The sequence below is a fragment of the Kluyvera ascorbata genome (assembly GCF_023195735.1).
GTDB classification, from domain to species: Bacteria; Pseudomonadota; Gammaproteobacteria; order Enterobacterales; family Enterobacteriaceae; genus Kluyvera; species Kluyvera ascorbata.
The window spans coordinates 115,343-171,909 of record NZ_CP096201.1; the positions used below are offsets into that span (position 1 = coordinate 115,343).

Below are 56,567 nucleotides of genomic sequence, written 5' to 3' on the forward strand. Positions count from 1 at the left end.
GTATTCACCTTAACTATGTGCCGTATCTGCTGCTGCATACGCCGGTATTAGGCTGGTTGAAAGGGGCGGCGCTCGTGGGGCTTATCTGCTGGCTGTTCCCTGGGAAACCCCATCCACCGCGCGACCTGGAGCCGCTACCGCCAATGAGCGCGGATGAGAAGCGCCTGGCGTGGCTGTTGGCGGTGGTATTGACGCTGTGGGTGAGCGAAAGCCTGCACGGAATTGGGCCCGCCTGGACGGGGCTGGTGGCCGCGGTCATCACGCTGCTGCCGCGCGTTGGATTTATTAACGGCGATGAATTTGCCAGCGGAGTGAACATCCGCACCTGTATTTACGTGGCGGGGATCCTTGGGCTCGCCATTACGGTGACGCAAACCGGCATTGGTGCCGTGGTGGGTAATGCGCTGCTTCACGTTATGCCGCTCAGCGAAGACGCGCCGTTTACCAGCTTCCTCGCGTTAACCGGCATTACCAGCGCGCTGAACTTTATCATGACCGCAAACGGCGTACCTGCGCTGTATACCACCTTTGCCCAGAGCTTCTCTGATGCCACCGGCTTCCCGCTGCTGAGCGTCATTATGATTCAGGTGCTGGGTTATTCCACGCCGCTGCTGCCGTATCAGGCGTCGCCAATTGTGGTGGCGATGGCGTTAGGGAAGGTGCCTGCGCGGGCGGGGATGCTGCTGTGTCTGGCGCTGGCGGCGGTCAGTTATCTGCTGCTGTTGCCGCTGGATTATGCGTGGTATCAGGTGCTGGGGAAATTATAAAAAAACCGGCCTGATGGCCGGTTCTTCCCAGCGGCGCTACGCGTGGCCGGGCTACGGGGAACCCGATCTCCCGGACGAGGCGAATGCCGAATCCGGGGAGGTTTCGCGTGAATGTCTTACGCTTTTTTCGCCGCTTCTGCTGCTTTAACGATCACCGCGAAAGCGTCAGCTTTCAGGGATGCACCGCCAACCAGCGCGCCATCGATGTCTGGCTGGGTGAACAGCTCAGCAGCGTTGCCTGCGTTTACGGAACCGCCGTACTGGATGATAACCTGTTCAGCGATTTTCGCGTCAGCTTTAGCAATGTGGTCACGGATGAATTTGTGAACAGCCTGAGCCTGCGCTGGGGTTGCAGATTTGCCGGTACCGATCGCCCATACTGGTTCGTAAGCGATGACTGCGCCTTCGAAGGCTGCTGCGCCCTGAGTTTTCAGAACCGCGTCGATCTGGCGTGCGCAAACTTCTTCGGTTTTGCCCGCTTCGTTTTCTGCTTCGGTTTCACCGATGCACAGTACTGGGATCAGACCCTGTTCTTTCAGAATCGCGAATTTCTTAGCGATCAGCTCGTCAGATTCTTTGTGGTAGGTACGACGCTCGGAGTGGCCGATGATGATGTAGGTTGCGCCAACATCTTTCAGCATTTCAGCGGAAGTTTCGCCGGTGAATGCGCCGGACAGGTTCAGGTCAACGTTCTGCGCGCCCAGGTGGATGTGGCTGCCCGCAGCGGCGTGTTTAGCCAGATCGATGTACATTTCTGGTGGCGCGATAGCAACGCCACAACCAGCAACGCCAGCCAGTTCGGTACGCAGATTAGCAATCAGCTCGTTTACCATGTGGCGGCTGCCGTTCAGTTTCCAGTTACCCATCACTAAAGGATGTCGCATTTCGATTCTCCACGCTTATCAGCGAATTAAGGAATATGGCCGCCCGTCAGGGCAGCATGGTCTGTGAAACAGTATAGAGATTGAATGTCATGAAGGCTTTGCTTTTTATCATTTATTCTCCCCTTCAAGATTCTCAGATAGCGCCAGCTTAATCGGTTCAACGGCGAAGGTCAGCCCTTTTTCACCGTTATCTGCGACAACATAGCGCACGGCACCCTCGGTGCTGGCGAAGTAATGTTTACCTTTCCCAAGCGTAAGGAGCTTTTGCAGTTTTTGCAGGCTTTGTGGTTTGGTGAGCGTGGGGATCACGGCGCGCATCAGCGCACTCATGTATTCCAGCGCTTTATTCTTCGCCGCCTTCTGCTCTGGCCCCTGAATCGGCAGCCAGGTTATCTGAATGGACTTAATCTTCAGCGTGCCGCGCTCCAGCGCCGTGGAGGCGTAGAGGTTTTCGTTTATCTTACTAGCGGCACGGGTAATGTTGAGTTGGTCGCGGCTGGAGGTTATTGACCTGAACTCCCCAAGCTGCAGCGTCGGGTTGTCGGCGTTAAATTTTTCCCGGAACTGACTGATGGAGAGATCGAAAGCCGGCGCGCCCGATAACAGATACGGCGCCACGGCCGTAGGCGACTGCGCCGACAGCACGGACTGAGCGGCACCCAGGGTCAGGAGCCCAATCAGACACAGCGTTATCCATTTTTTCATGCTTATCGTCTCCTCTTTTACGATGACGATTAAAACGGGAACCGCCTCGCTTGTCAAAATGTGGCCGCTTCAGGGTACACTATGCGGCACAACGACAAAGGAAAGGGTACATGACTCTACAGCAATGGTTATTTTCCGGTAAAGGCCGTATTGGTCGCCGTGATTTCTGGATCTGGATTGCCATCTGGGCGGTGACGATGGTGGCGCTGTTTAGCCTTGCGGGCGGCGGGCTGGTTGACCTGCAAACCGCGGCATTTATGCTGGTCTGCCTGCTCTGGCCGACGGCGGCGGTGACGATTAAACGGCTGCATGACCGGGGCAAGTCCGGCGTCTGGGCGCTGTTGATGATTTTGGCGTGGATGCTGCTGGCGGGCAACTGGTCAATGCTGCCCGGTGTCTGGCAGTGGGGCGTAGGACGCTTTATTCCGACGCTGATTATCGTGATGATGCTTATCGACCTGGGCGCGTTTGTTGGCACCCAGGGCGAAAATAAATACGGTAAAGAGACGCAGGCCGTGAAGTACCGCGCCGATCACCAGTAGTGTTCGGCGGTCATATGGCCCGGGCGGCGGCGAAGGTGTTTGGTCATCTGTCGGGTCTCTTTCAGCAGTTGTTGAGTGTCGCGCACCATCTGCGGGTTGCCGCACAGCATCACGTGGCTGGTTTCGGCATTCATCGGCAGGCCGACCGCTGCTTCCAGCGCGCCGCTTTCAATGAGCGCAGGTACGCGCCCCGTCAGCATGCCCGGCGTGGTTTCGCGGCTGACAACCGTTTGAATACGCAGCTTACCGGCGTAACGTTCTTCCAGCGCCCGCATTTGCGGCAGATAGCTTAAGTCGGCGGCATAGCGCGCGGCGTGAACCAGCACCAGATTTTTAAAGCGCTCCAGATCTTTGCCTTCTTCCAGAATCGACAGGTATGGCCCAATGGCGGTGCCGGTTGCCAGCATCCACAGGGTTTCGCAGTCGGGAATTTCCTCAAGCACAAAGAAGCCCGCCGCTTCGCTGACGACCAGTACGTCATCGCCCGGCTTCAGCGCCGCAAGACGTGGGCTCAGCTTGCCGTCCGGTACGGTGACCAGATAGAACTCGAGATCGGGGTTATGTGGGGCGTTAACGTAAGAGTAGGCGCGCTGAACGCGCTCGCCGTCGATATCCAGCCCGAGCTTGGCAAACTGCCCGGCGGTGAACGGTTTAACCGGAGCGTGGACGGTGAGACTAAACAGTGCGTCAGTCCAGTTCTGCACTTTAACAACTTTGCCGGTAACCCAGTCAGCCATGGCCTCTCTCCCCTCAATATCGTTAGCTTATCATCACCGTGACGAGAGCAGATTTCCAGCCCGAAAGGGCTGGAAAGCTCTATTGATCAAATGATTCAGAGAATGTGACGCTGAATTTCAGTGTCTTTGCGATCGAGGTAGTGAATTGACTGAATGCGGCGAATGGTACGTGATTTTCCGCGGATCAGCAGCGTCTCGGTGGTCGCGATATTGCCCTTGCGGGTGATGCCGTCCAGCAGGTCGCCTTTGGTAATACCGGTGGCAGAGAAGATAACGTTGTCGCTGCGCGCCATGTCGTCGAGCGTCAGTACCACGCCCGCTTCAATGCCCATCGCCTTGCAGCGTTCCAGCTCGTTTTCACCGATACGGCGGTTCTCTTCGTTGTCGCCTTTGACGTGATGGCGGGCCAGCAGGCGGCCGTGCATGTCACCGTCCAGTGCGCGAATAACCGCAGCAGAGACGACGCCTTCCGGCGCGCCGCCAATGCCGTACATCACATCGACTTCGCTGTCTGGCATACAGGTCAGGATAGAGGCGGCAACGTCGCCATCAGGAATGGCAAAGACGCGCACGCCCAGTTTTTGCAGCTCAACGATAACCTCGTCGTGACGTGGTTTAGCAAGAATGGTGACGGTTAATTCGGACAGCGGTTTGTCCAGCGCGCGGGCGACGTTACGCAGGTTCTCTTCCAGCGGTTTGTTGAGATCGATAGTACCTTTCGCGCCAGGGCCGACGATCAGCTTTTCCATGTACATATCAGGGGCGTTGAGGAAGCAGCCTTTATCGCCTACCGCCAGCACCGCCAGCGCGTTTGCCTGGCCCATCGCAGTCATGCGGGTGCCTTCGATTGGGTCAACGGCGATATCTACCGCATCGCCATTACCGGTACCGACGGACTCGCCGATGTAGAGCATTGGCGCTTCATCGATTTCGCCTTCGCCAATGACGATGGTGCCGTCAATGTTGACCTTGTTGAGCATAATACGCATGGCGTTGACCGCCGCGCCGTCGGCGGTGTTCTTATCGCCGCGGCCCAGCCATTTGTAGCCTGCCAGCGCCGCCGCTTCGGTGACGCGCGAAAATTCGATAGCCAGTTCTCGTCTCATTACAAACTCGTCCAGGGAAGTAAAATTGTGCGAAGTTTAGCACAGCCCCTGTGGGGCTGCGGGTGTTGCTACGCGTTGGAATAACGTTCGGTTTCCGGCATCCAGCGTTCAATCAGGGCATTGGCCTGCTGTGGATAACGGTCGTGAATATGGCGTGCCAGGCGCTGAACTTCGGGGATCATCGCCTGATCGCGCAGCAGATCGGCGACTTTAAATTCGGCGTTGCCGGTCTGGCGGGTGCCAAGCAGTTCGCCGGGGCCGCGGATCTCGAGGTCTTTTTGCGCAATCACAAAGCCGTCGTTGCTGTCGCGCAGCACCTGCAAACGCATTTGCGCGGTTTTTGACAGTGGCGCTTTGTAGAGCAGCACGCAGTGTGAGGCCACCGCGCCACGGCCTACGCGGCCTCTGAGCTGGTGCAGCTGTGCCAGCCCCAGACGCTCCGGGTTTTCAATAATCATCAGGCTGGCGTTAGGTACGTCGACGCCCACTTCAATGACCGTGGTGGCAATCAGCAGATGCAGTTCGCCCTGCTTGAACGCCTGCATAACGGCCTGCTTCTCGGCAGGCTTCATGCGCCCGTGCACAAGGCCGATATTCAGCTCCGGCAGCGCCAGCTTCAGCTCTTCGCAGGTGGCTTCCGCCGCCTGGGCTTCCAGCAGGTCAGACTCCTCAATCAGCGTGCAGACCCAGTAGGCCTGACGGCCTTCGGTGGTACAGGCGTTGCGTACGCGGTCGATAATGTCATGGCGACGGGTATCCGGGATGGCGACCGTCGTGACCGGGGTTCGTCCCGGCGGCAGTTCATCAATCACCGACGTATCCAGATCGGCATAGGCGGTCATCGCCAGGGTGCGTGGAATCGGGGTGGCGGTCATGATCAGTTGATGCGGGTGGAAGCCCTGCTGCTGGCCTTTTTCCCACAGCGCGAGGCGTTGATGAACGCCAAAACGGTGCTGTTCATCAATGATCACCAGCGCCAGGCCGTTAAACTGCACTTGTTCCTGGAAGATAGCGTGGGTGCCGACAATCATCTGCACCTGGCCGCTGGCAATGGCCTCTTGCTGCGCCTGACGCGCCTTGCCTTTCTGCTTGCCCGCTAACCAGCCGACTTCAATGCCGAGTGGCGCAAACCAGCCGCGGAAGTTATTGGCGTGCTGTTCGGCGAGCAGTTCGGTCGGTGCCATCAGCGCCACCTGTTTGCCGTGCGCGATGGCGCGCAGCGCCGCCAGTGCCGCAACCAGCGTTTTACCGGAGCCGACGTCGCCCTGCACCAGGCGCATCATCGGTATATCCAGCGCCATATCGTGTTCAATTTCGGCCGTCACGCGGGCCTGTGCGCCGGTAGGCTTAAACGGCAGATTGGCCAGAAACTTATCTTTCAGCTCGCGGCTCGCGCTGAGAGGCTGTGCGTGAAAACGCTGCGCGCCCGCGCGTAAGGCCAGCATGCTGAGATTGTGCGCCAGCAGCTCTTCAAGGATTAAACGCTGCTGGGCGGGGTGCTTACCGGTTTCTAAATCGGCGAGCTGGAGTGACGGTGGCGGGCGATGCAGCGTGCGTAGCGCTTCCGGCAGACTCATCATCCCCTGCGCCAGTTCCGGCGGCAGCAGCTCGCTGATGGCGCAGGTATCGAGTAAATCCAGCGCCTGGTCGGTGAGCTTGCGCAGCGTCGCCTGCTTAATGCCTTCAGTGGTGGGGTAGACCGGCGTTAAGGTCTCCTGCAAATCCGGCGTGCTGAGGTCGCCCTGAACGCGATATTCCGGGTGGATCATCTCCGCGCCGTACTTGCCGCGCTTCGCTTCACCGTAGGCCAGTACGCGTCGCCCGGTGGCGAGACTGTTTTTCATCGCTGCGTTGAAGTTGAAGAAGCGCATGGTCAGGATGCCGGTGCCGTCGCTAATCTGGCAGGTCATCATCCGGCGGCCGCCGAAGGTGATATTGCAGTTCAGGACTTCGCCTTCCACGGTTACGTAGATGCCGGGAAGCAGTTCACCGATAGGATAAAGCTGGGTGCGGTCTTCGTAGCGCAACGGCAGATGCAGGAGCAAATCCTGCACCGTGTGCAGACCGATCTTCGCCAGCCGACTGCTCTGCGCGGCGCCTACGCCGGTCAATGTGTTGAGCGGAACGGCATCCAGCAGACGGCTTTGCATGGCGGTTACTCCGTAGCCTGCATAGTGGACCACCACGTGGCATCGGCTTCAATTTCGCCCTGCTCGTTGACGTGGGGATAAGGGAGGCCTTTGCGTTTGGCGACGTGTGCCAGCACCGGGTAGCCGCCTTCAAACAGCAGACGCTGCTGCTCTTCGACCGGCAGCATGCTGTTTTCGCGTTGGTACATGCCGGCGTTCTGACGCTGGCGCTGGGCTTCGTAGAGAATTAACGCAGAGGCGACGGAAACGTTGAGCGACTGCACCATGCCGATCATCGGAATGATGATGTCCTGGTCTGCGAGGGCTAACGCTTCCTGAGTGATACCGGTTTTTTCCTGCCCCATCAGAATACAGGTTGGGCGGGTATAGTCGATGTCACGGAAATCGACCGATTTGTCTGACAGATTGGTTGCCAGGATTTGCATGCCCTGGCCTTTTAAATGGCCTACCGCATCACCGATAGTGGGATGGGTTATCACCTGTACCCAGCTGTTGCTGCCTGCCGCGGATGCCATAGGGCGCATTCGGGTGCTGGGCCAGACCGCGTGAACTTCGTGTACGCCTACCGCGTCGGCGGTACGAACGATCGCCGAGACATTATGAGGCTTGTGAACCTCTTCCATGCAGACCGTCAGGTCAGGCTGACGCCTGGCGAGCATCTCACGGATACGCGCATAACGCTGTAAGTTCATAACGTTAGTTTCGGTTACGGGTGACTTTGATAACGTCAGGCATCACGCGGATTTTGCGCATGATATTCGCCAGGTGCACGCGGTCACGTGCGGTCAGGCGGATAAAGGCGCTATAAACGCGGCCATCCTTCTCTTCCGTATTCAGGCTTTGAATGTTGGACGTTGCGGTATTGATTGCTGCCGTCAGGTTGGCCAATGCCCCCTGATGGTTGAACATATCGACCTTAATCTCGGTGATAAATTCCTGCGCCGTCTCTTTGTCCCACTCAACCGCCATGAATTTCTCAGGTTCTTTCTGATAGCCGCGAATGTTGCGGCAGGATTCATGGTGAATAACTAACCCTTTACCCGGGCTAACGTGGGCGATGATCGGGTCGCCAGGGATTGGGCGACAGCATTTCGCGAAGGTGATCAGCACGCCGTCTGCGCCTTTAATCGGCAGATGGCTGTGCCCGGAGGCACCTGGTGCAGACGGTATTGCTTCACCCTGCTGGAGGTTTTTCGCCACCACCACGCTCATAGCGTTGCCCAGGCCAATTTCGGCCAGCAGGTCGTCGAGGGTGGCAAGACGCATACGGTCAAGTTCGCGCTGAACATGATCCGCCGGAATTTCCGCGAGCTTGCGGCTACCGCCCAGCGCATGGTTCAGCAGACGGCGACCCAGGCTGACGGAGTCGTCGCGCTTGAGGTTTTTCAGCATCTGACGGATTTTGGCGCGCGCTTTCGAGCTGACGACAAAATTAAGCCATGCGGCATTCGGGCGTGCGCCCGGTGCGGTGATGATTTCTACCGTCTGGCCGCTAGAGAGCGGCTGCGACAGCGGGTAAGGCTGACGGTCGACGCGCGCGCCCACGCAGGCATGGCCGATATCGGTATGCACGGCGTAGGCGAAGTCCACCGGCGTAGCGCCAGCGGGCAGTTCGACGATGCGGCCTTCCGGGGTGAAAACGTAAATCTCATCCGGGAAGAGATCGGATTTAACGCTCTCGATAAATTCAAACGAGCTACCGGCGCTCTGCTGCAATTCCAGCAGGCTTTGCATCCAGCGCTGGGCGCGGATTTGCGCGGTTGTACTGCTTTCGCCACCGTGCTCTTTGTAAGCCCAGTGCGCGGCAACACCCATCTCTGCCATTTGATCCATGTCTTCGGTACGGATCTGGACTTCGACCGGGACACCGTGTGGCCCAATCATGGAGGTGTGCAGCGACTGATATCCGTTGGCCTTTGGAATCGCGATGTAGTCTTTTACGCGACCTGGGCGCGGTTTGTACAGGCTGTGCATCTGGCCCAGTACGCGGTAGCAGGTATCCAGATCGTGGACGATAACGCGGAAGGCGTAGATATCCATGATCGAGTGAAAACGCTGCTCTTTCAGCACCATTTTGCAGTAGATAGAGTACAGATGTTTCTCGCGACCGCTAACGCGACACGGAATTCCCGCTTCCTGCAAACGCCCTTCAATTTCAGAAAGGATCTTCTGAATCATCTCTTTACGGTTACCGCGCGCGGCTTTCACCACCTCTTTAATGACGCGATAACGGTTTGGATACAGCGCTTCAAAGCCCAGCTCTTCGAGCTCGGTCTTGATGTGGTGGATACCTAAACGGTGCGCCAGCGGGCTGTAAATTTCGAGGGTTTCACGGGCGATGCGGCGACGCTTGTCCGGGCGTAATGAGCCCAGCGTGCGCATGTTGTGGGTGCGGTCGGCAAGCTTGATGAGGATGACGCGGATATCCTGCACCATCGCCATAATCATTTTGCGAAAGTTTTCAGCCTGCGCTTCTTTCTTATCGCGGAACTTGAGTTTATCAAGTTTAGAGACCCCCTCTACCAGTTCAGCAACGCTCTTACCAAAGAGCTGCTCCATGTCCTGGTAGGTGGCAGGGGTATCTTCTATCACGTCATGCAGCAGGGCGGCCATCAGCGTTTCATAGTCGAGTTTCATCTCGGCCAGAATGCAGGCTACCGCTACCGGGTGCGTGATATAGGGTTCACCGCTTGAACGTGTCTGCCCCTCGTGAGCGTCACGTGCAACGAGATAGGCCTGCCGCAGACGCTTAATCTGGTCTTCCGGCAGGTAATTTTGAATCAGCTGATTCAGGCTCTCAAACAGATACAAGGGCGACCCGCTTATGTTTAACGACGACCTTCAGCAATAGCGGTAACAGCTTGTAATTCAGCGGCTTCCTGCTCTTGTTGTTCCTGGCGCTCGCGCACGTCGAGGATCTGGTTGTTGATCAGACCTTCTTCGATTTCGCGCAGTGCGATAACGGTGGTTTTGTCGTTTTCTTCTGGAACCAGCGGATCCTTTCCGCCTACCTGCATCTGACGAGCGCGACGCGCGGCGACCAGTACCAGGTCAAAACGGTTACCAATTTTTTCTACAGCGTCCTGAACAGTTACGCGTGCCATACTTTAATGCTCCACAGATAGTGATGGACTGGGCATGATACTGAAAGTGGGTTCAGTCTGCCAATAATTTGCTGATTAAAGCGTCATGTCGCTGCTTTTGGCGGCTCATACGCAGACGTTCTGCCCGGAGGATGGTTTTAAAGTCACCCAGCGCGGTATCAAAATCATCATTGACGATAAGGTAATCATATTCCGCGTAATGACTCATTTCTGCAACTGCCTGAGCCATACGTTTTGCGATAACCTCTTCGCTGTCCTGTCCGCGGCCACGCAGGCGACGGTCCAGTTCAATTTTGGACGGCGGCAGAATAAAGATGCTGCGTGCGCCCGGCATGCTTTTACGGATTTGTTGAGCGCCTTGCCAGTCGATATCGAGGAAGACATCAACGCCAGTCGCCAGTACCTGCTCAATTGCCTGACGCGAGGTGCCGTAATAGTTGCCAAAGACTTCTGCGTGTTCCAGGAATGCCCCTTCGCCAATCATCGTTCTGAAATCGTCGTGATTGACAAAGAAATAGTGTTCACCGTGCACTTCACCCGGACGCGGCGCGCGCGTGGTATGTGAAACAGATACCTGGGAGTCGTACAACGGTTGGGTTTTCAATAAAGCCTGAATCAGGCTGGATTTACCCGCGCCGCTAGGGGCGGAAACAATATAGAGCGTGCCTTGAGCCATGAGTGTCTTTTGTATGTGATTATCGAAAGAGAACTTACATACGAGCCTATTATACACGGCGCCGCCACGCGACGTAGCCTTTGTCACATTTTTTGTGCCAGTTTCTTTCATTTTGCGTGCCGTTTTCCTGATCTCCCTTGTTGTTGCTGCAACAACGATTTTTTCCCTGAAGCCTGCTCGTAAAACCCTCGATCCCTTCTCGCATCGTGAAAATGGCTGCGCTAAAAACGGGCTATCCGTTTGAGAGGGAAAGAAAATGAGAGCATGGATGAGTGTTGTGGGATTGCTGCTTACGCTCCAGGTGCAGGCAGCCTGTCCCGCCTGGTCTCCTGCCAGGGCCGAGCAGGAAATTGCCCAACTAAAAGGTCAGATTTCGCAATGGAATAAAACCTACTGGCAGCAAGGCGCAAGCGAGGTTAGCGACGGCGTGTATGACCAGCTTGCTGCACGGCTTGCTCAGTGGCAGCGCTGCTTTGGCGTGACATCCGCCGAGGAAACCAGCCTGTTGCCGCTCAGCAGGACGATTAAACATCCGGTGGCTCATACCGGCGTGCGCAAGCTGGCGGATGAGCGCGCAGTGGGTGTCTGGATGAAAGAGCGAGAAGACCTCTGGGTGCAGCCGAAAGTCGATGGCGTGGCGGTGACGCTGGAATACCGGAATGGATCTTTGGATAAAGTGATTAGCCGGGGGGATGGCTTACGCGGGGAAGACTGGACCGAAAAAGCCAGGCGTATTCCGTCTATTCCGCAAAGCGTGAGCGGCAGGATGGCAAACAGCATCCTACAGGGTGAAATTTTTTTAGGCGCCGAGGGGCATGTACAGCGGCAAATGGGCGGCATGAACGCACGCTCAAAGGTGGCGGGTATGCTGATGCGGCAGGGCAGCGGTGAGCCACTCTCGGCGCTATCGCTGTTTGTGTGGGCGTGGCCTGATGGCCCTGCTTCTATGCGTGAGCGGCTAGATTTGCTCGCCGCCTCTGGCTTTGCACTCACGTCACGTTATACGCATCCCGTGAAACAGGTTAAAGAGGTGGCTGACTGGCGTTCGCGCTGGTTTAACACGGCATTACCCTTTGCGACGGATGGCATCGTTGTTCGCGCTGCAAAAGAACCTGATGGCGCAAATTGGCTTCCTGCACAGGGTGATTGGGTTGTTGCGTGGAAGTATCAGCCGGTATCGCAGGTGGCTGAGGTGAGCGGTATCCACTTTGCTATTGGTCGAACAGGAAAGATTTCCGTTGTTGCTGAGCTGGAGTCATTCATGCTGGACGACAAGCGCGTGCGGCGGGTTAATATTGGGTCGGTGGCGCGCTGGCAGGCGCTGGATATCACGACGGGCGATCAGCTGTTGGTAAGCCTTGCAGGCCAGGGTATTCCGCGCCTGGATAGTGTGGTGTGGCGTGCTCTTGACCGGACAAAAGCGCGGCCTCCTGCGTCCACCTATCACGCTCTCACCTGTTTTTATCGCACCGACGATTGCCGGGAGCAGTTCTTAGCGCGCCTTATCTGGCTGGGGCAGCCAGCGGTTCTGGATATTAAAGGGATGGGTGAAGTTGGCTGGAGCCAGCTTGCGACAACGTATTCGTTTGACCATATCTTTTCCTGGCTTGGGCTGACGCTAAAGCAGCTGCAGTCAACGCCAGGTATGACGACTGAACGCGCGCAGCGGCTTTGGCACCGTTTAGATATGACGCGCAGACAGCCTTTTCGACGCTGGGTAAAGGCGTTAGGCGTGCCGTTGCCAGATATGGCCTTGAAGGCGCTCGATGATGGCTCCTGGGAGCAGTTACGGTCGCGTGATGAGCTGAGCTGGCAAACGCTGCCGGGTATCGGCGTTGAGAAGGCACGTAGCCTGGCAGCGTTTGTTCATGACCCCGTGATTGGCTCGCTTGTTGAAGCGTTGGGGTCATCAGGAATAGCGGGATTTAATTAGTGTGTTTCGTGACGGTAGTGGAAAACCGGCAGACCGAGCTTGAGTCTTAGCGCCAGCATACGTGCGGTAAAACCAAAGAGCAGCGTTGAGATCACCACCACATCATGGTTGCTGACGTATTGCTGCAGCGCGACGTACAGCACGGCGGCGGCAAACGATATACCGGCGTAAAGCTCTTTCTGGAATACCAACGGGATGCGTTTACAGAACATATCTCGCAGAACGCCACCAAATACGCCGGTAATGACGGCAGCAATGACGGCGATGATTGGGCCTTCTCCCATATCCAGCGCTATCTGTGCACCAATGATCGAGAAAACAATCAGGCCGATAGCATCCAACACCAGGAATAGACGACGCAGGTGTGGCATGACCGGTGCCACAATCGTGGTAAGTACCGCCGCAATGGCGACGGTAATAATGTACTCAGGGTGCTGTACCCAGCCTAATGGGTAGTGGCCAAGCAGCATATCGCGGACGGAACCGCCACCAAGCGCAGTGGCTGTGGCGATGATGATAACGCCAAAAGTATCCATGCGGCGGCGCCCGGCAGCCAGGGCTCCGGTCATTGCTTCAGCGGTGATGCCGATAAGGTAAAGGATATGCAGTAACATGTTCGCTCCCAAAAAGAATGGTTGGAGGGTAGCGATTTGTGCGCTTGGTCACGATTGAGATTTTCTAAGGCAAGATGGTATTGATTATAAAAACTAATATAACTTTGGTGTTTTTTCTCTGTGGTTGAAGCTTTGTGTGGTTTTGGTCGTTTTTTAGTGATTAGAAAATATAATTTATTTTTAGCGACGAAGTAAAACAAACAAGGCGAAAAAAAGCCGCTTCAAGATGAAGCGGCCCGGAGTCGTTACTGATTACCGATTTGCTCGCCGAATGGCAGCTTGTCGTAATCGGTTAGCGTTTTTTTATCATATGGGTTGCCAATCCAGCGTGTCGTCTCTGTAAACTGCGGGTTGGTCAACGCACGGGTAGGGTCATATCCGTCGTAGGTTAAACCGGCCAGATCGGACCAGGTATGGATAAGCTCGGAGCTGCTGTATTTGCGGTTAACATCCTGAGAGAAATCGCGAGGATGCTCCTGATGCCATTTTTCCGACGTCCACAGCAGGAACGGAATGGTGTACATATGACGCGTTGGTGCCAGCTCGTTACGCCCCTGCGTGTGGTGCGGCGGCGTGTCATAAACCTCTTCACCATGGTCAGAGAAGTACAGCAGGAAGCCATTCGGATCGGTCGCTTTATAGTCCTTAATCAGACTGGAAACGACGAAATCGTTGTACAGGTTAGCATTGTCGTAGTTGTTATACGTGTCCTGCTCATCCTTGCTTAGCCCAGCTGGCATCGTGTCGGTTTTACCCGAGAATTTATTCCAGTTTTCCGGGTAACGGTACTCGTAGTTAATATGTGTGCCCAGCAGATGCACGATGATAAATTTCTTCGGTGCAGGGTCTGCCAGAACCTCTTTAAACGGTGCCAGGACGTTAGCGTCGTATTCGCGGGCGCTCTGGGTACGCTGCTGGTTCATATAGAATTGCTTGTCGGTCTGTTTAGAGAACACGGTCAGCATGGTATTACGCGAGGTCATCGTCTGCTGGTTGGTGATCCAGAAGGTTTTATAACCCGCCTGTTTCATCAGGTTCATCAGTGATGGCTTCGTCAGATACAGGTCCGGATTCTGCTCGTTGGCAAAGGTCAGCGCCTGCTGAAGGATCTCAATGGTATAAGGACGAGAGGTCACAACATCGTTGAAAACGGTGAAGTTCGGATCTGACTTGTGCAGCGCATCCAGCTCTGGCGTGGTTTCGCGTGGATAGCCGTAAAGGCTCATGTGCCCACGCTGTGTAGATTCACCGATGACCAGAACCAGCGTACGCGGGGCATTCCCTGAGCTATCTTTCAGGTTTGCCAGCGGTGGCAGCGCATGGTTGTCGTTAAGCAGCCGGGTCAGATTATCCAGCTGGTGGTGATATTGGTAATAGCCAGTAATGAACTGCCATGGCGCTGCTGGCCCAAGGCGAGCAGAAAGGCCGTCCAGAACATCGGCAACAGGTTTACCTTTCATCAACACGCCGCTAGCAAGCGGGTTTAAAATCAATCCGTAAAGCAGGGCAAAGGAGACAAGCCAGCGCCATGGTTTTGGGATGTAGACCGGACGCAGACGGGTCCAGAGCAGCACGGCAACAACGGTATAGACTACCGCGACCAATACAATCTTCAGGCTAAAATATTGGCTTAAGAACTCACCCGCTTCATTGGTGTTGGTTTCAAACATCACGAATAAAACGCTTTGTGAAAACTCCTGACCATAAATAACGTAATAACAGATTGCTGCAAGTGAGGCTGCCCAGAGCACGACACCGATTAGGGCACCGATGATCCGAGTTTTCTTTGGAAACAGGAAGACAGGTACTAGCCACAACAAACTAAAGAGAATCGAGTCACGGAGCCCGTTAGACCCGCTGTAGCCCGTTGCATAGATAACAATCTGTAATACTGTTGAAAAGAAACAAAAATACAATACGGCCCAGCCAAGGGCTTTCCAGCTAAACGCTGGTGTACTCTGAGTAGTCGTGAATTGCATAGATTTAACTTACTTTAAGGTGGAGGCGGCCAGTCTAGCCACCAATGCTTAAGATATAATTAGATCGGCACTGCGACACAAAAGTTAAGCAGCTCGTTACATGTATATGTAAAAGCAATCTCATACGGATTATGTGTCTAACGTGATACCTAAGTGCCAAATCTCTTCCATAATCAACCCTTTTATAAAGGGCTGGTAATAATGCTCTGCTACTGTAGAAAAAGAAACTACCCAAATTAAAACGCCCGTCTTTACACGGGCGTTTACACGTGGATCAACTAACCTGAATTACTCGATATTCTGAATCTGCTCGCGCATTTGCTCGATCAGTACTTTCAGTTCGATAGCTGAGTTAGTGACGTCAGCGTTAATTGATTTCGATGCTAAGGTATTAGATTCACGGTTAAATTCCTGCATCATGAAGTCCAGACGGCGACCAACCGCTTCTTTTTTCTTCAGGATGTTATAGGTCTCTTTCACGTGCGCTTCGAGGCGATCTAACTCTTCAGCTACATCGATACGCTGGGCCATCAGCACCAGCTCCTGCTCCAGACGGTTGTTCTCAAGCTGAACTTCCGCGTCTTCCAGCTTGGCAACCAGGCGGTCGCGCTGCCATTGCAGGATTTCAGGCATATGGGCGCGGACTTTCGCCACTTCGCCGCTGACGCCTTCCAGACGCTGCTCAATGAGCGTTTTCAGCGCCTGGCCTTCGGTTTCGCGGGCAACGATAAAGTCGTCCAGCGTGCCGTCCAGCGCATTGAGGATCTCGGCGGCGATAGCATCCAGGTCTTGCTCCTGAGCAGCCATCACGCCCGGCCAGCGCAGAATATCGACCGGGTTAATTTCCCCTTCGTCGCTCTGCATTTTGACCCAGTTCGCGGCGTTAACCAGCTGCTTGGCCAGGTTTTCATTAAGAATCAGTTCGCCTTGTGCGCTGGCATCTGGCTCAAAGCGCAGGGTGCACTCTACTTTACCGCGAGTTAAACGGGTACGCAGGCGTTCGCGAACAACGGGTTCAAGGCTGCGGAACTGCTCCGGCAGACGGAAATAGGTTTCGAGATAACGCTGGTTAACAGAGCGCAGTTCCCAAGCGGCGCTGCCCCAACTACCCTTGATTTCACGGCGGGCATAGGCGGTCATGCTGCGGATCATAGACGTTCCTGTTTTTAAAGGAGAGATGGGGGGATTATAGCCTCCGGGGGCTTATGAGGATAGGAGTAAGCGCCGTTAATCCGTATGCACGTTATCCTGCAAACAGTCTCTGAGTTGGGCTCACACCCTTGCCGCCCTGATACAGCTTGAATGATTTTGTGTATAATGCGCGCCACATTCGTTTCAAGCCGGAGATATCTATCATGCGTCCAGCAGGTCGTAGTGCCAACCAGGTGCGTCCCGTCACCCTGACCCGTAATTATACAAAACACGCTGAAGGCTCCGTGCTGGTCGAATTTGGTGATACCAAAGTGCTGTGCACCGCCTCTATTGATGAAGGCGTACCCCGTTTCCTGAAAGGCCAGGGGCAGGGCTGGATCACAGCCGAGTACGGCATGCTGCCACGTGCGACCCACACGCGTAATGCCCGTGAAGCGGCGAAAGGCAAGCAGGGCGGTCGTACCATGGAAATTCAGCGTCTGATTGCTCGTGCGCTGCGCGCTGCGGTAGACCTGAAGGCGCTGGGCGAATTCACCATCACCCTGGACTGCGACGTTATTCAGGCCGACGGCGGCACGCGTACCGCATCTATTACCGGTGCATGCGTCGCACTGGCCGATGCGCTGGGTAAACTGGTTGCCGCTGGCAAGCTGAAAACCAACCCAATGAAAGGCATGGTGGCCGCAGTCTCTGTCGGTATCGTCAACGGCGAAGCGCTGTGCGACCTGGAATACGTTGAAGACTCGGCGGCGGAAACTGATATGAACGTGGTGATGACCGAAGACGGGCGCATCATTGAAGTTCAGGGCACCGCGGAAGGCGAGCCGTTCAGCCACGAAGAGTTACTCACCTTGCTGGCGTTGGCCCGAGGGGGTATCGAATCCATTATCGCGACGCAGAAAGCGGCGTTAGAGAATTGATTTTAAGGGCGACGTTGTCGCCCTTTTTTTTGTCCGTAATAAAGTGAGATGAGGAGCGAATCCATGAAACCGTATCAGCGCCAGTTTATTGAGTTTGCGCTTAACAAGCAGGTACTTAAGTTTGGCGAATTTACGCTGAAATCCGGGCGCAAAAGCCCCTATTTCTTCAACGCCGGGCTGTTTAATACCGGGCGCGATCTGGCACTGTTAGGCCGTTTTTATGCCGAAGCGCTGGTGGATTCCGGTATTGAGTTTGATCTGCTGTTTGGGCCTGCCTACAAAGGCATTCCTATTGCCACGACCACGGCGGTGGCGCTGGCGGAACATCACGACCGTGATTACCCATACTGCTTTAACCGCAAAGAAGCTAAAGATCACGGCGAAGGCGGCAACCTGGTAGGTAGTGCACTGACCGGGCGCGTGATGTTGGTGGACGATGTGATCACCGCGGGCACCGCGATTCGTGAATCGATGGAGATTATCCAGGCCAACGGCGCGCAGCTTGCTGGCGTGCTGATCTCTTTGGATCGTCAAGAGCGTGGACGCGGCGAAATTTCAGCCATTCAGGAAGTGGAACGCGACTACGGCTGTGAAGTTATCTCGATCATTACGCTGAAAGATCTGATCGCCTATCTGGAAGAAAAGCCGGAGATGGCAGAGCATCTGGCTTCAGTGCGCGCTTATCGCGAGGCGTACGGCGTATAAAAAAATAGCCCGGCGTCTGCCGGGCTATTTGAGTGCATTATTGCAGTTGCGCAACAATCAACGGCCAGCGGGCGTCGAAATCGTCCGTTGGTCGGTATTTGAATTCGCTGCGAACAAAGCGCGACAGCATCCCTTCACAGAAAGCCAGCAATTGGCTTGCCAACAGCGTTTCATCCGTTTCGTAGCCTTCACCTTCCCGCATTTTCCGCTCGCGCAGAACCTGGCGTAGCTGAGCTTCAATACGCTCAAACAGCTGGTTAATACGTCCCTGCAGGCGATCCTGCTCAAACATGAGCGCATGGCCGGTCAGGATACGGGTCAGCCCCGGGTTGAGTTCACCAAAGCCAAGAATCAACAGCACAATCAGACGTAAACGAGTGGTGGTGTCCTTCTCGTCTTTGAGGATCAGGTTGATACGGGTAATCAGACTATCTTCGATAAACTCGATAAGGCTATCGAACATGCGGGTCTTGCTAGGAAAATGCCGGTACAGCGCTGCTTCGGAAACACCAACGGAAGCGGCCAGCTTGGCCGTGGTAATACGCTGGCTACCATCGCTGGACTCAAGCATCAACGCCAGGGATTGAAGTATTTCCTCGCGACGATTCCTTTTCGCAGTTTGCTTTTCTGCCATGTTCTAAAATACCCCTGAAAATAAAACAATTGTCAGGCGAGCATCCACACGGTGACCGCAATCATAATTTGCAGTGATGTATTCGCATTATGACACCGTGAGATACGTAAAAACGGGCGCACCGCGCGTTGCAGGGTGCGCCTTAGGGCGAGTTACTGGCGCCCTGAGTGGCCAAAACCACCTTCGCCACGGTCGGTGGCTTCAAACGATTCGACCAGATTAAACTCGGCCTGTACGACAGGAACAAACACCATTTGCGCAACACGTTCGCCTGGCTCAATGGTGAAGGTCGTTTGCCCACGGTTCCAGATAGAAACCATCAGCTGACCTTGATAGTCGGAGTCAATCAACCCGACCAGGTTACCCAGCACGATACCGTGCTTGTGGCCCAGGCCAGAGCGCGGAAGCATCACGGCTGCCAGAGAGGGGTCAGCAATGTGAATCGCCAGCCCTGTAGGCAGTAAGGTGGTTTCGCCTGGCGCCAGTTCTACGGCGTCATCAAGACAGGCGCGCAGGTCAAGGCCTGCAGAGCCAGCAGTGGCATAGGTAGGCAGCGGGAACTGCTGACCAATACGCGAGTCCAGAATCTTAACGTCGATTTTTTTCATCATAACGGGTAACGATCTCGTCCAATAATAGTTGGCCCAGGAGTGACTTACTGGCGAGTGGTAAGCGCTTCTCGCCGTCCTGCCAGAAAAGGTGTAATGCGTTGTTATCGCTATTAAAGCCTTGATTTGATTGCGAAACATCGTTAGCACAAATCAGATCAAGATTCTTGCGGCTACGCTTTTGCCGCGCATATTCTTCCACATTATTCGTTTCGGCGGCAAACCCTACGACATAAGGTCGCTCTGTTTTTCTTGCTGCCACACCGGCGACGATGTCGGGGTTTTTCACCATTTTTATTGTGAATTCATCACCCTGGGTGTCCTGTTTCTTAATTTTTTCGTCGGCAATGACGGCGGCGCGATAATCCGCGACGGCGGCACAGCCGATGAAAATATGCTGCCCGGCGACACTTGCCTGAACGGCTGCATTCATCTCTTCGGCGGTGGTCACGTCAACGCGCTGCACAAAAGCTGGGGTTGGCAGCGATACCGGGCCGCTGACTAAGGTGACATTCGCACCACGCTGTGCGGCTGCTTCGGCGATGGCAAAGCCCATTTTCCCGGAACTGTGGTTGGTGATGTAACGCACCGGATCCAGCGGTTCGCGAGTTGGGCCAGCGGTAATCATGATGTTCAGATGTTGCAAATCTTTGACGGGCGAAAAGTGCGCAGCGGCCATATCGACAATTGTCAGTGGGTCGAGCATGCGTCCTGGACCGACGTCGCCGCAGGCCTGACTGCCGCTATCCGGGCCCCAGATGAGCATATTGCGTGAGGCTAATACTTCAAGATTGTGTTGGGTGGCCGCGGCGCGATACATCTGCTGGTTCATGGCCGGTGCGATGGCAATGGGCGAAGGTGTCGCCAGACAGATGGTAGAGACCAGGTCGTTTGCCATCCCTGCGGCGACGCGGGCAATCAGGTCCGCCGTAGCGGGCGCCAGAATCACGAGGTCAGCCCATTTCCCCAGCTCAATGTGACCCATTGCCGCTTCTGCTGCGGTATCGAGCAGGCTGTCGGAAACCGGATAGCCGGAAACGGCCTGCAGGCTTAGTGGGGTGATGAAAGCTTTTGCGGCTTCCGTCATGGCAACGCGCACATCCGCGCCGCGGTCGCGCAGGCGACGTACGAGTTCCGGCGTTTTATAGGCAGCAATGCCGCCGCTGACACCGAGAACAATTTTTTTACCGGCCAGGCTCATCATGATTCTTTCCTGTTAGGGGGACACCAGAATTCGCGCATTTTATCACAATCCCGCCGGGGTCGTGCGCCTGTGACATCGACACTTTGCGAGGGGCTACGCAAGCGCGCTATCTCTGCCGTGCAGCAGAGCCTGCGTTGTGACAGCATGGCGGCAGTTATTGGAAGGAGGTCGCCATGGAAAGCGCAGAAGTGATGTTACCGCGCGAAAAGATGCAGCGGTATGGAATTGAGTCGCTATCGGATACTGAGCTGCTGGCGCTGTTTTTACGAACCGGTACGCGTGAAAAAAGCGTGATGCGCTATTCTCATGACCTGCTGCGGCATTTTGGCTCGCTTTATCGGTTGTTGTCCGCAACGCAAGCGGAGATGACCCAGATTGATGGCATGGGGATTGCCAAATATGCGCAGCTGAAAGGGATAGCCGAACTGGCGCGTCGATACTTTAGTGTGAGGATGCTGGAAGAAGATTCTTTGCTGAGTCCCGAACTGACGCGAGAATTTTTACAAAGTCAGCTGGCAGACGAGGAGCGAGAAATCTTTGTGGTCATCTTCCTCGATAACCAACACAAGGTGCTGAAACATAGCCGACTTTTTTCCGGCACGTTGAGCCATGTGGAGGTGCATCCGCGAGAAATTGTACGAGAAGCCATCAAAGTGAATGCCGCGGCGGTGATCCTCGCGCATAATCATCCATCAGGTAATGCCGAACCGAGTAAATCAGACAGACTTATCACCGAAAGGGTGGTAAAATGTTGCCAATTCATGGATGTACGTGTACTCGACCATCTGGTTATTGGCCGCGGTGAGTATGTTTCTTTTGCCGAACGAGGCTGGATTTAGCGGATAATTACGCGATCCACCGGGATCTTTGTCTGTTCGGGACTTGAGCATATCCTCGTGTCAGCGTATACTACGCCACCTTTGAGAATCTCGGGTTTGGCATTTGGGCCTGGCAATCGAGAGTTCACTTAGAACTATGCGATGACCGGGCTGTAAAGCCTGACGAGGCGCCGATACCCCATACGAAGCTCGAGCTAATTTGATTTTTGGAGAATAGACATGTCCCGAGTCTGCCAAGTTACTGGCAAGCGTCCGGTGACCGGTAACAACCGTTCCCACGCACTGAACGCGACTAAACGCCGTTTCCTGCCGAACCTGCACTCTCACCGTTTCTGGGTTGAGAGCGAGAAGCGTTTTGTCACCCTGCGTGTATCTGCTAAAGGTATGCGTGTTATTGATAAGAAAGGCATCGATACAGTTCTGTCCGAACTGCGTGCCCGTGGCGAAAAGTACTAAGTACTTAACGAGGAAATAAATCATGGCTAAAGGTATTCGCGAGAAAATCAAGCTGGTTTCTTCTGCTGGTACAGGTCACTTCTACACCACCACGAAGAACAAACGTACTAAACCGGAAAAACTGGAACTGAAAAAATTCGATCCAGTTGTCCGTCAGCACGTTCTGTACAAAGAAGCTAAAATCAAATAATTTTAGTTTCGATGTCATGAAAAACCTCGCCTCGGCGGGGTTTTTTGTTTTCTACGCGTCCCCATAATAGAGAGATCTGTATTTAAGCCGGAGACGCTATGCCTGAATTACCCGAAGTTGAAACCAGCCGCCGGGGCATTGAACCCCACCTGGTCGGTGCGACCATTCAATACGCCGTTATCCGCAACGGTCGCCTTCGCTGGCCCGTCTCTGATGAAATCTACCGCCTGAGCGACAAGCCCGTCCTGAGCGTTCAGCGACGCGCTAAATACCTTCTGCTGGAACTCCCTGACGGCTGGATAATTATCCATCTGGGAATGTCGGGTAGCCTGCGTATCCTGTCCGAAGAACTGCCTGCTGAGAAACATGACCATGTTGACCTGGTGATGAGCAACGGCAAAGTACTGCGTTATACCGACCCACGCCGCTTTGGTGCCTGGCTATGGACCACGGAGCTGGAAGGGCACAGCGTGCTCGCTCATCTCGGCCCAGAGCCGCTGAGTGCGGAATTTAACGCCGACTATCTGCTGGCGAAGTGCGCGAAGAAGAAAACGGCGATTAAACCCTGGCTGATGGATAATAAGCTGGTGGTGGGCGTGGGGAATATCTACGCGAGCGAATCGCTGTTTGCCGCGCGGATCCATCCGGATCGGCTGGCGTCATCGCTCTCAAGAGAAGAGGGTGAACGGTTAGTCGGCGCGATCAAAGCCGTGCTGGCGCGATCGATTGAACAGGGTGGGACAACGCTAAAAGACTTCCTGCAAAGCGACGGCAAACCGGGCTATTTTGCTCAGGAGCTGCAGGTCTATGGGCGTAAAGGGGAAGCGTGTCGGGTATGCGGGGCGCCGATTGTGGCGAGCAAGCATGCGCAGCGGGCGACGTTTTACTGCAAACAGTGCCAGAAGTAACTCATCCAGGTAGCCCGGCCAAGCGAAGCGCCGCCGGGAACGACCCCAAAACCTACTTCAGCTTCTCCATCAACGCCTGATGCACGTTCACCGGCAGGAAGTGGGTAACGTCCCCATTATGGCGCGCCACCTCTTTTACCAGCGATGATGAGATAAATGACCACTCTTTGGAAGGCATCAGGAAGACGCTTTCCAGCTCCGGCATCAGATGGCGATTCATATGCGCCAGCTGCATCTCATACTCAAAGTCAGCGACGGCACGCAGGCCGCGAATCAGAATATTGGCCTGCTGCGTGCGGGCAAAGTTCGCCATCAGATCGCTGAACCCCATCACCTCGACGTTAGCAAGATGCGCCGTGGCCTGCTGTGCCAGCGCCACACGCTCGCTCAAATCAAACATCGGTTTTTTACTGGGACTGGCGGCAATAGCGAGGATGACATGGTCAAACATGCAGGCTGCACGGGTCACGATATCAAGGTGACCGTTGGTAATCGGATCGAATGTGCCTGGATAAATCGCCCGTTTTTGCATAGTCATCCTCAATGCGTTTTCGGTGGCAGGTAAGGCTCCAGAAGCTGTAGCAGGCGCTGCAGTGCGCCCTGATTCTGGTAAAGAACCTCAACGGCATGACGGCCATAGAAACTACGGTAGTCTTCATCGGCTAACAGCGAAGCCACTTCTTTCTCAAGGCAGGCGGCATCGGTGACGGTAATCAGCCCGCTCGCCTGCTCCAGACGCGCGCAGATATCTTTGAAGTTAAAGGTGTGTGGCCCCATCAGCACCGGAATCGCATGGGCGGCTGCTTCCAGCGGGTTGTGCCCGCCGCGTTCAACCAGTGAACCGCCAACAAACGCCAGATCGGCAATGCCGTAGAGCAGCATCAGTTCACCCATCGTGTCGCCAATCACCACCTGAGTGGTGGCGGAAGGCACTTCGCCGGAAGAGCGAGTCGTATAGCTCAGGCCTGCCTGACGGGTAAGGTTGATGGCATCCGGGAAACGCTCAGGATGACGAGGCACCAGAATCAACAGAAGATCGGGGTATTGCTGTAGCAGCGCTTTATGCGCGGCAATGATGATGCTCTCTTCGCCATCATGGGTGCTGGTGGCAATCCATACCGGGCGATGCGGAGCCCATTGGCGGCGCAGCGTGACGGCTCTGGCCGCCAACTGTGGCGTTACCGAGATATCAAACTTCAGGCTGCCGGTAATAGTGACCTGATTGTTTTTTGCCCCCAAGGCAACAAAACGTTTTCCGTCTTCTTCATTCTGCGCAGCAATCAGCGTGATGCGTTGCAGCAGCGTACGAACAAACGAGCCCAGTTTTGCGTAACCGGCAGCGGAACGTTCGGAAAGACGGGCGTTGGCAATGACCAGTGGAATATGGCGACGATGCAGCGCGGCAATCAGGTTCGGCCATAGCTCCGTTTCCATGATAAGCACCAGCTTAGGGTCAATCTTATCGAGGAAGCGATTAAGCGCATCGGGTAAATCATACGGCAGATAGACGTGCTGAACATCTTTGCCAAAAGCGGACTGAACGCGTTCTGAACCCGTTGGGGTCATCGTGGTCACAGTAATCGGTAAATCAGGGTAACGATGACGCAGCGCGCGAACCAGAGGGATAGCGGCGAGTGTTTCACCGACGGAAACCGAATGCAGCATAATGCCGCCAGGCTTAAGCGGCTGGCGGTAGAAGCCATAACGTTCACCCCAGCGTTTGCGATAGGCTGGAGCTTTACGTCCGCGCACCCAAAGCCGTATCCAGATGAGAGGCTGAATAAGATAGAGCAATGTGGTGTAGAGCAACTCAAGCATGGGCGTTAGCTGGCTAATGGATGTGCTGGGGATTCTATGTATTTACCCGGTGCTTTGCTATTACTTTTGCCATTAAGGGACCAATTAGGCGCTAAAGTGGTCAATCTACCGTGTGATAGACCATTATGTTGTATTCCTGCGTAACTCTTTGAAATTAAAGTCAGGGGCTGAAGAAGATAACAAGATTGGTCCTGAGATCGACACCAATCTGTGCTAATGAGTTGATTGGAAAGACTAAAAGAAAATGTGCTTAACTTTTATTCGTATCGGATTGCCACTAAAGAAGTGGTACACTAGCGCGCAAAATTTAAGTGCGATATCAGTAATCAGGCAACTGTTGAGCTTGGGGCGGTAGCGTGCTTTTTTTTGCTTAACGGTATCGGACACTCTCAACAAAAGAGCCGCTTGTGGAAAAGTTATTCAGAAATATCCTGGTCATTAAAATGCGTTTTCATGGCGATATGCTGCTGACAACCCCCGTCATCAGTACATTAAAACGTAACTATCCCGATGCCAAAATCGATGTGCTCCTTTATGAAGACACAAAGCCGATTTTATCTGAAAATCCGGAAATTAATGCGCTGTATGGAATCAGTAAGAAAAACGCCACAACAAAAAAGAAAATCGCTAACTTCATTTCATTAATAAAAAAATTACGCCAAAACCAATATGATTTAGTGATCAACTTGACCGATCAGTGGCTGGTTGCACTATTGGTCCGTTTTTTGTCGGCTGGTACAAAACTTTCCCCTGATTTCCCGCACCGCCAGAAACCTTTCTGGCAGAAGAGCTTTACGCACCTTGTGCCGATTACTGGCGATCATATCGTTGAACGTAACCTGTCGGTTTTGAATCCGCTTGGGCTGAGCACGCTCAATCGCGAACTGTCTATGAACTATGCTCCTGCCCATTGGCAAAACATCCATGAACAGCTAGAACAGCTCAATGTGGGTGAGCGCTATGTCGTTATTCAGCCAACCGCACGTCAGATTTTTAAATGCTGGGATAACGAGAAATTTCGCGAGGTTATCGATGCCTTACAGGAACAGGGTTATCCGGTTGTGCTGACCTCTGGACCAGGGAAGGATGACCAGGAGTGCATCCGTGATATTGCGGAAGGATGCAAATTACCTCCCGTCACCGCACTGGCGGGTAAAACGACGTTTCCTGAACTGGCGGCTCTCATTGACCATGCGGCATTGTTTATCGGCGTTGATTCCGCTCCAATGCATATTTCAGCCGCGGTGAAGACCCCTATCATTTGTCTATTTGGCGCAACGGATCATATCGCGTGGCGACCATGGGCGGAAAATGTCACGCTGCTATGGGCCGGCCACTATCAACCAGTACCGCCAAGAGAGCGACTGGACCGCAGCTATAAATATCCGTCAGTGATCCCTGCGGTGGATGTTATTAACGCGGCCAGACAAGTGCTCAATGGCGCAGCGCCAGAAGCCAAGGTGAATGCACAATGATTGTTGCTCTCTGCCTGTACAAATATTTCCCCTATGGGGGATTACAGCGCGACTTTATGCGCATCGCTAAGACGATTGCTGCGCGCGGACATCATGTCCGGGTCTATACGCGAGCCTGGCAAGGGGAACGCCCGGCGGAGTTTGAGTGCGTTGATGTTCCGGTGACGGCGCATTCTAACCATGGGCGAGATAAGCAGTATCAAACGTGGGTTCAACAGCATTTAACTCAACATCCGGCAGACCGCGTGCTGGGCTTTAACAAAATGCCGGGGTTGGATTACTACTACGCCGCCGACGTGTGTTATGCGGCTAAAGTCTCGAAAGAAAAGGGATTTTTGTATCGCTTAACTGCACGATACCGTCACTATGCGGCCTTTGAGCAAGCGGTGTTTAAACCTGGCGTAAAGACAAAGCTGCTGATGCTGACAACAAAGCAAATTGTTGATTTTAAAAAGTTTTACCATACGGAAGACGATCGCTTTCAGCTCCTTCCTCCCGGTATCTACCCCGACAGAAAATACAGCAATCAGCCGCCTGGCAGTCGTGAACGCTACCGTGAAGCCAACGGTATCACCCCGCAGCAGTTTTTATTGCTGCAGGTGGGTTCTGACTTCTCACGTAAAGGGGTCAGCCGCTCAATTGCTGCTGTCGCTGCACTGCCTGAGGCTATTCGTCGCCAAACCCAGCTCTTTGTTGTCGGCCAGGATAAACCGCGCACCTTCGCTTCGCAGGCAGAAAAATTGGGTGTGAAAGAAAATGTCCATTTCTTTGCGGGGCGTGATGATGTTGCTCATCTGATGGCGGCCGCGGATGTGTTATTACATCCGGCGAAGCAGGAAGCCGCGGGAATTGTACTGGTTGAAGCTATCGCGGCAGGTTTGCCTGTACTCGTAACAGAGGTTTGCGGATATGCGCCTCATGTTGCGGCGGCAGGATGCGGTGCCGTGTTTAGTGAACCTTTTGAGCAAAATGCGCTTGATGGTGCGTTGCAGAAAGTCCTGACGGATAGCTCACTGCGTGAAGAGTGGGCGCAAAAAGCGCGGCATTATGCGGATACGCAGGATCTCTATAGTCTGCCAGAACATGTTGCGGATATTATTACAGGTGAATTGCATGGTTGAGTTACATGAACCCTTTGCCACTTTGTGGAAGGGAAAAGACCCATTCATCGAGGTTAGAAAGCTTCAGGGTGAGGTCTTTCGGGAGCTAGAAACCCGTCGCACACTTCGTTTTAGCGTCGCTGATAAGAGCTATTTTTTGAAGTGGCACCGAGGTACTACTTATAAAGAAGTTATTAAGAATCTGCTTTCACTGCGTATGCCGGTACTCGGGGCTGACCGTGAGTGGAATGCTATACACCGTTTAGCTTCTTTGGGCGTTGATACGATGCATGGCGTTGCATTTGGCGAAACAGGCTGGAATCCTGTTAAGAAAACCTCCTTTATCATTACCGAAGATTTAACGCCGACCATTAGCCTGGAAGATTATTGTGCAAAGTGGCGTGTGGAACCTCCGCAGCCGCGCGTAAAAAGAATGCTGATTCAACGTGTGGCCAATATGGTTCGGGCGATGCATCTTGGCGGCGTTAACCACCGCGATTGCTATATTTGTCATTTCTTACTTCATCTCCCATTTGATGAGAAAAATGGCAATGATCTGAAAATCTCGGTGATCGATCTGCATCGAGCGCAAATCAGAAATAAAGTACCTTTGCGTTGGCGTAACAAAGATCTTACCGGACTTTATTTTTCCTCCGATAATATCGGCCTAACAACCCGTGACTACTATCGATTTTTAAAGATATATTTCAATGGTAGCCTGAAAGATATTATTAAGAACGAAAATACGTTTATTGAGCAGGTTGAAGGAAAAGCCAAACTTATTCGCGAAAGGACAATTCGTAAATCACTGTAATTTTAGCTATAAAGAATGATTTGTAAATGGATTTTGTATTTCATGGAACGAAACCACACTACTTCTCTTCTTGCATTTTTAATTTATAAATATGTGCTGGATTTTGTTCCAATAGGGTTTATATGAATTCAAACACACAAATGCAATCTCCATCTAAAGGTATTGCAGCTTATTTGTTGTTATTTTCTTTTTGTGTTTTATGTTTTGTCTGGCCTATCCAGAATTCAATTCTGCCAACTAATAGGAATCTTTTCATATACTTAGGCACTGCGCTAACGCTATATTTTTGCGTGCGTAAAAAGTATATGCATATTGAGCTTAGTCGATTGGCAAAATATGCTATCGGTTTAATTATTCTTTTCCTCGTATTCACATTGGTCAATGGTCTATTTGTTGCGGTTGATGTGAAAGAGATGATCCGTAGTTGGCAGGGACAATACCTACGAGCGGGGCTATTGTTCTTTGTTGGGCTTTTCTTGTACCCAATCTGTAAATATCACTTTAAAAATATAACCACCAATAAAGTGATGTCTTTAGTTGTTCTGTGTTCGTTAGGGGTTCTATTTATTCACCTGCTGCAGAATATCTATTTTTACATCAAGACAGGCACGATACTCTGGGGTCATACGTGGATCGTGCCAACTCGTACCGAGATGAGCTTCCAGATCAACATGGTAACGGGCATTTTACTGGCAGAAATTGCCTGCCGGTTGTTCCTGGGCCGCAAATATCTGCTCTTCAGCAACAAACTGATGGCAGCCTTTATTCTGCTGTGCTTTATCTGTTCTGCGTTAGCGAAGACTCGTTGGGGCACCATCGGCCTGATTGGTAGCACGATTTCTATCTGCGTTTTTATTGCCTTGAAGGCGATTAGCCGTAAGAACTTGCCGAAGCTTAGTCTGGCCGCGTTAGTGGTAGCGATGGTTGTAGGTATTGTGGGTTACACTTCCTGGCATCAGGATGCTCGCTGGAAAAGCCTGAGTATGGATATGGTCGCTGGCTGGGATCTGGGTATGCACAGCCGTTGCTATAACGGTTTTGATGGTCCGTTAATGCAGGACAGTACTGGCCGTATAATGGATGATTCTAATAGCTGCCGAGCATCGTTCTTCCGCCAGGGGACTGATTTAATTGCGGAACACCCGTTTGGCGCCGGTCCGCGAAAAGACGCATTCTTAGTGTTGCTGCAGGAAAAATATCACGACCCTATTATTCAACAGTCTAACAGCCACTACGGGCTGATTGATGTCACGCTTCAGAACGGTGTCCTTGGGCTTATCAACTGGCTAGCATTCGTCTTGCTGATGATCCTTATTGGTTGGCGTGCATTCTCGCGTGATTTAATTATTCCGGGTTTGTACTTATCTCTCTTCACCGTGAGCTTCTTGTTCCGTAGCGGTGTGGATAACATGATGCGCGATCACTTCCTTGAGCAAAACCTTGCGTTATCCGGTTTAATGTTAGGCCTGATCTTTACGAGTAATAAAATATCACAGGCGAAAAAATGAAAGTTTTAATTATTCGTAGAGATAATATTGGCGACTTGATACTGACAACGCCGCTGATCTCCACTATTGCAAAAGACATGAATTGTAAGGTTGATTTGTTAGTTAACACCTACAACCAATCGATCATCGAAAATAACCCTCATGTCGGTAAAGTTTTCTTATACAGTAAGCTACATCATCGCTCTAAAGGTACATCTAGCCTTAAGGTGTTGTTTCAGCGACTGAAGACGATTATTGATCTGCGCCGTGCTAAATATGATGTTGCGATTATTGCGAAAGAACATTGGGATAAACGTCCTTTACAGTGGGCAAAATTAGCGGGCGCAAAAAGAATTATCGCGATTGGCAATGACTGCCCTGATATTATCACCGATGCTATTCCTGAAACTCAGGAGCAGCTTCATCTGGTCAATTTACTGGACAGATTAACGGGACCGCTAGGCTGTACTTCTAAACCTGGCCCGCTGGAGCTGTATGTCACGCCGAAAGAACTGACTGACATAAAAGCAAAGATAGATTTTCCTCAGGATGACCTGCCTGTTTATGGGTTGCAGATAAGCTCGCGAAGAGAAGAACAACAATGGCAAAAAGAAAAGTTTGTTGCGCTTGCGCATAAACTTGCTGCCGAGCAGGCATGTCATATCCTGTTATTCTGGTCTCCAGGAAAGTCAGATAATAAATTACATCCCGGTGATGACGAGAAGGCTGACTTTATCACCGAGCAGTGTGCCGATCTGCCGATTATTCCAGTAAGAACCAACACCGTACGTGAACTGATGGCCGGTATGTCGCTATGCGATCAGATTGTGACCAGCGACGGCGGTGCTTTGCATATTGCTGCTGGGGTACATAAACCGGTAGTTGCGCTATTCGGCAACAAAGCCGCATGGCTATGGACCCCATGGGGAGTGCCGTACGAGATGCTGCAAGGAAAAGATTACGATGCTCGCAACATTAGCGTCGATGATGTATTCACGCGGTTTGTCAGCCTGCAGGAGCAGGTGCGAAAAAATACGGTAACGGATGAAGCATAAGCTTACTTATTGATATAGGTAAGTTGCTATATTGATCTCTGTCTGGCGATAGGTTAAATAGGTTTTATTTAATGATTAGAGCATTGAGAAAAAGAATTCAGCTATTACTGGTTAATCTTTTTTTAATGATACATACCCGTAAGAAAGATTTTTCTTTTAGTCAGCAAGAATTTGAAAATCAGGATAAAAGTCAGCTGAAGAATATCCTGATTTATTCTTCAACGGCGCTGGGTGATTTCATGATGAACTCTCCAGCAATTCATGCGCTTCGCCAGACATATCCTTCTGCGGCAATCACTTTGATATGCCACAAAAAGATGTATGACTTCCTCAAGGGGGGGAGAGACTGGGACGATCTTATTTCGTGGGACAATAAGCTCACAACCCTCCCGGCGTTAGTTAAAGAGATCAAAAAGCGTGGAACGCCTGATCTGACGGTGATTCTTCACTCCCATACACCTTACGATTTCCTCAGCGCCATTATGGCTGGCACGAAGTATGTCTTTGTTGATAACGATAAACAGGACATCCCGCTCGTCAGCAAATGGGCGACCAACAGAATCAGCAAATTTGTTGGGCATACTATTCAGCGAAAGCTGGAGCTCATCATGCCTTTGCTGAATGAAAAACCAGATAACAGCATGCACCTGCCATTCCCTGTCGAACGTACGGTGAGTGAGGCAGATTCGCAGCTGCGCTGGATTGGTTTTCAAATGGGAGCGTCATCCTTTAAGAAATGCTGGCCTGTTGAGCGATTTGTCACTTTCGCAAACCAACTGTTTGCCCATGATGACGTGCGTGTCGTCCTGATTGGTGCGCCGAATGAAGTGCCTCTGCAGGATGAATTTTTGCAAAAACTGGATAGCCGCTTTCATGATCGTGTAAAACCGCTTATCGGTAAAACGACGCTCAAGGGGCTGATTCAGGAAGTGAAGAATATGGACCTGCTGGTAACATCAGATACGGGCCCTATGCACCTTGCTGTGGCAATGCGAGTACCGACGGTGAGTATGTATGTGATCACTTCACCTTATCTCTATGGTCCCTATCAGGACCCTCAATTGCACAAGGTGGTTTACAAAGCCTATACAACACTGGATGAAATTAAGTACCGTTCAGCGCTTGAGAAGGTGAGTTGTGAAGAGATCATGGTGCATGTAAAACCCTTCCTGCAGTAAGTTCACCGACGCTCTGCATGTTCTGTTAAGCGTGCAGAGCCGAAGGTTTATGCATCGGAAGGTAGGTGTTTTAGTACTTGCTGAGCGGTGAGTAACCGCAGTTTACCTTCCGGAGCAATGCACGTTAACTGGTTCTTGCCGTAACCGCCGATGAGGCCAGGGTCGGTGGGACCATAGAGCGTCACGTTTGGGCGATCGAGCGCGGCGGTCAGATGGCTAAGACCAGTATCAACCGACACCACAAATTCTGCGCCGGCTAGGATGCGCGCAATTTCCTCAAGGCTCATCCGCGGCAGCACATCGACATTATCAAACCCTTCCGCAATTCTTCTTGCTCTTTCCTCTTCATGCGGTGCCCCCCAGGGCAGCTTAATACGAATCCCTGTCTTCGGTATCAGCGCAATAAGATCCCGCCAGTGAGCTTCTGTCCAATGCTTATCATCGCGCGTTGTCGCATGCAAAAATACGGCGTAGGGCTGTGATTCAGACGTCTGCTGTTTTACAAAGTGTTGCGCAATGGCGTAATCACCCTGAGCTTCTGGTTTGACATACCCCAGACTTTTGGCAAACAGCTCGCGCGTGCGTTCCACGGCATGCTGCGCTTTAGCGATATGGTGCTTACGGTTATAGAACAGACTCGCCAGCGGCTCACGCGCGGTGCTCCAGTCCATGCCATTTTTGACGCCATGGGCGAGGCGAGTGACCAGCGCAGCGCTTTTAACCAGCCCTTGAGCGTCAATGACGGCATCGTAGGCAACGGCCTGAACCGCTTCTTTAAAGGCTTTCCGCTCGGCTTTTATCGGTGCAGAGAACCACGCTTTACGCCAGCGGCGAATCGCCACAGGTATTACGCGATCGACGGCTTCATGCCAGGAGGGAATCTGCGCGAAGCCCTCCTCGACAACCCAATCGAAACGGATGCCTGGAATGGCGCGCATAGCATCGGTGAGCGCGGGCAGCGTGTGCAGCACGTCACCCATGGAAGATGTTTTGACGATCAGAACCCGCATGCGTCAGGCTTCCTCGCTCGACATCAGAGCATTGAGCTCTTCCAGCACGCGGGCTGGGGTAATATCAATCAGGCTCTGGTGATAGCCTTGGGCGGAGTCGCCTTTACGCACTTTGTGATAGCCGGTGATAAGGCGAATCACGCGCGCCTTATTGGAAAGCGGCGGCGTAAAGTCAGGGCTGCTTGGCCCATAGAGCGCGACCAGCGGGCGGTTAAGCGCGGCGGCAACGTGCATAAGGCCGGAATCATTGGTGACGATGGCCTTGCAGGCGGCAATCAGAATGACGGCCTGTTCCAGCTGGGTTTCCCCGGCCAGATTGCGGCACCAGCCTTTTTGTTCGTCGCTCAGTGAAGCGATGATCTCATTGCCGGCGTCGTTATCTTTCGCCGAGCCGAAGAGGACAATCTGGTTACCCTCATCAATGAGCTGTTTTGCCAGCGTCGCGTAGTGATAATGCGGCCAACGTTTCGCCGGGCCAAACTCAGCGCCGGGACAAAAGCCGATCATCGGGCGCTCGCTGGAAAGTGAAAACGCGTTGCAGGTCAGGGATTTCTCCCCTTCGTTAACCTGCAGCTGCGGCCATAGCAGCGGCTGCGGCAGATCTTTGGCGCAGCGCATCACGCCTTTGTCATAAGCCAGCGCGACGTAGCGCTCGACCATCAACGGCCAGGCGTCTTTGTCCAGCACGCGCGCGTCATTCAGCAGGCCGTAGCGCATTTCTCCACGCCAGCCGGTTCGCAGCGGAATACCTGCAAAGAACGGCACCAGCGCCGATTTAAACGAGTTAGGCAGGACGTACGCGCGGTCATAGCGCTTTTCACGCAGGCTATGACCGAGCTTGCGCCGTTCGCCAATTTCCAGCGCGCCATGCCCAAGCGGCATCGCGATCGCGTCATTGACTTCCGGCATCCGCGATAACAGCGGACGGCACCATGCGGGTGCCATCACGTCGATTATCGCCTGGGGATAGCGCGCCTTGAGCGTGCGATAGAGACTTTGCGACATCATCATGTCGCCCACCCATGACGGGCCGATCACCAGTATTTTCATGCTAACTTCTTACGCGTCGCGGTTCAGCCAGGCCATATATTCCGTTACGCCTTCGGCGACGGTCTTAAACGGCTTATCGTAGCCTGCTGCGCGCAGATTGGTCAGATCGGCCTGTGTGAACGCCTGATAGCGGCCTTTCAGTTTGTCCGGGAACGGAATGTATTCGATGCTGCCTTTTTTGTGGTACGCCAGGGTGGCATCTGCAACGGTCTGGAAGGATTCTGCGCGGCCGGTACCCAGGTTAAAGATGCCGGATTTGCCGTTTTCCCAGAACCACAGGTTCACTGCGGCAACGTCGCCAACGTAGACGAAGTCACGTTTGAAGCCGTCGCTGCCTTCGAACAGTTTCGGGCTTTCGCCATTGTTCAACTGGGTGTTCAGGTGGAACGCCACGCTCGCCATGCTGCCTTTGTGCCCTTCACGTGGGCCATAGACGTTGAAGTAACGGAAACCGACGATTGGGGAATCCACTTCTGGCATGATGCGACGTACGTATTCGTCGAACAGGAATTTGGAGTAGCCGTAAACGTTCAGCGGTTTTTCAAACTCACGGGACTCGATGAAGTCGCTGGTGCGGCCGCCGTAGGTGGCTGCGGAAGAGGCGTACAGGAACGGAATTTCACGCTCCAGGCAGTAGTGCAGCAGCTCTTTGGAGTACTGATAGTTGTTATCCATCACATACTTACCGTCCCACTCGGTGGTGGAAGAGCAGGCACCTTCGTGGAAGACCGCTTCGATGTCACCGAACTCTTCACCGGCCATAACCTGGATCAGAAAGTCTTCTTTATCCATGTAGTCGGTGATATCCAGATCGACCAGGTTCACAAACTTGGTGCCATCTTTCAGGTTATCCACCACCAGAATGTCGGTGATGCCTTTGTCATTGAGCGCTTTCACGATGTTGCTGCCAATAAAGCCAGCGCCGCCGGTAACGATAATCATAACTGTAACCTTTGAAATGAATAGGCCCTGGACAATCCCGGGCACGAATACCCTTTATCATATCATCACATTGCTAAGCCTTCAGCCTTTCGCCGTGTCGTGAACATCAGGCCACGTGATTTATGCTGCAAATAATTCATTCAGAAATGCATCATCTCGTATCTGCGTATAGCTTTGGGTAATATGTGCCAAATTTTACCGGATCTGGAGAGTTGCAATGCGTGGTGATTTCTACAAACAGTTAACGAACGACCTGGACACCGCTCGCGCGGAAGGGTTGTTTAAAGAAGAACGTATTATCACCTCCGCTCAGCAGGCGGACATCACCGTGGGTGACGGCAGCCACGTCATCAACTTCTGTGCCAACAACTACCTTGGCCTGGCGAACCATCCTGAACTGATTAACGCCGCGAAAGCGGGCATGGACAGCCACGGCTTTGGTATGGCTTCAGTCCGTTTTATCTGCGGCACCCAGGACAGCCACAAGGTGCTGGAGCAGAAGCTGGCGAGCTTCCTCGGTATGGAAGATGCGATTCTGTACTCCTCCTGCTTCGACGCCAACGGCGGCCTGTTTGAGACGCTGTTGGGCGCAGAAGACGCCATTATCTCCGATGCCCTGAACCATGCCTCAATCATCGACGGCGTGCGTCTGTGCAAGGCGAAGCGTTTCCGTTACGCCAACAACGATATGGTTGAGCTGGAAGAACGCCTGAAAGAAGCGCGTGCTGCCGGTGCGCGTCATGTGCTGATTGCCACCGATGGCGTGTTCTCCATGGACGGCGTGATCGCCAACCTGAAAGGCGTGTGCGATCTGGCAGACATTTACGATGCGCTGGTGATGGTCGATGACTCCCACGCCGTCGGTTTTGTCGGCGAAAACGGCCGTGGCTCCCATGAATACTGCGACGTGATGGGCCGTGTGGACATCATCACCGGCACGCTGGGCAAAGCGCTCGGCGGCGCGTCCGGCGGCTATACCGCTGCGCGCAAAGAGGTGGTGGAGTGGCTACGTCAGCGCTCTCGCCCGTACCTGTTCTCCAATTCCCTGGCGCCAGCCATCGTTGCCGCGTCTATCAAAGTACTCGAAATGGTCGAGTCCGGCGCTGAGCTGCGCGATCGCCTGTGGGCCAATGCGCGTCTGTTCCGCGAAAAAATGACCGCGGCAGGTTTCACCCTTGCGGGTGCCGATCACGCCATTATTCCGGTGATGCTGGGTGATGCCGTTATCGCGCAGAACTTTGCCCGTGAGCTGCAAAAAGAAGGGATCTACGTGACCGGCTTCTTCTTCCCGGTCGTACCAAAAGGCCAGGCGCGTATTCGCACCCAGATGTCGGCGGCGCATACGACGGAACAAATTGAACGTGCGGTGGAAGCCTTTACCCGCATCGGTAAACAACTGGGCGTCATTGCCTAAGGGTGTGAGATGAAAGCGTTATCCAAACTGAAAGCGGAAGAAGGGATCTGGATGACCGATGTTCCGGAACCGGAACTCGGCCATAACGACCTGCTGATTAAAATTCGCAAAACCGCTATCTGCGGTACCGATGTGCATATCTACAACTGGGATGAATGGTCACAGAAGACCATCCCGGTTCCGATGGTTGTCGGCCACGAGTACGTGGGTGAAGTGGTCGGGATTGGTCAGGAAGTGCGTGGCTTTAAAATCGGCGACCGCGTCTCCGGTGAAGGCCATATCACCTGCGGCCACTGCCGTAACTGCCGCGCCGGTCGTACTCACCTGTGCCGTAACACCATTGGCGTGGGCGTAAACCGCCCAGGCTGCTTCGCGGAATATCTGGTGATCCCTGCGTTTAACGCCTTCAAAATCCCGGACAATATCTCTGACGATCTGGCCTCTATCTTCGATCCATTCGGCAATGCGGTGCACACGGCGCTCTCCTTCGACCTGGTGGGTGAAGATGTGCTGGTCTCCGGTGCGGGCCCGATTGGCGTGATGGCGGCAGCCGTGGCGAAACACGTGGGTGCGCGTAACGTGGTGATCACCGACGTGAACGAATACCGTCTGGATCTGGCGCGCAAAATGGGCGTTACCCGCGCGGTTAATGTTTCCAAAGAGAATCTGAACGATGTGATGGCTGAGTTGGGTATGACCGAAGGCTTCGATGTGGGCCTGGAGATGTCCGGCGCGCCGCCGGCGTTCCGTTCTATGCTCGACACCATGAACCACGGTGGGCGTATCGCGATGCTGGGGATTCCGCCATCTGATATGTCTATCGACTGGACCAAGGTTATCTTTAAGGGACTGTTTATTAAAGGTATCTATGGTCGTGAAATGTTTGAAACCTGGTACAAGATGGCGGCGTTGATCCAGTCTGGTCTGGATCTGTCACCGATGATTACCCACCGTTTCGGCATTGATGACTTCCAGAAAGGCTTTGACGCCATGCGTTCCGGTCAGTCGGGCAAAGTGGTACTGAGTTGGGATTAGGTATTAAGCTGGTAGGATAAATAGCGAATAGCCAGATACGATAATTATCTGGCTATTTTTTTACTTGCCACGAATTTTTCGTGAAAGCCGGCGAAGATTTTCTTTTAATAAAATTAGCTTATAAACGAAACCATGACCCTGAATATCGATGTTGTACTTATTCCGGAGCGTTATGATATCGTTCGCCTGGCATATTTTCAGACTGCCCTTGCATGAGAGATCGATAACTTTAAGTTCACCTGATGGTGTCCTGATAAAATTGCCAGGGTGAATGTCATTTGAAGCAAGACCAGCGTTGTGAAGTTTGATAATACAGTCTTTTACATCCTGCGCGTTACTTTCGTTAATCTCGGTAAGAGGCTCGCCGTCAATATATTCATGAATAGTAGATACTTCAACACATTGACGTAATTGACATTTTTCAGCCACGTAGTAGAGATCTGCGGTGCAGGAACGCTGCTCGGGTGTTAGCCGCCCAAGTCGCTTAATCATGTTTGAATAAAAGGGGCCAAAAATAAAGTTTAATGCTTTTTTCTCAAAGCGATGGTCAATTTCGCGATCGTTTTTGACGATAAACTTTTTATTATCATACTCGACAAGATAAACACTCCGAAAACCATTTTCAGCATTTAGTGGTTTTCCCTTTATTTCATTGCGCGCGAATTTTTCCATCAACGAAGGGAAGTTAATATTTTTTTTCTTGAAATAGACGTTAAAACCATCCAATTCAGTCTGAATAATATTCATTAAATTCACCTCCGTATATCTAATCTTGTTGAAATAATAACGCTCTGTATTATACAAAACTGTGTCGCTAACGTTTAGTTAATACATGCTTTTATGTGAAATGAGCAGAAATAACGACTTTTTATTTTATCTAATTGAAAAATATAGATTTATTAAGGGGTGAAATGAGGCTTTTTCGATGTAAAGCATCGAGGCCGCAAAGATGCCCGCACCATCATCACCTGCGTATTGTTCATTTTGTGAGAGAGATCAAATCTGCGTTACAAAATCCTTTGCCATACTCAGGTAGAAACAAAGTTAGCAATTTGTGCTATTTTCTGTAACTCAGACGTGTAAAACAAGAGGTTATAAAAGTAGTTAATATAAATTTGTATGGGGGCTGGCCTATTTTCCGAGAAATTGTGCGTCTTTTTAAACCTTAATAGTATCTTAATAATCGAGTGATAGAGTAACCACAATCCCATAGATTAGCTGATTACCCTACTATGCAAAGTAAATATAAATTAAGCGTTATTATCCCGTTATATAATGCCGGTGGTTACTTTCGTGACTGTATGGAGTCGTTAATTGCGCAGACCTGGAAAGATCTCGAAATCATTATTGTTAATGATGGTTCTACGGATTGCTCCGTCGATATTGCGCAATACTATGTGGATAAGTATCCCCATGTTCGGCTGCTGCATCAGGCTAACCAGGGTGTCTCCGTTGCGCGTAACCTTGGCCTGGATGTGGCCGTAGGGGATTACATCGCATTCGTTGATGCTGATGATGAAGTCTATCCAGATATGTATGAAACGCTGATGGGGATGGCTTTACAGGATAATCTTGATGTTGCACAAGGCAACGCGGACTGGAGTTCGCGGGAAACGTCCCGAGTTTGGGTATCCATTCCAACCGATCGCCTGCGTTCTACCGGTGTCCTGTCCGGCCCGGACTGGTTGCGTATGGGGCTTGCTTCGCGGCGCTGGACGCATGTTCTCTGGATGGGGGTATATAGAAATGACCTCATTAAAGAACACAATATAAGATTTATCCCAGGGTTACATCATCAGGATGTCATGTGGAGTACGGCATTTATGTTTAATGCCACTCGTGTGAGATATACGGAAAAACCGTTATATAAGTACTACCAACACGATGGCTCAATTAGCCATATGAAGCGGCAGGGTGAAGCGAATTTAAATTATCAACGGCACTATATTAAAATAACTCGCCTGCTGGATGAGCTTAATCATAGCTACGCTAACCGTATCCCTATCTATCCTGAGTTTAAGCAACAGGTGATTTATGAAGGGCTGCGAGTATGCCACTGCATTCGTAAAGAACCCGATCCACAGATCCGCCAGCGGATGATTGCCGAGGTGTTTGTATCAGGCATGTTTAAACGCATGGTGTGTAACATCCGCAGCGTTAAGCTGGGCTATCAGGTCTTACTCTGGGCTTTGCGGTTCAGCAAATGGCGTGATAAATCACTCACGCCACGTCGCCTGTCACGATTAACGCTAGAATTGAACGACTAACTACTGCCACCCCTGCCACTGCAGCTGCATATACTGCACCAGCGTGCTGTGGGTGATGCTCTCGCTTAACACATTGAAGAAACGGCTGGCGTAAACTGGCTCCAGCGGTTTTTTCGGTTTGCAGAGCTTCACGCCGCGGAACGGATTGCGCGGTGCGGTTGGCTGACTTTGGGTTGGCAAACTGTTGTTTGGTCTTGAGGTATCAACCTGCGGCTCGTTAAGCAGGCTGCTTGGGCGAACCAGAGTAATGTCCGATGGCAGGTTGTAGACCATCTGCTGCAGTACGCGGACGGTGGTCGGGTGCGGGTGACCAATGGCGATGGCCGAACCGTTGCGGCGCGCTAAATCGATAGCCCGATTAAACTGCACGCGGATATCCGCTTCGTTCTGCGTATCGTCCAGGAAAACCCTGCGCTTAATCACCTTCACGCCGGTCCCGTTAGCGGCGCGCATTGCCTGGCTGTTGCCGATGGTCATGCTGTCGAGGAAATAGAGGTTATAGCGACTGAGCGCCTGCATCACCTTTTGCATCCCGAACAGGCTGGAAGTCATCGCGCTGCCCATATGGTTGTTCAGCCCGACGGCGTACGGCACCTTATCCACCGCTTCACGAATATTGCGTTCGATCTCATCGCTGCTCATGTCCGGGCGAAGGGTGTCCTTCTCCAGCGGCTGCTTGCTGAGCGGCGCCATCGGCAGGTGAATTAACACCTCGTGCCCGCTGTTATGGGCTTTGGTGGCCATTTCACGCGCGTGAGGCGCGTTGGGTAACACCGCGACGGAAATGGTGGAGGGCATCGCCAGCACCTGGTTTTCCGTCTGTGGACGATAACCAAAGTCATCGATAACGATTGATAATTTACCGGCGTAGCTCGGTGCGGCTAATGCCAGCGCACCGAGTAAAGCTATCCTGCGAAATTGAAGCAAAACTTATCTTCCCAACCACGGCAGTGGATTGACCGCCTGACCCTGACGGCGAATTTCGAAATAGAGCGACGGTCTACCCTGACCGCCACTGTTGCCCACCAGAGCGATAGGCTGACCGGCGCGCACCTGTGTGCCAACGCTGACCAGCGCGCTTTGGTTATAACCGTACAGGCTCATATCGCCTTTACCGTGCTCGACCACGACCACCAGGCCGTAACCCTGAAGCCAGTCGGCAAGGATGACGCGCCCATCGGCGATGGCTTTCACTTCGGTGCCTTCCGCTGCGCTTATCACCATCCCCTTCCAACGTAGCTCACCTTGGAGCTGTTCGCCATATCGATGAAGCGTTGTGCCACGTACGGGCCAGAAAGCCTGACCACGTGGTGCGCCCAGGCCGCCGGTACGGGCCATCAGCGAACGTTCACTTTCGGAAGGTTTGTAGGTGGTGCCTTTACGGGTGGCTTCTTGCTGACGGTTGCGCACGGCTTCCGCTTCACGCGCTTCGCGTTCGGCGCGGGCTTTAGCAGCAGCCTCCGCGCGGGCAATGCTGCTCCGCAGACGGGATTCGTTGGCGCGCAGTTCGCCGAGTTGCTGTTGGCCTGCCTGAATGGAGGATTCGAGCCCGGAAATGGTTTTCTGACGTTCATTACGCGCCGCTTCGAGTTTGGCCTGCTGGGCTTTCTGCTCGTACAGCAGCGTTTGCTGTTCGCTCTGCTTCTCTTCAAGCTCGGTTTTCTGCGCGGCGACTTCTTCGCGGGTCTGCTTAAGCTCGGCGATAGTTTCCTGGCGTGCCTGGTTCAGGTAGCCAAAGTAGGCCTGCAGGCGTTGGCCGCGCTGGCTCTCTTCACCGCTGAGGATAAGCTGAATGCCGGTGTGCTCGCCCTGACGGAATGCGGCATCAAGCTGTGCGGCCAGATTACGCTCCTGCGCCGCCCGCTGTTTTTCCAGCTTGGCGATGGAGGCGTTCATCTCGGCAATCTGCGCGTTAAGCTGCGCCAGTGAGTTTTGCGTTTCACGGAGCTGACGCGCGGCGGCGGCAATGGCCTGTTCCTGCGCTTTAAGCTGGGCGAGAAGGGTAGCGCGTTGTTGTTGCTGTTGGCGTACCGCGCGCTCTTTGGCGGCGATATCGGCCTGAATAGACTGGAGCTGTGAACGGTCGTCCGCATGGGCGGGCGCGGCGCACAGCAATACGCCAGCGCTGAGCGCGCTGGCGTAGAACGTGGACCGAAGCGTCGCCTCGGCCCATTTAATGGAATAAATCGCCTTTCCCCTCATGGGGAGGGATTATTCCACGATGAACAGCGGCTTACCAGTCATCTGTTGCGGGATTTCCATCCCCATCAGCGTCAGCATGGTTGGCGCGATATCGGAGAGCTTGCCGCCTTCCACCGCTTTAACGGTTTTATCGCCAACGTAGATCAGCGGAACCGGCAGGCTGGTGTGTGCAGTGTGCGCCTGGCCGGTAGCCGGGTCACGCATCTGCTCAGCGTTGCCGTGGTCAGCGGTAACCAGCAGCTGGCCGCCTACTTTCTCGACCGCACGAGTCACTTCATCCAGGCAGTGATCCAGCGCTTCAACCGCTTTCACCGCAGCTTCCATCACGCCGGTATGGCCAACCATATCGCCGTTCGGATAGTTACAGATGATGGTGTCGTACTTACCGCTTTCGATAGCGGCAACCAGCTTCTCGGTCAGCTCAGCGGAGCTCATTTCCGGCTGCAGGTCGTAGGTCGCCACTTTCGGGGAGTTGATCAGGATGCGATCTTCGCCTTTGAACGGCTCTTCTACGCCGCCGTTGAAGAAGAAGGTCACGTGCGCGTATTTCTCGGTTTCGGAGATGCGCAGCTGCGTTTTCTCATGCTTCGCCATCCACTCACCGAAGGTATTTTCCAGGGAGGCTGGTGGGTAAGCGCAAGGTGCTTTGATGTCTGCTGCGTATTCGGTCAGCATGATGAAATCGCCCAGCTTCACTTCTTTGTGGCGTTTGAAGCCGTCGAAGTCGGCGTTCACGAACGCGCGGGTGATTTCACGCGCACGGTCAGCACGGAAGTTCATGAAGATCAGCGCATCGCCGTCTTCCATTGCGGCATCGGCCTGGCCGGCTGCACGGATAACGGTGGCTTTCACGAATTCATCGTTTTCATCGCGAGCGTAGGCAGCTTCCAGCGCGGCAACCGCGGTGTCAGCCTGGAATTCGCCTTTGGCTTCAACCAGCAGGTTGTAAGCTTGTTCAACGCGATCCCAACGGTTATCACGGTCCATCGCATAGTAACGACCGATGATAGAGGCCACGCGGCCTTTGCCCAGCGCGGCAAATTTCTCTTCAAATTTCTGCAGGGAGCCATTGGCGCTGCGCGGTGGGGTGTCGCGACCGTCGAGGAACGCGTGCAGGTAGATTTTTTCTGCGCCACGTTCAGCGGCCAGCTCTACCATTGCCATGATGTGGTCTTCATGGCTGTGTACGCCACCGGCGGACAGCAGGCCCATGATGTGTACCGCTTTACCCGCAGCGACGGCTTTGTCTACCGCGCCAGACAGCACCGGGTTAGCGAAGAAAGTGCGCTCTTTGATTTCGACGTCAAGACGGGTCAGGTCCTGATACACGATACGGCCTGCGCCCAGGTTCACGTGACCGACTTCAGAGTTACCCATCTGACCGTCTGGCAGACCGACTTCCAGGCCAGAAGCGTGGATCAGGGTATGCGGACGTTTTGCCCACAGCGCGTCCATAACCGGAGTTTTAGCGCTGTAAATAGCGTTATCCTGATGCTCTTCGCGGTAGCCGTAGCCATCCAGAATCACCAGTACCATAGGTTTTTTAGTAACCGACATTGCGACAACCTCATGCTCTAAAGACAGAAAATTTGCGTAATTTTACTACAGCTGAATCGATAAAATAACAACGAGAGATCAAAGAAAGCGGGGAGATGGGCGCTGAAAAACGTACAAAACCTCCCTTTTTTCCGTAGCACTCCGCAGAAAACACATTACATCGCGCGCGCTGGCTGTATTTGCGCCACGCCGCAGGTATACTCCATCCCTGGTTTTTAAACATTACACGTCGGGAGCTGTTACCCCCCATGCAAGAGATTATGCAATTTGTTGGTCGTCACCCTGTGCTGAGCATCGCGTGGATCGCGCTGCTGGCGGCCGTGCTGTTCACCACCTTTAAAGGGCTGATGTCTAAAGTTAAGGTCATCAACCGTGGTGAAGCGACCCGTTTGATTAACAAAGAAGACGCGATTGTCGTCGACCTGCGCCAGCGTGATGATTTCCGTAAAGGCCACATTGCCGGTTCCGTGAACCTGCTGCCGGCTGAAATCAAAGCCAACAACGTCGGCGAGCTGGAAAAACACAAAGACAAACCGGTTATCGTCACCGACGGCTCCGGCATGCAGGCAACTGAGTCTGCTAGCGCGCTGCTGAAAGCGGGCTTTGAAAAAGTCTTCGTACTGAAAGAAGGTATCGCAGGCTGGAGCGGTGAAAACCTGCCTCTGGTTCGCGGCAAATAATACCGACTCGTAGATCGGGTAACGTCAGGAGAGCTGTAATGGCCAAGATTGAAATCTATACCAAAGCGACATGCCCTTATTGCCATCGTGCAAAAGCGCTGCTGGCTGAAAAAGGCGTCACCTTCGAAGAACTGCCAATCGACGGCAACGCCGAAAAGCGCGAAGAGATGATTCAGCGCAGCGGCCGCACGACGGTTCCGCAGATTTTTATTGATGCACAGCACATTGGCGGCTGCGACGACTTGTATGCGCTTGATGCACGTGGTGGACTCGATCCCCTGCTGCGCTAATGCTTTGCGAAGCGTTCACGCCTGACCTGGGCGGGCGTGAGGCATTCCGCTTTTTTTAAGGACAACACGAAAGGGTTTTTACACATGTCAGAACAAAACAACGCAGAAATGGCTTTCCAGATTCAGCGCATTTACACCAAAGATGTTTCTTTCGAAGCACCAAATGCGCCACACGTTTTCCAGAAAGATTGGCAGCCAGAGGTTAAACTTGATCTTGATACCGCTTCCAACCAACTGGCTGACGGCGTGTATGAAGTGGTGCTGCGTGTCACCGTAACGGCGAGCCTTGGCGAAGAAACTGCGTTCCTGTGCGAAACTCAACAGGCGGGTATCTTCTCTATCGAAGGTATCGAAGGGACTCAGATGGCCCATTGCCTGGGTGCATACTGCCCGAACATCCTGTTCCCGTATGCGCGTGAATGCATCACCAGCCTGGTTTCCCGTGGGACTTTCCCACAGCTGAACCTTGCGCCGGTTAACTTTGATGCGCTGTTCATGAACTATCTGCAACAGCAGGCTGGCGAAGGTGCAGAACAACATCAGGATGCCTGATGAACGCACTTAATGCTTCAATGACTGTGATCGGTGCCGGCTCGTACGGCACCGCTCTTGCCATCACCGTGGCAAGAAATGGCCATCCGGTTATACTCTGGGGCCACGATCCCAACCATGTCGCGATGCTACAGCACGATCGCTGCAACGCGGCATTCCTTCCCGACGTTCCGTTCCCCGATACGCTCCACCTCGAAAGCGACCTAGCGACCGCGCTGGCCGCCAGTCGCGATATTCTGGTGGTGGTGCCAAGCCATGTATTTGGCGACGTATTACGTCAGATGAAACCGCTGCTGCGTCCTGATGCTCGTCTGGTCTGGGCAACGAAAGGGCTGGAGGCTGAAACTGGTCGCCTGCTGCAGGACGTGGCGCGTGAAGCGCTGGGCCCGGATATTCCGCTGGCGGTGATTTCTGGACCGACGTTTGCCAAAGAGCTGGCCGCCGGTTTGCCAACGGCGATTTCGCTGGCGGCGACGGACCCGGTCTTTGCCGACGATTTGCAGCAGCTGCTGCACTGCGGTAAGAGCTTCCGCGTGTATAGCAACCCGGATTTCATCGGCGTCCAGTTGGGCGGCGCGGTGAAAAACGTGATTGCGATTGGCGCAGGCATCTCTGACGGCATCGGCTTTGGCGCGAACGCGCGTACGGCGCTTATCACCCGTGGGTTGACTGAAATGTCACGCCTTGGCGTGGCGCTGGGTGCAGACCCGGTGACCTTTATGGGCATGGCAGGGCTCGGTGATTTAGTGCTGACCTGTACCGACAACCAGTCGCGCAACCGTCGTTTCGGTATGGCGCTCGGGAAAGGGGCACAGGTTCAGGAAGCGCAAGACAGTATTGGCCAGGTGGTCGAAGGTTACCGTAATACCAAAGAAGTCCGCGAGTTGGCGCACCGTGTAGGTGTCGAAATGCCAATAACCGAGGAAATTTATCAGGTATTATATTGCGGAAAAAACGCGCGCGAGGCAGCATTGACCTTATTAGGTCGTGCACGCAAGGATGAGCATAGCGGCAACTAATCGCAGGAAACCTTTGTCATCCCGACGATCCGGCAAGCGCAGACTTGCCGATCGTTCCAATATGTCTGGAGTAAGCAATGTCGTGTGAAGAACTGGAAATTGTCTGGAACAATATTAAAGCGGAAGCCAGGGCTCTGGCGGACTGTGAGCCTATGCTCGCCAGCTTCTATCATGCGACGCTACTCAAGCACGAAAATCTCGGCAGTGCCTTAAGCTACATGCTTGCCAACAAACTGGCTTCACCGATTATGCCCGCCATCGCCATTCGCGAAGTGGTAGAGGAAGCCTACGCCGCCGACCCGGAAATGATCGCCTCTGCCGCCTGTGATATCCAGGCCGTGCGCACCCGCGACCCGGCGGTCGACAAATACTCAACGCCGCTGCTGTACCTGAAAGGCTTCCACGCGTTACAAGCCTATCGCATTGGCCATTGGCTGTGGGGGCAAGGGCGACGCGCGCTGGCCATTTTCCTGCAAAATCAGGTATCGGTGTCGTTCCAGGTGGATATTCACCCAGCGGCGAAGATTGGCCGTGGCATCATGCTCGACCATGCGACCGGTATTGTAGTGGGTGAAACGGCCGTTATTGAAAACGACGTCTCTATCCTACAGTCCGTTACCCTTGGCGGTACCGGTAAAACCAGCGGCGACCGTCACCCAAAAATCCGCGAAGGCGTGATGATTGGCGCCGGGGCGAAGATCCTCGGCAATATCGAAGTAGGTCGCGGTGCGAAGATTGGCGCGGGTTCCGTGGTTCTTCAGCCTGTCCCACCACACACTACCGCGGCGGGTGTACCGGCGCGTATCGTTGGTAAGCCGGAGTCGGACAAACCGGCAATGGATATGGACCAGCACTTCAACGGCATCAACCACGGATTTGAGTACGGCGACGGGATTTGATTCTTTGCCCGGTGGCGCTGCGCTTACCGGGCCTACCACACCGTAGGCCGGATAAGGCGTAGCCGCCATCCGGCAAATATCAACTGCGCAATACCGCGCCCGGATACCCCAGCTGGCGCCACGCCTCATACACCACCACCGACACCGCGTTCGACAGGTTCATGCTGCGGCTATCCGGCATCATTGGAATACGAATTTTTTGCTCAGGCGGCAGTGCGTCCAGAATGGTCGCGGGCAGCCCGCGGGTTTCCGGACCAAACATCAGATAGTCACCGTCCTGATAGCTCACCGCGCTGTGCGCGGGCGTGCCTTTGGTGGTCAGGGCAAACAGACGCTGCGGATTTTCGCTCTCAACAAACGCGGCGTAATCGGCATAGCGCGTGACAGCGGTGAACTCGTGGTAGTCCAGCCCGGCGCGGCGTAGGCGTTTGTCGTCCCAGGCAAAGCCCATTGGTTCGATGATGTGCAGACGAAAACCGGTGTTGGCGCAAAGACGGATGATATTCCCGGTATTGGGCGGGATTTCAGGTTCGAATAAAACGATGTTAAGCATGCTGCCCCCTTGGATTGCGGGGGGCAGGATAGCAGAATTTGGGGAAACCCTCACCCCGGCCCTCTACCTGAAAGGGAGAGGGAGAAGAACCGGTCCGCGAGCGAGCAAACGATACAAAACCGTCCCCTCGCCCCTCTGGGGAGAGGGTTAGGGTGAGGGGGGAAACCGTACAGACCTACGCCGCGCTCCCCTGCTGAATAGCCCCAAACGCCTGCGCCACTTCCGCACTCTGCACCAGCGAATCGCGGCTAATCTCGTTAATCGATTTTGCCCCTGTCAGCGTCATCGCCACCTTCATCTCTTTCTCAACCAGATTCAGCAGGTTAGCGACACCCGCTTGGCCGTGAGTCGCGAGCGCATACAAATACGCACGTCCCAGCAGCACGCTATCTGCGCCCAGCGCAATCATGCGCACTACGTCCAGACCGTTACGAATACCGCTGTCGGCCAGGATCGTAATATCGCCTTTTACGGCGTCAGCAATTGCCGGTAGCGCGCGGGCGGAGGAGAGTACGCCGTCAAGCTGACGGCCGCCATGGTTAGAGACAACGATCCCGTCGGCGCCGAAGCGTACCGCGTCGCGGGCATCTTCCGGGTCGAGGATCCCTTTGATCACCATCGGGCCATCCCAGAATTCGCGGATCCACTCCAGGTCTTTCCACGAAATAGACGGATCGAAGTTATTCGCCAGCCAGCCGATGTAATCTTCCAGCCCGGTTGGTTTGCCGAGGTAGGTGGAGATATTGCCTAAATCGTGCGGACGACCGTTCAGACCGACGTCCCATGCCCATTGTGGATGTGTGGCGGCCTGCCAGTAGCGGCGCATGGCGGCGTTCGGGCCGCTCATGCCGGAGTGCGCATCGCGGTAGCGCGCGCCTGGGGTTGGCATATCGACGGTAAAGACCAACGTTGAACAGCCTGCCGCTTTGGCGCGCTCCAGGGCGTTGCGCATAAAGCCGCGATCGCGCAGAACGTACAGCTGGAACCACATCGGGCGCTTGATGGTCGGCGCGACCTCTTCAATCGGGCAGACTGACACGGTGGAAAGCGTAAACGGAATGCCTTTGGCATCGGCGGCGGCGGCGGCCTGAACCTCACCGCGACGAGCGTACATGCCGCACAGACCAACCGGCGCCAGCGCCACCGGCATCGAGAGCTGCTCTTTGAACAGCGTGGTTTCGAGGCTCAGGTCGGACATATTTCTCAGGATGCGCTGACGCAGCGCCACATCTGACAGGTCTTCCACGTTGCGGCGCAGGGTGTGTTCCGCATACGCGCCACCGTCAATGTAGTGGAACAGAAACGGCGGCAGAATGCGCTGGGCAGCGGCACGGTAGTCACTCGCGGCGGAAATAATCATGCTTTTTTCTCCCTGGAAAGTTCAGTGTGGTCGTCGGGCAGGCGGGTACTCCGCGCCTGGCGGGCCAGGTCTTCATCAAAACGTTTAATAGTGGTGTGGACAAAGCCGAGGTGCGCCATCATCGCCTGACGCGCGCCTTCAGCATCGCCAGCGGTAATGGCGTCGAGGATGGCCAGATGCTGTTCGGTGAGCTTCGCAAAGACCGGCGGCACCAGATACATGCGCTCGCGGCTCTGAATAACCGAAGACTGCAGCAGGTCGAAAAAGCCGCGCATGGTTTGCAGCAGCACCACGTTATGGGACGCCTCGGCAATGGCCAGATGAAAGCGAACGTCGGCCTGTGAGGCGAGGTCCGGGTCGTCGCTTTGTGTCGCTTCAAAGCAGAGGCGGATTTTTTCTTTATCGGCATCGGTCGCGCGCATCGCGGCGTACCATGCGGTGCTGGCTTCAATGGCGTGGCGGGCTTCGAGGATATCGAAGCTGTAGTCCGGGTCATCGGCCAGCAGAGTTTTCAGCGGTTGCACAATATTCTGTTCAGACCAGCCCTCATGCTGCCAGCGCACGAAGGTGCCGCCGCCGCGACGGCTGAGCAGCAATCCTTCGCTCACCAGCTTCGCCAGCGCTTCGCGCAGAGAGTTGCGCGAGACGCCAAGCTGGGCTGCCAGCTTTCTTTCGGCGGGTAATCGCATCCCCGCCTCCAGTTGCTGTTCTTCAATCAATGCCCGCACGCGGCAGGCGACATCGTCTGACAGACGTTTGGGCAGTATTATCACGGAATCATCCAGGTTAAGACGTAAGCCTGCAGCGTCGTTATCACGCCCACCATACAGGTGAAGATCAGGCTGTGTTTCACGGTAAAGCGGAACAGGTCAGACTCTTTACCCACCAGGCCGACCGCCGCACAGGCAATGGCGATAGACTGCGGTGAAATCATCTTCCCGGTCACGCCGCCGGTGGTGTTGGCCGCAACCAGCAGCACGTCCGACACGCCAATTTGCTGCGCGGCGGTAGCCTGAAGCGCGGCGAACAATGCGTTGGAGGAGGTGTCTGAACCAGTCAGGAACACGCCGAGCCAACCGAGGAACGGTGAGAAGAAGGTAAAGGCGTGACCGGTATGCGCCAGCGCCAGTGCCAGCGTCGACGACAGGCCGGAGTAATTCGAAATAAAGGCGAACGCCAGCACCATGCCGATGGAGTAAATCGGTAACGCCAGCTCTTTCAGCGTGGAGCCGAAGGTGTTGATAGCCTCTTTCGGCTTCATACGCAGCCAGACGATAGAGAGCAGGGCGGCAAACAGAATCGCGGTGCCGGTGGCGGAAAGCCAGTCGAACTTATACACCGCCGCATAGGCGGTCGCCTGGCTAACAACCGGCGGCATGCGTGCAACCATCTTGTCGAGGAACGGTACCGAGATGTTGATAACCAGATCGTACATCGCGCCGCCTGGGGCGAATAACGCTTTAAACGGCGGAATGCTCCACAGCGTGACGGTCGCGGTCAGGAACAGGAACGGTGACCAGGCGCGAACCACTTGTCCTGCGGTGTAGCGGGTGCGCGACAGATCCATATCGACCTGCGAAGCGCCCATATCGCCAAAGCGGAAAATACGCACCGGCTGCCAGCGCTTGAGGAACAGCGTCAGGCACACCAGTGACACCAGCGAAGAGATAATGTCCGGCAGTTCCGGCCCGAGGAAGTTAGAGCTGAGGTACTGGGCGATAGCAAACGAGCCACCCGCCACCATCACCGCCGGCCAGGTCTCTTTGACGCCGCGCCAGCCATCCATAATCGCCATGATCCAGAACAGTACGATAATCGTCAGGAACGGCAGCTGACGGCCAACCATCTGACCGATGTGGAAACTATCAAGCCCGGTCACCTGACCGGCAACCAGAATCGGAATACCCATCGCACCGAACGCCACCGGCGCGGTGTTGACGATAAGGCACAGGCCCGCGGCATACAGCGGGTTAAAGCCAAGGCCAACCAGCAGCGCGGCGGTAATCGCCACCGGTGCGCCAAAGCCCGCCGCCCCTTCGAGGAATGCGCCGAAGGAGAAGCCAACAATCAGCATTTGCAGACGCTGGTCTGGCGTAATCGAGAGGATCGACGAACGAATAATGTCGAACTGCCCGGTCTTCACCGAGATTTTGTAGACGAAAACAGCGGCGATAATTATCCAGGCAATTGGCCACAGGCCGTAGAAGAAGCCGTAAACAACCGAGGCTAGGGCGCGGTCGACCGGCATCTTGTAGAACAGCAGCGCCACGGCCAGCGCGATAAACACCGTCCAGCTTGCCGCGACATAGCCTTTCAGCTTGAGCTTAATCAGCGCGAAGAAGAAGAACAGAATCGGAAGCGATGCTATCAGGCTGGATAACCAGATATTCCCAGCCGGATCGTAGTTTTGTTGCCAGAGGCTCATGCAGGTCTCCAGGGGGCCACACGCGCCGGTTGCGGTGAGTCTATGCTCAGCTCTGCGTCACGGTTTGTGTAAAAGTGGCCCTGCCAATATGGTGATGTAGGGATAATGCCAATGAATGGTTAACCAATTGTTATGTTCTAGCAATCGCTTTGTGATTAAAGATTATGGAATTGTGAACCAATAGAGATTTGGTTGTGAAATTGGTTGGGCCAATTGGTTTGGGGGATTTCAGAGAAAAACAAAACCTTCCCCCGGGCGGGAGAAGGTTAAGGGGAGGGGAATCAGAACTCGCTCTTGGCGAACCCTGTCATCTCCTGCAGACCCATTTCGCGGCCAAGCGCGCTCATTGGGTGCACGACAACCAGACCACGGACGCTTTTCTTCAGCTTGCCCATGTCGGCCTGTTCTTTTTTGGTAATCGCGCGGCTGAACGGCAGTTTAGTCAGCTGCTGCGCTTCTTTGCTGAGTTTCTGAGTGCGGACTTCACGCAGACGCGCGATTTCCGTTTCAAGTTTGGTTTTTTCAACCTCAAGCTCGGCGTACTTCTCGGCACCTTCTACCAGAGACAGCGCGGCCTGCTGGTGGCGGATAGCGTCAAGCATGTCGCTCAGGCGTTTAATTTCGTTCTTTTCGATTTCTTTCATGTTGCTGGTATCTGATAACAAAATAGACGTAATAACCCCTAGTATGCGCGTTGTAGCTCATTTCTGGTAGTTAATTATACAAAATGGAGAAGTTTCTTCGCGTGATAATAAGTATGTTACTTATCTAACGATATGAATTTAAAGGTAATATCAAAAATGAGTTAACACGATCGCTTTTTTGAAAATAAGCGATAAAAATCCGCACATTTTCCTCAACCGCCTGGCGTCTTTTTATCCATTCTTAGAATAAGGTTAATCGATGAGGAGGACATGCGATGAGCAATAAAATGGGTGAAAACATTCCGCGGATTATCGATAAGGCCGTCGATTTCATGGCCTCCAGCCAGGCATTTGTCGAGTATCTGCATAAGAAACCGGAAAATAATCAGGTGCCTAATGACATACCGGAGGACAAAGCCGAGATGTTCCTTGAGCGTCTGGCCTACTATCGCAACCTGTATCGTCCTGTCGATACAGAGAAAAAATAGCGTCGCTATCGCGGCGGGCTAGCGTTTACTTCAAGCATGTCGTCCATGCATTTTGTGCATGGCAGTTGGATACATTATCTCTATCTGGAGAACCAAGCAGGTAAAAACCAGAAGGCGAAAGCAGCGAGCTGAGCCATACTGATTACTTTGTTGGCGCAAAGGAGATGATGATGAAACTGGTCGGCAGCTACACCAGCCCATTTGTACGCAAAATATCGGTCCTCTTACTGGAAAAGGGGATCGCCTTTGAGTTTGTTAACGAACAGCCCTACAACGCCGAAAACGGCGTGGCACAGTACAACCCGCTAGGTAAGGTGCCCGCGCTGGTGACGGACGACGGCCAGTGCTGGTTTGATTCGCCGATTATCGCCGAGTACATCGAGCTGTTGGGCGTGGCGCCGGAGATGGTGCCGCGTGAACCGCTTGCCGCACTGAAAGTGCGCCAGATGGAATCGCTGGCTGACGGCATTATGGATGCTGGCCTTGCCTCTGTACGTGAACAGGCGCGTCCGGCAGCACAACAATCGGAAGCCGAAGTGCTGCGCCAGCGTGAGAAGATAAGCCGCAGCCTGGATGCGCTGGAAGGCTATCTGGCCGACGGTACGCTGAAGACTGACACCCTGAACCTCGCGACCATCGCTATTGCCTGCGCGATTGGCTATCTGAACTTCCGCCGCATTGCGCCGGGCTGGTGCGTGGAGAGACCTCACCTTGTGAAATTGGCGGAAACGCTCTTCCTGCGTGAGAGTTTTGCGCGCACCGAACCGCCAAAGGCTTGATTGAACGCTATAACGCGGAGCCGCTGTACATTGTACAATCCCTCCCTTATGACTCCCTCTCCCGTCGGGAGGGGTAACATTTAACCGTCAGGCCGACTCATGACTACCGATACCCGTTCGCTCTACAGCCAGCTTCCCGCGACCGATCGCCTGCTCCGCGATCCCGCTTTTGCCCGTTTACTTGATGCCCACGGCCACTCGCAGGTGGTGGAACAGCTTCGCCAGATGCAGGATGAGGCGCGCCTTTGCATTCGTGAGCAGCAGACGCTCCCCGCCTGGAGCGCGGATTGGTCGCAGGAGACGCAGCGTCGTCTGAGCCGCGATGCGCAAAGCGCATTACGCCCGGTAATCAACCTGACGGGCACCGTATTGCATACCAACCTTGGACGCGCGCAGCAGGCGCAGGCGGCGATTGATGCCGTCACCCAGGCGATGCGCGACCCGGTGACGCTGGAATATGATTTAGACGGCGCAGGACGCGGCCACCGCGACCGTGCGCTGGCCGACCTGCTGTGCCGGATAACCGGCGCGGAAGATGCCTGTATCGTGAATAACAACGCCGCGGCGGTACTGCTGATGCTGGCAGCAACGGCAAGCGGTAAAGAAGTGGTCGTTTCACGCGGCGAACTGGTGGAGATTGGCGGTGCGTTTCGCATTCCCGACGTGATGCGTCAGGCTGGCTGCGTACTGCATGAAGTTGGCACCACTAACCGTACTCATGCGAAAGATTACCGTCAGGCATTTAACGATAACACCGCGTTGCTGATGAAGGTGCATACCAGCAACTACAGCATTGAAGGCTTTACCAAATCGGTAGAAGAAGCGGAGCTGGCGGAGATTGGCCGCGAGCTTGGCGTGCCGGTGGTGGCGGATCTCGGCAGCGGTTCGCTTATCGATCTCAGCCGTTACGGTCTGCCGAAAGAACCGATGCCGCAGGAGATGATTGCCGCAGGCGTGAGTCTGGTTAGTTTTTCCGGTGATAAACTGCTTGGCGGCCCGCAGGCCGGCATTATCGTCGGCAAAAAAGCGTTGATAGCCCAGCTACAGCAGCATCCGCTCAAGCGCGCGCTGCGTGCCGATAAAATGACATTGGCCGCGCTGGAAGCCACCTTACGCTTGTATTTACACCCGGAAAAGCTGGCGGCTGAACTCCCGACCCTGCGCCTGTTAAGCCGCACGGAAGAAGAGATTCACCAGCAGGCGCTGCGCCTGCGTGAACCGCTGAGTCAGCGCTATGGCGATGAGTTTGCGGTGCAGGTGATGCCGTGTGCGTCGCAGATTGGCAGCGGTTCCCTGCCGTCCGAAAGCCTGCCGAGCGCGGCGATTGCGCTGACCCCGCTGGATGGTAAAGGGAGCCGACTTGAAGCGCTCTCTACCGCCTGGCGTAGCCTGCCCGTCCCGGTGATTGGCCGAATTTATGATGGGCGTCTTTGGCTTGATTTGCGCTGCCTTGAAGATGAACCCCGTTTCCTGGAGATGTTGCTGAAATGATTATTGCCACCGCCGGTCACGTTGACCACGGCAAAACCACCCTGCTGCAGGCGATCACCGGCATTAACGCCGACCGCCTGCCGGAAGAGAAATCCCGCGGTATGACGATTGACCTCGGCTACGCCTACTGGCCGCAGCCTGATGGTCGCGTACTGGGCTTTATCGACGTGCCCGGGCATGAAAAATTCCTCTCCAATATGCTGGCTGGCGTTGGCGGCATTGACCACGCTCTGCTGGTGGTGGCATGTGATGACGGCGTGATGGCGCAAACCCGTGAACATCTGGCGATTCTCCAGCTGACGGGTAACCCGACGCTGACCGTGGCGCTAACCAAGGTGGATCGCGTAGATACTGCCCGTATCGACGACGTTCGCCGTGAAGTTGTCGATGTACTGCGTGAATACGGTTTTGAGCAGGCGACGCTGTTTGAAACCGCTGCCACGGAAAACCGCGGCATTGACGAGCTGCGCGATCATTTGCGCCAGCTGATCGCTCGCGAACATCCGGAGAATCAGCGTTTTCGTCTGGCGATTGACCGCGCGTTTACTGTTAAGGGCGCAGGGCTGGTAGTGACCGGTACGGCGCTGTCGGGCGATGTGCGTGTGGGCGACACTTTATGGCTGACCGGCATGGACACGCCGATGCGCGTTCGCGGTCTGCATGCGCAGAACCAGCCGGTGGAGCAGGCCCACGGCGGCCAGCGTATCGCGCTGAATATCGCCGGTGCGGCGCAAAAAGAAGATCTTAACCGCGGAGACTGGCTGCTGAGTGAGGCACCGCCTGCGCCGTCCGAGCGGGTGATTGTCGAGTTGCAAAGCCACGTGCCGCTGACCCAGTGGCAGCCGCTGCACATTCACCATGCGGCCAGCCATATCACCGGTCGCGTGTCGCTGCTGGAAGATAACCTGGCTGAGCTGGTGCTCGATGCGCCGCTGTGGCTGGCGGACAACGACCGGCTGGTACTGCGCGATATCTCGGCAAAAGTGACGCTGGCCGGGGCGCGCGTGGTGACGCTCAACTCGCCGCGCCGTGGTAAGCGCAAGCCCGAGTATCTGGCGTGGATTGCCGCGCTGGCGCTGGCTAAAGAAGATGCGCAGGCGCTGGCAGTCCATTTGACCCGCGATGCGGTGAATCTGCGTGATTTTGCCTGGGCGCGTCAGTTGAGTACCCAGGGTCTTGAGAAACTGATTGCCCAGCCGGGCTTTATTCTCGCGGGCGATAGCCTGCTGGATGCGCCGCTGGCGGCCCGCTGGCAGCGTAAACTGATGGACGCGCTGGCGACCTATCATGAGCAACATAAAGACGAGCCGGGCCCAGGGCGCGAGCGTTTACGCCGCATCGCTCTGCCGATGGAAGACGAAGCGCTGGTGCTGACGCTTATCGAGCAGATGCGTGAAAGCGGCGTGATTGCCAGCCATCACGGCTGGTTGCATCTGCCGGATCATAAAGCCGGATTTACCGACGAGCAGCAGGCGGCGTGGCAGAAAGCTGCGCCGCTGTTTGGCGACGAACCCTGGTGGGTGCGTGACCTGGCAACGCAAACCGGCACCGATGAGAACACCATGCGTAGCGTATTACGCCTGGCGGCGCAGCAGGGGATGATTACCGCGATTGTCAAAGACCGCTATTACCGCAACGACCGGATAGTGACCTTTGCGAGTATGATCCGCGAACTCGATCAGGAAAAAGGCTCAACCTGCGCGGCGGACTTCCGCGACAAGCTTAATGTAGGTCGTAAGCTGGCGATTCAAATTCTCGAATATTTTAACCGTATTGGTTTTACCCGCCGTCGTGGGAATGACCATTTATTACGCGATGCGCTACTGTTCCCGGATAATAAAAATTAACAAAACAGTGCGAAAATATATAAAACATAATACATAGATATATAAAAATCTAAAAAGCATGCCATAAACAATAACATGGCGTGCTTTTTATTTTTTCCATAGACGAAAATGCCAACTTGATCGGGTTTTCTCGACGAATATTGCTATAGCCTCAACAGCCTGCTTATTAAATAAAGGAACTATCATGGCTGCATCGACTTTTTTCATTCCATCTGTGAATGTCATCGGTAATGGCGCGTTAAATGACGCAATGAACACAATGAAAGAGTACGGCTATCGTCGTGCGCTGATTGTCACCGATGCAGTGCTGAACAAGCTGGGCG

57 protein-coding genes (2 of these 57 running past the window's edge) are annotated in these 56,567 nt (G+C 54.0%); 28 read left to right on the forward strand and 29 right to left on the reverse strand.

Going from position 1 to position 56,567, the window contains the following annotated elements; all coding sequences use genetic code 11:
* Positions 1-767 carry the 3' portion of an SLC13 family permease gene (locus MY052_RS00535; RefSeq protein ID WP_248538026.1) on the forward strand. The gene continues 538 nt to the left of window position 1, outside the view, so the window shows 767 of its 1,305 coding nt (coding positions 539-1,305); its start codon lies off the left edge, out of view; its stop codon occupies positions 765-767.
* 116 nt (positions 768-883) lie between these two features.
* Here MY052_RS00535 and tpiA read toward each other — a convergent pair whose 3' ends face one another.
* Both tpiA and MY052_RS00545 read right to left on the reverse strand, forming a co-directional pair.
* Entirely contained in the window at positions 884-1,651 is a 768-nt protein-coding gene (gene tpiA, locus MY052_RS00540; RefSeq protein ID WP_035895862.1) for a triose-phosphate isomerase, read from the reverse strand.
* Positions 1,652-1,759: 108 nt separating this feature from the next.
* The gene (locus MY052_RS00545) at positions 1,760-2,356 is read right to left on the reverse strand and encodes a DUF1454 family protein (RefSeq protein WP_123651028.1); all 597 of its coding nucleotides are present in this window, start codon (positions 2,354-2,356) and stop codon (positions 1,760-1,762) included.
* A gap of 110 nt (positions 2,357-2,466) precedes the next feature.
* Between MY052_RS00545 and MY052_RS00550 the strand changes: the two genes are divergently transcribed.
* Positions 2,467-2,898, forward strand: coding sequence for a DUF805 domain-containing protein (locus tag MY052_RS00550; protein WP_248538027.1), 432 nt, complete (start codon positions 2,467-2,469; stop codon positions 2,896-2,898).
* On the opposite strand, the gene fpr is transcribed toward MY052_RS00550, so the two are convergent.
* The 7 genes from fpr to gmk all read right to left on the reverse strand — a co-directional run bounded on the left by fpr (position 2,889) and on the right by gmk (position 10,671).
* A complete protein-coding gene (gene fpr / locus MY052_RS00555) occupies positions 2,889-3,635 on the reverse strand; it encodes a ferredoxin--NADP(+) reductase (RefSeq protein WP_248538028.1) in 747 nt (248 codons plus the stop codon). The genes MY052_RS00550 and fpr overlap by 10 nt on opposite strands.
* A 95-nt stretch (positions 3,636-3,730) precedes the next feature.
* Positions 3,731-4,741, reverse strand: a complete 1,011-nt coding sequence (gene glpX, locus MY052_RS00560) for a class II fructose-bisphosphatase (protein WP_035895857.1) — start codon at positions 4,739-4,741, stop codon at positions 3,731-3,733.
* A gap of 68 nt (positions 4,742-4,809) precedes the next feature.
* On the reverse strand, positions 4,810-6,891 hold the full coding sequence (recG, locus tag MY052_RS00565; protein ID WP_202216963.1) for an ATP-dependent DNA helicase RecG: 2,082 nt from the start codon (positions 6,889-6,891) through the stop codon (positions 4,810-4,812).
* A gap of 5 nt (positions 6,892-6,896) precedes the next feature.
* Positions 6,897-7,583, reverse strand: coding sequence for a tRNA (guanosine(18)-2'-O)-methyltransferase TrmH (gene trmH, locus MY052_RS00570; protein ID WP_035895852.1), 687 nt, complete (start codon positions 7,581-7,583; stop codon positions 6,897-6,899).
* 4 nt (positions 7,584-7,587) lie between these two features.
* Complete coding sequence (gene spoT / locus MY052_RS00575) at positions 7,588-9,702, reverse strand: bifunctional GTP diphosphokinase/guanosine-3',5'-bis pyrophosphate 3'-pyrophosphohydrolase (RefSeq protein ID WP_035895850.1); 2,115 nt, start codon at positions 9,700-9,702, stop codon at positions 7,588-7,590.
* Between the two features lie 17 nt (positions 9,703-9,719).
* Positions 9,720-9,995, reverse strand: coding sequence for a DNA-directed RNA polymerase subunit omega (rpoZ, locus tag MY052_RS00580; protein WP_000135058.1), 276 nt, complete (start codon positions 9,993-9,995; stop codon positions 9,720-9,722).
* A gap of 52 nt (positions 9,996-10,047) precedes the next feature.
* Entirely contained in the window at positions 10,048-10,671 is a 624-nt protein-coding gene (gmk, locus tag MY052_RS00585; protein ID WP_035895845.1) for a guanylate kinase, read from the reverse strand.
* Between the two features lie 256 nt (positions 10,672-10,927).
* Between gmk and ligB the strand changes: the two genes are divergently transcribed.
* Positions 10,928-12,604 (forward strand): NAD-dependent DNA ligase LigB, encoded by a 1,677-nt coding sequence (gene ligB / locus MY052_RS00590; protein ID WP_420828627.1) that lies wholly within the window; start codon positions 10,928-10,930, stop codon positions 12,602-12,604.
* Here ligB and MY052_RS00595 read toward each other — a convergent pair.
* The 3 genes from MY052_RS00595 to MY052_RS00605 form a co-directional block, all read right to left on the reverse strand.
* Positions 12,601-13,218 (reverse strand): trimeric intracellular cation channel family protein, encoded by a 618-nt coding sequence (locus MY052_RS00595; RefSeq protein ID WP_035895841.1) that lies wholly within the window; start codon positions 13,216-13,218, stop codon positions 12,601-12,603. The two genes, ligB and MY052_RS00595, sit on opposite strands and share 4 nt — an antisense overlap.
* Before the next feature lie 245 nt (positions 13,219-13,463).
* Positions 13,464-15,197 (reverse strand): phosphoethanolamine transferase CptA, encoded by a 1,734-nt coding sequence (locus tag MY052_RS00600; RefSeq protein WP_035895839.1) that lies wholly within the window; start codon positions 15,195-15,197, stop codon positions 13,464-13,466.
* Between the two features lie 288 nt (positions 15,198-15,485).
* Positions 15,486-16,349, reverse strand: coding sequence for a YicC/YloC family endoribonuclease (locus tag MY052_RS00605; protein ID WP_202216968.1), 864 nt, complete (start codon positions 16,347-16,349; stop codon positions 15,486-15,488).
* Positions 16,350-16,552: 203 nt separating this feature from the next.
* Here MY052_RS00605 and rph point away from each other — a divergent pair, with 203 nt between their 5' ends.
* Positions 16,553-17,269: a ribonuclease PH gene (gene rph, locus MY052_RS00610; RefSeq protein WP_248538030.1), complete on the forward strand. Its 717-nt coding sequence runs from the start codon at positions 16,553-16,555 to the stop codon at positions 17,267-17,269.
* Between the two features lie 63 nt (positions 17,270-17,332).
* A complete protein-coding gene (gene pyrE / locus MY052_RS00615) occupies positions 17,333-17,974 on the forward strand; it encodes an orotate phosphoribosyltransferase (protein WP_035895833.1) in 642 nt (213 codons plus the stop codon).
* A 37-nt stretch (positions 17,975-18,011) separates the two neighbouring features.
* On the opposite strand, the gene slmA is transcribed toward pyrE, so the two are convergent.
* The 3 genes from slmA to coaBC all read right to left on the reverse strand — a co-directional run bounded on the left by slmA (position 18,012) and on the right by coaBC (position 20,417).
* The gene (gene slmA / locus MY052_RS00620; protein WP_035895831.1) at positions 18,012-18,608 is read right to left on the reverse strand and encodes a nucleoid occlusion factor SlmA; all 597 of its coding nucleotides are present in this window, start codon (positions 18,606-18,608) and stop codon (positions 18,012-18,014) included.
* A 152-nt stretch (positions 18,609-18,760) separates the two neighbouring features.
* Positions 18,761-19,219 (reverse strand): dUTP diphosphatase, encoded by a 459-nt coding sequence (gene dut, locus MY052_RS00625; RefSeq protein ID WP_035895829.1) that lies wholly within the window; start codon positions 19,217-19,219, stop codon positions 18,761-18,763.
* Positions 19,197-20,417, reverse strand: coding sequence for a bifunctional phosphopantothenoylcysteine decarboxylase/phosphopantothenate--cysteine ligase CoaBC (gene coaBC, locus MY052_RS00630; RefSeq protein ID WP_115074401.1), 1,221 nt, complete (start codon positions 20,415-20,417; stop codon positions 19,197-19,199). The genes dut and coaBC overlap by 23 nt, the downstream gene beginning before the upstream one ends.
* A gap of 176 nt (positions 20,418-20,593) precedes the next feature.
* Here coaBC and radC point away from each other — a divergent pair, with 176 nt between their 5' ends.
* From radC to mutM, 4 genes are all read left to right on the forward strand, one after another.
* Entirely contained in the window at positions 20,594-21,259 is a 666-nt protein-coding gene (gene radC / locus MY052_RS00635) for a RadC family protein (protein ID WP_035894681.1), read from the forward strand.
* 219 nt (positions 21,260-21,478) lie between these two features.
* Positions 21,479-21,715: a 50S ribosomal protein L28 gene (gene rpmB, locus MY052_RS00640; protein ID WP_002436699.1), complete on the forward strand. Its 237-nt coding sequence runs from the start codon at positions 21,479-21,481 to the stop codon at positions 21,713-21,715.
* Positions 21,716-21,737: 22 nt separating this feature from the next.
* Positions 21,738-21,905, forward strand: coding sequence for a 50S ribosomal protein L33 (rpmG, locus tag MY052_RS00645; protein WP_003024094.1), 168 nt, complete (start codon positions 21,738-21,740; stop codon positions 21,903-21,905).
* A gap of 98 nt (positions 21,906-22,003) precedes the next feature.
* Positions 22,004-22,813: a bifunctional DNA-formamidopyrimidine glycosylase/DNA-(apurinic or apyrimidinic site) lyase gene (gene mutM / locus MY052_RS00650; RefSeq protein ID WP_202216969.1), complete on the forward strand. Its 810-nt coding sequence runs from the start codon at positions 22,004-22,006 to the stop codon at positions 22,811-22,813.
* Between the two features lie 52 nt (positions 22,814-22,865).
* Here mutM and coaD read toward each other — a convergent pair whose 3' ends face one another.
* Positions 22,866-23,345, reverse strand: a complete 480-nt coding sequence (gene coaD, locus MY052_RS00655; RefSeq protein ID WP_035894711.1) for a pantetheine-phosphate adenylyltransferase — start codon at positions 23,343-23,345, stop codon at positions 22,866-22,868.
* A gap of 8 nt (positions 23,346-23,353) precedes the next feature.
* Positions 23,354-24,631 carry a lipid IV(A) 3-deoxy-D-manno-octulosonic acid transferase gene (waaA, locus tag MY052_RS00660; protein ID WP_248538031.1) on the reverse strand — a complete coding sequence of 426 codons (1,278 nt, stop codon included), beginning with the start codon at positions 24,629-24,631 and terminating at the stop codon, positions 23,354-23,356.
* Between the two features lie 407 nt (positions 24,632-25,038).
* Here waaA and rfaQ point away from each other — a divergent pair, with 407 nt between their 5' ends.
* The 6 genes from rfaQ to MY052_RS00690 all read left to right on the forward strand — a co-directional run bounded on the left by rfaQ (position 25,039) and on the right by MY052_RS00690 (position 31,740).
* On the forward strand, positions 25,039-26,106 hold the full coding sequence (gene rfaQ / locus MY052_RS00665) for a lipopolysaccharide core heptosyltransferase RfaQ (RefSeq protein ID WP_035894684.1): 1,068 nt from the start codon (positions 25,039-25,041) through the stop codon (positions 26,104-26,106).
* The gene (locus MY052_RS00670; RefSeq protein WP_202216970.1) at positions 26,103-27,227 is read left to right on the forward strand and encodes a glycosyltransferase family 4 protein; all 1,125 of its coding nucleotides are present in this window, start codon (positions 26,103-26,105) and stop codon (positions 27,225-27,227) included. The genes rfaQ and MY052_RS00670 overlap by 4 nt, the downstream gene beginning before the upstream one ends.
* A complete protein-coding gene (rfaP, locus tag MY052_RS00675) occupies positions 27,220-28,020 on the forward strand; it encodes a lipopolysaccharide core heptose(I) kinase RfaP (RefSeq protein WP_035894687.1) in 801 nt (266 codons plus the stop codon). The genes MY052_RS00670 and rfaP overlap by 8 nt, the downstream gene beginning before the upstream one ends.
* Positions 28,021-28,142: 122 nt before the next feature.
* Positions 28,143-29,528: an O-antigen ligase family protein gene (locus MY052_RS00680; protein ID WP_248538032.1), complete on the forward strand. Its 1,386-nt coding sequence runs from the start codon at positions 28,143-28,145 to the stop codon at positions 29,526-29,528.
* The gene (locus tag MY052_RS00685) at positions 29,525-30,562 is read left to right on the forward strand and encodes a glycosyltransferase family 9 protein (RefSeq protein ID WP_202216973.1); all 1,038 of its coding nucleotides are present in this window, start codon (positions 29,525-29,527) and stop codon (positions 30,560-30,562) included. The genes MY052_RS00680 and MY052_RS00685 overlap by 4 nt, the downstream gene beginning before the upstream one ends.
* 71 nt (positions 30,563-30,633) lie before the next feature.
* Positions 30,634-31,740, forward strand: a complete 1,107-nt coding sequence (locus MY052_RS00690; protein ID WP_051910762.1) for a glycosyltransferase family 9 protein — start codon at positions 30,634-30,636, stop codon at positions 31,738-31,740.
* Between the two features lie 47 nt (positions 31,741-31,787).
* Here the strand turns inward: MY052_RS00690 and rfaC are convergent, their stop codons facing one another.
* From rfaC to rfaD, 3 genes are read right to left on the reverse strand one after another with little or no spacing between them, the layout of a single operon-like run.
* Positions 31,788-32,750, reverse strand: a complete 963-nt coding sequence (gene rfaC, locus MY052_RS00695) for a lipopolysaccharide heptosyltransferase RfaC (protein WP_035894691.1) — start codon at positions 32,748-32,750, stop codon at positions 31,788-31,790.
* Between the two features lie 3 nt (positions 32,751-32,753).
* The gene (rfaF, locus tag MY052_RS00700) at positions 32,754-33,800 is read right to left on the reverse strand and encodes an ADP-heptose--LPS heptosyltransferase RfaF (protein WP_202216976.1); all 1,047 of its coding nucleotides are present in this window, start codon (positions 33,798-33,800) and stop codon (positions 32,754-32,756) included.
* Between the two features lie 9 nt (positions 33,801-33,809).
* A complete protein-coding gene (gene rfaD / locus MY052_RS00705; protein ID WP_248538033.1) occupies positions 33,810-34,742 on the reverse strand; it encodes an ADP-glyceromanno-heptose 6-epimerase in 933 nt (310 codons plus the stop codon).
* 217 nt (positions 34,743-34,959) lie between these two features.
* On the opposite strand from rfaD, the gene kbl reads away from it, so the two are divergent.
* On the forward strand, positions 34,960-36,156 hold the full coding sequence (gene kbl / locus MY052_RS00710) for a glycine C-acetyltransferase (RefSeq protein ID WP_202216977.1): 1,197 nt from the start codon (positions 34,960-34,962) through the stop codon (positions 36,154-36,156).
* 9 nt (positions 36,157-36,165) lie between these two features.
* On the forward strand, positions 36,166-37,191 hold the full coding sequence (gene tdh / locus MY052_RS00715; RefSeq protein ID WP_035894695.1) for an L-threonine 3-dehydrogenase: 1,026 nt from the start codon (positions 36,166-36,168) through the stop codon (positions 37,189-37,191).
* Positions 37,192-37,251: 60 nt separating this feature from the next.
* Here the strand turns inward: tdh and MY052_RS00720 are convergent, their stop codons facing one another.
* Positions 37,252-37,938, reverse strand: coding sequence for a lipopolysaccharide core heptose(II) kinase RfaY (locus MY052_RS00720; RefSeq protein WP_202216978.1), 687 nt, complete (start codon positions 37,936-37,938; stop codon positions 37,252-37,254).
* Positions 37,939-38,423: 485 nt separating this feature from the next.
* Between MY052_RS00720 and MY052_RS00725 the strand changes: the two genes are divergently transcribed.
* A complete protein-coding gene (locus tag MY052_RS00725) occupies positions 38,424-39,458 on the forward strand; it encodes a glycosyltransferase (RefSeq protein ID WP_202216979.1) in 1,035 nt (344 codons plus the stop codon).
* Here MY052_RS00725 and MY052_RS00730 read toward each other — a convergent pair whose 3' ends face one another.
* The 3 genes from MY052_RS00730 to gpmM are packed head-to-tail and all read right to left on the reverse strand — an operon-like array spanning position 39,459 to position 43,217.
* Positions 39,459-40,385, reverse strand: a complete 927-nt coding sequence (locus MY052_RS00730; RefSeq protein WP_248538034.1) for a divergent polysaccharide deacetylase family protein — start codon at positions 40,383-40,385, stop codon at positions 39,459-39,461.
* A 3-nt stretch (positions 40,386-40,388) separates the two neighbouring features.
* Complete coding sequence (gene envC / locus MY052_RS00735) at positions 40,389-41,660, reverse strand: murein hydrolase activator EnvC (RefSeq protein ID WP_035894699.1); 1,272 nt, start codon at positions 41,658-41,660, stop codon at positions 40,389-40,391.
* A 9-nt stretch (positions 41,661-41,669) separates the two neighbouring features.
* A complete protein-coding gene (gpmM, locus tag MY052_RS00740) occupies positions 41,670-43,217 on the reverse strand; it encodes a 2,3-bisphosphoglycerate-independent phosphoglycerate mutase (RefSeq protein ID WP_035894700.1) in 1,548 nt (515 codons plus the stop codon).
* A 248-nt stretch (positions 43,218-43,465) separates the two neighbouring features.
* Between gpmM and MY052_RS00745 the strand changes: the two genes are divergently transcribed.
* The 5 genes from MY052_RS00745 to cysE all read left to right on the forward strand — a co-directional run bounded on the left by MY052_RS00745 (position 43,466) and on the right by cysE (position 46,657).
* Positions 43,466-43,897 (forward strand): rhodanese-like domain-containing protein, encoded by a 432-nt coding sequence (locus MY052_RS00745; protein WP_035894704.1) that lies wholly within the window; start codon positions 43,466-43,468, stop codon positions 43,895-43,897.
* 38 nt (positions 43,898-43,935) lie between these two features.
* On the forward strand, positions 43,936-44,187 hold the full coding sequence (grxC, locus tag MY052_RS00750; RefSeq protein WP_035894705.1) for a glutaredoxin 3: 252 nt from the start codon (positions 43,936-43,938) through the stop codon (positions 44,185-44,187).
* Between the two features lie 84 nt (positions 44,188-44,271).
* Positions 44,272-44,739 (forward strand): protein-export chaperone SecB, encoded by a 468-nt coding sequence (secB, locus tag MY052_RS00755; RefSeq protein ID WP_035894706.1) that lies wholly within the window; start codon positions 44,272-44,274, stop codon positions 44,737-44,739.
* The gene (gpsA, locus tag MY052_RS00760; protein ID WP_202216980.1) at positions 44,739-45,758 is read left to right on the forward strand and encodes an NAD(P)H-dependent glycerol-3-phosphate dehydrogenase; all 1,020 of its coding nucleotides are present in this window, start codon (positions 44,739-44,741) and stop codon (positions 45,756-45,758) included. The genes secB and gpsA overlap by 1 nt, the downstream gene beginning before the upstream one ends.
* A gap of 77 nt (positions 45,759-45,835) precedes the next feature.
* Entirely contained in the window at positions 45,836-46,657 is an 822-nt protein-coding gene (gene cysE, locus MY052_RS00765) for a serine O-acetyltransferase (RefSeq protein ID WP_035894708.1), read from the forward strand.
* Positions 46,658-46,736: 79 nt separating this feature from the next.
* On the opposite strand, the gene trmL is transcribed toward cysE, so the two are convergent.
* The 5 genes from trmL to MY052_RS00790 all read right to left on the reverse strand — a co-directional run bounded on the left by trmL (position 46,737) and on the right by MY052_RS00790 (position 51,639).
* Positions 46,737-47,210 (reverse strand): tRNA (uridine(34)/cytosine(34)/5-carboxymethylaminomethyluridine(34)-2'-O)-methyltransferase TrmL, encoded by a 474-nt coding sequence (gene trmL, locus MY052_RS00770; protein WP_123651055.1) that lies wholly within the window; start codon positions 47,208-47,210, stop codon positions 46,737-46,739.
* A 175-nt stretch (positions 47,211-47,385) separates the two neighbouring features.
* Positions 47,386-48,570 (reverse strand): FMN-dependent L-lactate dehydrogenase LldD, encoded by a 1,185-nt coding sequence (gene lldD, locus MY052_RS00775; RefSeq protein WP_035894710.1) that lies wholly within the window; start codon positions 48,568-48,570, stop codon positions 47,386-47,388.
* Positions 48,567-49,343, reverse strand: a complete 777-nt coding sequence (gene lldR, locus MY052_RS00780) for a transcriptional regulator LldR (protein ID WP_202216981.1) — start codon at positions 49,341-49,343, stop codon at positions 48,567-48,569. The genes lldD and lldR overlap by 4 nt, the downstream gene beginning before the upstream one ends.
* Positions 49,340-50,995 (reverse strand): L-lactate permease, encoded by a 1,656-nt coding sequence (gene lldP, locus MY052_RS00785; RefSeq protein ID WP_115073677.1) that lies wholly within the window; start codon positions 50,993-50,995, stop codon positions 49,340-49,342. The genes lldR and lldP overlap by 4 nt, the downstream gene beginning before the upstream one ends.
* Positions 50,996-51,276: 281 nt before the next feature.
* Entirely contained in the window at positions 51,277-51,639 is a 363-nt protein-coding gene (locus tag MY052_RS00790; RefSeq protein ID WP_035897274.1) for a YibL family ribosome-associated protein, read from the reverse strand.
* 275 nt (positions 51,640-51,914) lie between these two features.
* Here MY052_RS00790 and MY052_RS00795 point away from each other — a divergent pair, with 275 nt between their 5' ends.
* The 5 genes from MY052_RS00795 to yiaY form a co-directional block, all read left to right on the forward strand.
* Positions 51,915-52,127 (forward strand): hypothetical protein, encoded by a 213-nt coding sequence (locus MY052_RS00795; protein ID WP_123651059.1) that lies wholly within the window; start codon positions 51,915-51,917, stop codon positions 52,125-52,127.
* 170 nt (positions 52,128-52,297) lie between these two features.
* Positions 52,298-52,906, forward strand: a complete 609-nt coding sequence (locus tag MY052_RS00800) for a glutathione S-transferase (RefSeq protein ID WP_123651079.1) — start codon at positions 52,298-52,300, stop codon at positions 52,904-52,906.
* 99 nt (positions 52,907-53,005) lie between these two features.
* The gene (gene selA / locus MY052_RS00805) at positions 53,006-54,397 is read left to right on the forward strand and encodes an L-seryl-tRNA(Sec) selenium transferase (RefSeq protein WP_202216982.1); all 1,392 of its coding nucleotides are present in this window, start codon (positions 53,006-53,008) and stop codon (positions 54,395-54,397) included.
* On the forward strand, positions 54,394-56,244 hold the full coding sequence (gene selB, locus MY052_RS00810; protein ID WP_248538035.1) for a selenocysteine-specific translation elongation factor: 1,851 nt from the start codon (positions 54,394-54,396) through the stop codon (positions 56,242-56,244). Before selA ends, selB begins: the two co-directional genes overlap by 4 nt.
* Positions 56,245-56,428: 184 nt before the next feature.
* On the forward strand, positions 56,429-56,567 hold the 5' end (the start) of the coding sequence (gene yiaY, locus MY052_RS00815) for an L-threonine dehydrogenase (protein WP_248538036.1). It continues 1,013 nt past the right edge of the window; only the first 139 of its 1,152 coding nucleotides appear in the window; it begins with the start codon at positions 56,429-56,431; its stop codon lies off the right edge, out of view.

Bases quoted from the DNA above. Each gene is read 5' to 3' on its own strand.
- coaBC (WP_115074401.1), bottom strand. From the start codon at position 20,417: ATGAGCCTGGCCGGTAAAAAAATTGTTCTCGGTGTCAGCGGCGGCATT.
- tdh (WP_035894695.1), top strand. From the start codon at position 36,166: ATGAAAGCGTTATCCAAACTGAAAGCGGAAGAAGGGATCTGGATGACC.
- gpsA (WP_202216980.1), top strand. From the start codon at position 44,739: ATGAACGCACTTAATGCTTCAATGACTGTGATCGGTGCCGGCTCGTAC.
- MY052_RS00725 (WP_202216979.1), top strand. From the start codon at position 38,424: ATGCAAAGTAAATATAAATTAAGCGTTATTATCCCGTTATATAATGCC.
- rfaF (WP_202216976.1), bottom strand. From the start codon at position 33,800: ATGAAAATACTGGTGATCGGCCCGTCATGGGTGGGCGACATGATGATG.
- MY052_RS00600 (WP_035895839.1), bottom strand. From the start codon at position 15,197: ATGCAATTCACGACTACTCAGAGTACACCAGCGTTTAGCTGGAAAGCC.
- coaD (WP_035894711.1), bottom strand. From the start codon at position 23,345: ATGCAAAAACGGGCGATTTATCCAGGCACATTCGATCCGATTACCAAC.
- selA (WP_202216982.1), top strand. From the start codon at position 53,006: ATGACTACCGATACCCGTTCGCTCTACAGCCAGCTTCCCGCGACCGAT.
- rpmB (WP_002436699.1), top strand. From the start codon at position 21,479: ATGTCCCGAGTCTGCCAAGTTACTGGCAAGCGTCCGGTGACCGGTAAC.
- MY052_RS00745 (WP_035894704.1), top strand. From the start codon at position 43,466: ATGCAAGAGATTATGCAATTTGTTGGTCGTCACCCTGTGCTGAGCATC.
- MY052_RS00680 (WP_248538032.1), top strand. From the start codon at position 28,143: ATGAATTCAAACACACAAATGCAATCTCCATCTAAAGGTATTGCAGCT.
- ligB (WP_420828627.1), top strand. From the start codon at position 10,928: ATGAGAGCATGGATGAGTGTTGTGGGATTGCTGCTTACGCTCCAGGTG.
- trmL (WP_123651055.1), bottom strand. From the start codon at position 47,210: ATGCTTAACATCGTTTTATTCGAACCTGAAATCCCGCCCAATACCGGG.
- rph (WP_248538030.1), top strand. From the start codon at position 16,553: ATGCGTCCAGCAGGTCGTAGTGCCAACCAGGTGCGTCCCGTCACCCTG.
- gpmM (WP_035894700.1), bottom strand. From the start codon at position 43,217: ATGTCGGTTACTAAAAAACCTATGGTACTGGTGATTCTGGATGGCTAC.
- MY052_RS00800 (WP_123651079.1), top strand. From the start codon at position 52,298: ATGAAACTGGTCGGCAGCTACACCAGCCCATTTGTACGCAAAATATCG.
- MY052_RS00550 (WP_248538027.1), top strand. From the start codon at position 2,467: ATGACTCTACAGCAATGGTTATTTTCCGGTAAAGGCCGTATTGGTCGC.
- trmH (WP_035895852.1), bottom strand. From the start codon at position 7,583: ATGAACTTACAGCGTTATGCGCGTATCCGTGAGATGCTCGCCAGGCGT.
- recG (WP_202216963.1), bottom strand. From the start codon at position 6,891: ATGCAAAGCCGTCTGCTGGATGCCGTTCCGCTCAACACATTGACCGGC.
- rfaD (WP_248538033.1), bottom strand. From the start codon at position 34,742: ATGATTATCGTTACCGGCGGCGCTGGCTTTATTGGCAGCAACATCGTG.
- MY052_RS00790 (WP_035897274.1), bottom strand. From the start codon at position 51,639: ATGAAAGAAATCGAAAAGAACGAAATTAAACGCCTGAGCGACATGCTT.
- MY052_RS00670 (WP_202216970.1), top strand. From the start codon at position 26,103: ATGATTGTTGCTCTCTGCCTGTACAAATATTTCCCCTATGGGGGATTA.
- rpmG (WP_003024094.1), top strand. From the start codon at position 21,738: ATGGCTAAAGGTATTCGCGAGAAAATCAAGCTGGTTTCTTCTGCTGGT.
- grxC (WP_035894705.1), top strand. From the start codon at position 43,936: ATGGCCAAGATTGAAATCTATACCAAAGCGACATGCCCTTATTGCCAT.
- MY052_RS00545 (WP_123651028.1), bottom strand. From the start codon at position 2,356: ATGAAAAAATGGATAACGCTGTGTCTGATTGGGCTCCTGACCCTGGGT.
- MY052_RS00595 (WP_035895841.1), bottom strand. From the start codon at position 13,218: ATGTTACTGCATATCCTTTACCTTATCGGCATCACCGCTGAAGCAATG.
- cysE (WP_035894708.1), top strand. From the start codon at position 45,836: ATGTCGTGTGAAGAACTGGAAATTGTCTGGAACAATATTAAAGCGGAA.
- lldP (WP_115073677.1), bottom strand. From the start codon at position 50,995: ATGAGCCTCTGGCAACAAAACTACGATCCGGCTGGGAATATCTGGTTA.
- MY052_RS00690 (WP_051910762.1), top strand. From the start codon at position 30,634: ATGATTAGAGCATTGAGAAAAAGAATTCAGCTATTACTGGTTAATCTT.
- selB (WP_248538035.1), top strand. From the start codon at position 54,394: ATGATTATTGCCACCGCCGGTCACGTTGACCACGGCAAAACCACCCTG.
- lldD (WP_035894710.1), bottom strand. From the start codon at position 48,570: ATGATTATTTCCGCCGCGAGTGACTACCGTGCCGCTGCCCAGCGCATT.
- waaA (WP_248538031.1), bottom strand. From the start codon at position 24,631: ATGCTTGAGTTGCTCTACACCACATTGCTCTATCTTATTCAGCCTCTC.
- radC (WP_035894681.1), top strand. From the start codon at position 20,594: ATGGAAAGCGCAGAAGTGATGTTACCGCGCGAAAAGATGCAGCGGTAT.
- envC (WP_035894699.1), bottom strand. From the start codon at position 41,660: ATGAGGGGAAAGGCGATTTATTCCATTAAATGGGCCGAGGCGACGCTT.
- slmA (WP_035895831.1), bottom strand. From the start codon at position 18,608: ATGGCAGAAAAGCAAACTGCGAAAAGGAATCGTCGCGAGGAAATACTT.
- fpr (WP_248538028.1), bottom strand. From the start codon at position 3,635: ATGGCTGACTGGGTTACCGGCAAAGTTGTTAAAGTGCAGAACTGGACT.
- rpoZ (WP_000135058.1), bottom strand. From the start codon at position 9,995: ATGGCACGCGTAACTGTTCAGGACGCTGTAGAAAAAATTGGTAACCGT.
- dut (WP_035895829.1), bottom strand. From the start codon at position 19,219: ATGATGAAAAAAATCGACGTTAAGATTCTGGACTCGCGTATTGGTCAG.
- MY052_RS00720 (WP_202216978.1), bottom strand. From the start codon at position 37,938: ATGAATATTATTCAGACTGAATTGGATGGTTTTAACGTCTATTTCAAG.
- glpX (WP_035895857.1), bottom strand. From the start codon at position 4,741: ATGAGACGAGAACTGGCTATCGAATTTTCGCGCGTCACCGAAGCGGCG.
- secB (WP_035894706.1), top strand. From the start codon at position 44,272: ATGTCAGAACAAAACAACGCAGAAATGGCTTTCCAGATTCAGCGCATT.
- rfaC (WP_035894691.1), bottom strand. From the start codon at position 32,750: ATGCGGGTTCTGATCGTCAAAACATCTTCCATGGGTGACGTGCTGCAC.
- pyrE (WP_035895833.1), top strand. From the start codon at position 17,333: ATGAAACCGTATCAGCGCCAGTTTATTGAGTTTGCGCTTAACAAGCAG.
- mutM (WP_202216969.1), top strand. From the start codon at position 22,004: ATGCCTGAATTACCCGAAGTTGAAACCAGCCGCCGGGGCATTGAACCC.
- gmk (WP_035895845.1), bottom strand. From the start codon at position 10,671: ATGGCTCAAGGCACGCTCTATATTGTTTCCGCCCCTAGCGGCGCGGGT.
- MY052_RS00795 (WP_123651059.1), top strand. From the start codon at position 51,915: ATGAGCAATAAAATGGGTGAAAACATTCCGCGGATTATCGATAAGGCC.
- MY052_RS00685 (WP_202216973.1), top strand. From the start codon at position 29,525: ATGAAAGTTTTAATTATTCGTAGAGATAATATTGGCGACTTGATACTG.
- kbl (WP_202216977.1), top strand. From the start codon at position 34,960: ATGCGTGGTGATTTCTACAAACAGTTAACGAACGACCTGGACACCGCT.
- MY052_RS00605 (WP_202216968.1), bottom strand. From the start codon at position 16,349: ATGATCCGCAGCATGACCGCCTATGCCCGCCGTGAAATCAAGGGTAGT.
- rfaP (WP_035894687.1), top strand. From the start codon at position 27,220: ATGGTTGAGTTACATGAACCCTTTGCCACTTTGTGGAAGGGAAAAGAC.
- tpiA (WP_035895862.1), bottom strand. From the start codon at position 1,651: ATGCGACATCCTTTAGTGATGGGTAACTGGAAACTGAACGGCAGCCGC.